General features: G+C 44.2%; 64 protein-coding genes, 1 tRNA gene and 1 pseudogene (2 of these 66 running past the window's edge). 41 read left to right on the plus strand and 25 right to left on the minus strand.

The window, feature by feature from the left end; genetic code table 11:
- The 3 genes from glmM to B158_RS0103185 form a co-directional block, all read left to right on the plus strand.
- Positions 1–649, plus strand: the 3' portion of a protein-coding gene (gene glmM, locus B158_RS0103175) for a phosphoglucosamine mutase (protein WP_018623899.1). 692 nt of this gene lie to the left of the window's left edge; 649 of the gene's 1341 nt are visible here — the last part of the coding sequence; the start codon falls outside the window, past its left edge; its stop codon occupies positions 647–649.
- A gap of 101 nt (positions 650–750) precedes the next feature.
- Positions 751–1884 carry an OmpA family protein gene (locus tag B158_RS0103180; RefSeq protein ID WP_018623900.1) on the plus strand — a complete coding sequence of 378 codons (1134 nt, stop codon included), beginning with the start codon at positions 751–753 and terminating at the stop codon, positions 1882–1884.
- 137 nt (positions 1885–2021) lie between these two features.
- Positions 2022–2426, plus strand: coding sequence for a CBS domain-containing protein (locus B158_RS0103185; RefSeq protein WP_018623901.1), 405 nt, complete (start codon positions 2022–2024; stop codon positions 2424–2426).
- 12 nt (positions 2427–2438) lie between these two features.
- On the opposite strand, the gene nqrM is transcribed toward B158_RS0103185, so the two are convergent.
- Complete coding sequence (nqrM, locus tag B158_RS0103190; RefSeq protein ID WP_071989659.1) at positions 2439–2612, minus strand: (Na+)-NQR maturation NqrM; 174 nt, start codon at positions 2610–2612, stop codon at positions 2439–2441.
- Between the two features lie 274 nt (positions 2613–2886).
- Here nqrM and B158_RS0103195 point away from each other — a divergent pair, with 274 nt between their 5' ends.
- Positions 2887–3264, plus strand: coding sequence for a hypothetical protein (locus B158_RS0103195; protein ID WP_018623903.1), 378 nt, complete (start codon positions 2887–2889; stop codon positions 3262–3264).
- A gap of 37 nt (positions 3265–3301) precedes the next feature.
- Here B158_RS0103195 and B158_RS0103200 read toward each other — a convergent pair whose 3' ends face one another.
- Genes B158_RS0103200 through B158_RS0103230 form a run of 7 tightly spaced genes read right to left on the minus strand, consistent with a single transcriptional unit; the run spans position 3302 to position 10189 of the window.
- Positions 3302–4333, minus strand: coding sequence for an FAD:protein FMN transferase (locus tag B158_RS0103200; RefSeq protein WP_228127054.1), 1032 nt, complete (start codon positions 4331–4333; stop codon positions 3302–3304).
- A 46-nt stretch (positions 4334–4379) separates the two neighbouring features.
- Positions 4380–5606: an NADH:ubiquinone reductase (Na(+)-transporting) subunit F gene (gene nqrF, locus B158_RS0103205; protein ID WP_018623905.1), complete on the minus strand. Its 1227-nt coding sequence runs from the start codon at positions 5604–5606 to the stop codon at positions 4380–4382.
- Positions 5607–5626: 20 nt separating this feature from the next.
- Complete coding sequence (gene nqrE / locus B158_RS0103210; RefSeq protein WP_018623906.1) at positions 5627–6235, minus strand: NADH:ubiquinone reductase (Na(+)-transporting) subunit E; 609 nt, start codon at positions 6233–6235, stop codon at positions 5627–5629.
- Positions 6235–6870 carry an NADH:ubiquinone reductase (Na(+)-transporting) subunit D gene (locus B158_RS0103215; RefSeq protein WP_018623907.1) on the minus strand — a complete coding sequence of 212 codons (636 nt, stop codon included), beginning with the start codon at positions 6868–6870 and terminating at the stop codon, positions 6235–6237. Before B158_RS0103215 ends, nqrE begins: the two co-directional genes overlap by 1 nt.
- Position 6871: 1 nt before the next feature.
- Complete coding sequence (locus tag B158_RS0103220) at positions 6872–7633, minus strand: Na(+)-translocating NADH-quinone reductase subunit C (protein ID WP_018623908.1); 762 nt, start codon at positions 7631–7633, stop codon at positions 6872–6874.
- Entirely contained in the window at positions 7626–8831 is a 1206-nt protein-coding gene (locus B158_RS0103225) for an NADH:ubiquinone reductase (Na(+)-transporting) subunit B (protein ID WP_018623909.1), read from the minus strand. Before B158_RS0103225 ends, B158_RS0103220 begins: the two co-directional genes overlap by 8 nt.
- A gap of 11 nt (positions 8832–8842) precedes the next feature.
- Positions 8843–10189, minus strand: a complete 1347-nt coding sequence (locus tag B158_RS0103230) for a Na(+)-translocating NADH-quinone reductase subunit A (protein WP_018623910.1) — start codon at positions 10187–10189, stop codon at positions 8843–8845.
- 417 nt (positions 10190–10606) lie between these two features.
- Between B158_RS0103230 and tpiA the strand changes: the two genes are divergently transcribed.
- The 6 genes and pseudogenes from tpiA (at position 10607) to B158_RS0103255 (ending at position 12909) form a co-directional block, all read left to right on the plus strand.
- Positions 10607–11359, plus strand: coding sequence for a triose-phosphate isomerase (gene tpiA / locus B158_RS0103235; RefSeq protein WP_018623911.1), 753 nt, complete (start codon positions 10607–10609; stop codon positions 11357–11359).
- 4 nt (positions 11360–11363) lie between these two features.
- Positions 11364–11825: a preprotein translocase subunit SecG gene (gene secG, locus B158_RS0103240; protein WP_018623912.1), complete on the plus strand. Its 462-nt coding sequence runs from the start codon at positions 11364–11366 to the stop codon at positions 11823–11825.
- Between the two features lie 17 nt (positions 11826–11842).
- Positions 11843–11928, plus strand: a tRNA-Leu gene (locus B158_RS0103245).
- Positions 11929–11999: 71 nt separating this feature from the next.
- Positions 12000–12152: pseudogene (locus B158_RS13625) on the plus strand (RHS repeat-associated core domain-containing protein); the annotation flags it as partial.
- Positions 12132–12530 carry a hypothetical protein gene (locus tag B158_RS13665; protein ID WP_407635756.1) on the plus strand — a complete coding sequence of 133 codons (399 nt, stop codon included), beginning with the start codon at positions 12132–12134 and terminating at the stop codon, positions 12528–12530. The pseudogene B158_RS13625 and the gene B158_RS13665, both read left to right, overlap by 21 nt.
- A gap of 16 nt (positions 12531–12546) precedes the next feature.
- On the plus strand, positions 12547–12909 hold the full coding sequence (locus tag B158_RS0103255) for a hypothetical protein (protein WP_018623914.1): 363 nt from the start codon (positions 12547–12549) through the stop codon (positions 12907–12909).
- A gap of 142 nt (positions 12910–13051) precedes the next feature.
- Here B158_RS0103255 and B158_RS0103260 read toward each other — a convergent pair whose 3' ends face one another.
- The 6 genes from B158_RS0103260 to B158_RS0103285 all read right to left on the minus strand — a co-directional run bounded on the left by B158_RS0103260 (position 13052) and on the right by B158_RS0103285 (position 18545).
- Entirely contained in the window at positions 13052–13315 is a 264-nt protein-coding gene (locus B158_RS0103260; RefSeq protein ID WP_018623915.1) for a hypothetical protein, read from the minus strand.
- A 262-nt stretch (positions 13316–13577) separates the two neighbouring features.
- Positions 13578–14096 carry a TlpA family protein disulfide reductase gene (locus B158_RS0103265; protein WP_018623916.1) on the minus strand — a complete coding sequence of 173 codons (519 nt, stop codon included), beginning with the start codon at positions 14094–14096 and terminating at the stop codon, positions 13578–13580.
- Between the two features lie 128 nt (positions 14097–14224).
- Entirely contained in the window at positions 14225–16126 is a 1902-nt protein-coding gene (locus tag B158_RS0103270) for an aminotransferase class I/II-fold pyridoxal phosphate-dependent enzyme (RefSeq protein ID WP_018623917.1), read from the minus strand.
- A gap of 70 nt (positions 16127–16196) precedes the next feature.
- On the minus strand, positions 16197–16892 hold the full coding sequence (locus tag B158_RS0103275) for a hypothetical protein (RefSeq protein ID WP_018623918.1): 696 nt from the start codon (positions 16890–16892) through the stop codon (positions 16197–16199).
- A gap of 5 nt (positions 16893–16897) precedes the next feature.
- Positions 16898–17752 carry a hypothetical protein gene (locus tag B158_RS0103280; protein WP_018623919.1) on the minus strand — a complete coding sequence of 285 codons (855 nt, stop codon included), beginning with the start codon at positions 17750–17752 and terminating at the stop codon, positions 16898–16900.
- A 13-nt stretch (positions 17753–17765) separates the two neighbouring features.
- Positions 17766–18545, minus strand: a complete 780-nt coding sequence (locus B158_RS0103285) for a hypothetical protein (RefSeq protein ID WP_018623920.1) — start codon at positions 18543–18545, stop codon at positions 17766–17768.
- Between the two features lie 289 nt (positions 18546–18834).
- Here B158_RS0103285 and B158_RS0103290 point away from each other — a divergent pair, with 289 nt between their 5' ends.
- From B158_RS0103290 to B158_RS13635, 3 genes are all read left to right on the plus strand, one after another.
- On the plus strand, positions 18835–20427 hold the full coding sequence (locus B158_RS0103290) for a BamA/TamA family outer membrane protein (protein ID WP_228127055.1): 1593 nt from the start codon (positions 18835–18837) through the stop codon (positions 20425–20427).
- Positions 20428–20863: 436 nt separating this feature from the next.
- Entirely contained in the window at positions 20864–21514 is a 651-nt protein-coding gene (locus tag B158_RS0103300; RefSeq protein WP_018623923.1) for a winged helix-turn-helix domain-containing protein, read from the plus strand.
- Between the two features lie 186 nt (positions 21515–21700).
- Positions 21701–21829 carry a hypothetical protein gene (locus tag B158_RS13635; RefSeq protein ID WP_265596416.1) on the plus strand — a complete coding sequence of 43 codons (129 nt, stop codon included), beginning with the start codon at positions 21701–21703 and terminating at the stop codon, positions 21827–21829.
- Here the strand turns inward: B158_RS13635 and B158_RS0103310 are convergent.
- Positions 21791–22873, minus strand: a complete 1083-nt coding sequence (locus B158_RS0103310; RefSeq protein WP_018623924.1) for a glycosyltransferase family 9 protein — start codon at positions 22871–22873, stop codon at positions 21791–21793. The two genes, B158_RS13635 and B158_RS0103310, sit on opposite strands and share 39 nt — an antisense overlap.
- Positions 22874–22957: 84 nt before the next feature.
- Here B158_RS0103310 and B158_RS0103315 point away from each other — a divergent pair, with 84 nt between their 5' ends.
- Complete coding sequence (locus B158_RS0103315; protein WP_018623925.1) at positions 22958–23668, plus strand: 3-deoxy-D-manno-octulosonic acid kinase; 711 nt, start codon at positions 22958–22960, stop codon at positions 23666–23668.
- Between the two features lie 14 nt (positions 23669–23682).
- On the opposite strand, the gene B158_RS0103320 is transcribed toward B158_RS0103315, so the two are convergent.
- Entirely contained in the window at positions 23683–24735 is a 1053-nt protein-coding gene (locus B158_RS0103320) for a DUF3667 domain-containing protein (protein WP_228127056.1), read from the minus strand.
- A complete protein-coding gene (locus tag B158_RS0103325; RefSeq protein WP_018623927.1) occupies positions 24692–24976 on the minus strand; it encodes a twin transmembrane helix small protein in 285 nt (94 codons plus the stop codon). Before B158_RS0103325 ends, B158_RS0103320 begins: the two co-directional genes overlap by 44 nt.
- A gap of 131 nt (positions 24977–25107) precedes the next feature.
- On the opposite strand from B158_RS0103325, the gene B158_RS0103330 reads away from it, so the two are divergent.
- The 7 genes from B158_RS0103330 (at position 25108) to B158_RS0103365 (ending at position 31931) form a co-directional block, all read left to right on the plus strand.
- Entirely contained in the window at positions 25108–25893 is a 786-nt protein-coding gene (locus tag B158_RS0103330) for an SURF1 family protein (protein ID WP_156823039.1), read from the plus strand.
- Entirely contained in the window at positions 25874–26485 is a 612-nt protein-coding gene (locus tag B158_RS0103335) for a hypothetical protein (protein ID WP_018623929.1), read from the plus strand. The genes B158_RS0103330 and B158_RS0103335 overlap by 20 nt, the downstream gene beginning before the upstream one ends.
- Before the next feature lie 13 nt (positions 26486–26498).
- Positions 26499–27608, plus strand: a complete 1110-nt coding sequence (locus tag B158_RS0103340; protein WP_018623930.1) for a COX15/CtaA family protein — start codon at positions 26499–26501, stop codon at positions 27606–27608.
- Positions 27601–28548 carry a heme o synthase gene (cyoE, locus tag B158_RS0103345; protein ID WP_018623931.1) on the plus strand — a complete coding sequence of 316 codons (948 nt, stop codon included), beginning with the start codon at positions 27601–27603 and terminating at the stop codon, positions 28546–28548. The genes B158_RS0103340 and cyoE overlap by 8 nt, the downstream gene beginning before the upstream one ends.
- Positions 28549–28566: 18 nt before the next feature.
- On the plus strand, positions 28567–29217 hold the full coding sequence (locus B158_RS0103350) for an SCO family protein (protein ID WP_018623932.1): 651 nt from the start codon (positions 28567–28569) through the stop codon (positions 29215–29217).
- Positions 29218–29502: 285 nt separating this feature from the next.
- The gene (locus B158_RS0103360; RefSeq protein ID WP_018623934.1) at positions 29503–30879 is read left to right on the plus strand and encodes an MATE family efflux transporter; all 1377 of its coding nucleotides are present in this window, start codon (positions 29503–29505) and stop codon (positions 30877–30879) included.
- A 23-nt stretch (positions 30880–30902) separates the two neighbouring features.
- On the plus strand, positions 30903–31931 hold the full coding sequence (locus tag B158_RS0103365; protein WP_018623935.1) for a glycosyltransferase family 9 protein: 1029 nt from the start codon (positions 30903–30905) through the stop codon (positions 31929–31931).
- On the opposite strand, the gene B158_RS0103370 is transcribed toward B158_RS0103365, so the two are convergent.
- Entirely contained in the window at positions 31932–33422 is a 1491-nt protein-coding gene (locus B158_RS0103370) for a lysophospholipid acyltransferase family protein (protein ID WP_018623936.1), read from the minus strand.
- A gap of 124 nt (positions 33423–33546) precedes the next feature.
- Between B158_RS0103370 and B158_RS0103375 the strand changes: the two genes are divergently transcribed.
- From B158_RS0103375 to B158_RS0103390, 4 genes are all read left to right on the plus strand, one after another.
- Positions 33547–33927, plus strand: a complete 381-nt coding sequence (locus tag B158_RS0103375) for a DUF423 domain-containing protein (protein WP_018623937.1) — start codon at positions 33547–33549, stop codon at positions 33925–33927.
- A gap of 29 nt (positions 33928–33956) precedes the next feature.
- Positions 33957–34463 carry a TIGR02444 family protein gene (locus B158_RS0103380; protein WP_018623939.1) on the plus strand — a complete coding sequence of 169 codons (507 nt, stop codon included), beginning with the start codon at positions 33957–33959 and terminating at the stop codon, positions 34461–34463.
- 67 nt (positions 34464–34530) lie between these two features.
- The gene (gene fkpA, locus B158_RS0103385) at positions 34531–35478 is read left to right on the plus strand and encodes an FKBP-type peptidyl-prolyl cis-trans isomerase (RefSeq protein ID WP_018623942.1); all 948 of its coding nucleotides are present in this window, start codon (positions 34531–34533) and stop codon (positions 35476–35478) included.
- 16 nt (positions 35479–35494) lie between these two features.
- Positions 35495–35821: a DUF962 domain-containing protein gene (locus B158_RS0103390; protein WP_018623944.1), complete on the plus strand. Its 327-nt coding sequence runs from the start codon at positions 35495–35497 to the stop codon at positions 35819–35821.
- Positions 35822–35889: 68 nt separating this feature from the next.
- Here the strand turns inward: B158_RS0103390 and B158_RS0103395 are convergent, their stop codons facing one another.
- The 3 genes from B158_RS0103395 to B158_RS0103405 form a co-directional block, all read right to left on the minus strand.
- On the minus strand, positions 35890–36186 hold the full coding sequence (locus B158_RS0103395) for an antibiotic biosynthesis monooxygenase family protein (protein ID WP_018623946.1): 297 nt from the start codon (positions 36184–36186) through the stop codon (positions 35890–35892).
- Between the two features lie 24 nt (positions 36187–36210).
- Positions 36211–36723 carry a disulfide bond formation protein B gene (locus tag B158_RS0103400; RefSeq protein WP_018623947.1) on the minus strand — a complete coding sequence of 171 codons (513 nt, stop codon included), beginning with the start codon at positions 36721–36723 and terminating at the stop codon, positions 36211–36213.
- 149 nt (positions 36724–36872) lie between these two features.
- Positions 36873–39194 (minus strand): Tex family protein, encoded by a 2322-nt coding sequence (locus B158_RS0103405; protein WP_018623948.1) that lies wholly within the window; start codon positions 39192–39194, stop codon positions 36873–36875.
- Positions 39195–39410: 216 nt separating this feature from the next.
- On the opposite strand from B158_RS0103405, the gene ompR reads away from it, so the two are divergent.
- Together ompR and envZ are read left to right on the plus strand one after the other, a co-directional pair.
- Positions 39411–40133: an osmolarity response regulator transcription factor OmpR gene (ompR, locus tag B158_RS0103410; RefSeq protein ID WP_015781335.1), complete on the plus strand. Its 723-nt coding sequence runs from the start codon at positions 39411–39413 to the stop codon at positions 40131–40133.
- Between the two features lie 50 nt (positions 40134–40183).
- Positions 40184–41488, plus strand: coding sequence for a two-component system sensor histidine kinase EnvZ (gene envZ, locus B158_RS0103415; protein WP_018623949.1), 1305 nt, complete (start codon positions 40184–40186; stop codon positions 41486–41488).
- Here envZ and hslO read toward each other — a convergent pair.
- Both hslO and B158_RS0103425 read right to left on the minus strand, forming a co-directional pair.
- Positions 41485–42357, minus strand: a complete 873-nt coding sequence (gene hslO / locus B158_RS0103420; protein WP_018623950.1) for an Hsp33 family molecular chaperone HslO — start codon at positions 42355–42357, stop codon at positions 41485–41487. The genes envZ and hslO overlap by 4 nt on opposite strands.
- 37 nt (positions 42358–42394) lie before the next feature.
- Positions 42395–42781 carry an RNA-binding S4 domain-containing protein gene (locus tag B158_RS0103425; protein WP_018623951.1) on the minus strand — a complete coding sequence of 129 codons (387 nt, stop codon included), beginning with the start codon at positions 42779–42781 and terminating at the stop codon, positions 42395–42397.
- A 140-nt stretch (positions 42782–42921) separates the two neighbouring features.
- Between B158_RS0103425 and gspC the strand changes: the two genes are divergently transcribed.
- The 14 genes from gspC to nudE are packed head-to-tail and all read left to right on the plus strand — an operon-like array spanning position 42922 to position 55716.
- Complete coding sequence (gene gspC / locus B158_RS0103430) at positions 42922–43875, plus strand: type II secretion system protein GspC (RefSeq protein WP_018623952.1); 954 nt, start codon at positions 42922–42924, stop codon at positions 43873–43875.
- Positions 43872–46004: a type II secretion system secretin GspD gene (gspD, locus tag B158_RS0103435; RefSeq protein WP_033413817.1), complete on the plus strand. Its 2133-nt coding sequence runs from the start codon at positions 43872–43874 to the stop codon at positions 46002–46004. The genes gspC and gspD overlap by 4 nt, the downstream gene beginning before the upstream one ends.
- On the plus strand, positions 46004–47533 hold the full coding sequence (gene gspE, locus B158_RS0103440) for a type II secretion system ATPase GspE (RefSeq protein WP_018623954.1): 1530 nt from the start codon (positions 46004–46006) through the stop codon (positions 47531–47533). The genes gspD and gspE overlap by 1 nt, the downstream gene beginning before the upstream one ends.
- On the plus strand, positions 47533–48756 hold the full coding sequence (gspF, locus tag B158_RS0103445; RefSeq protein WP_018623955.1) for a type II secretion system inner membrane protein GspF: 1224 nt from the start codon (positions 47533–47535) through the stop codon (positions 48754–48756). The genes gspE and gspF overlap by 1 nt, the downstream gene beginning before the upstream one ends.
- A 20-nt stretch (positions 48757–48776) precedes the next feature.
- The gene (gene gspG, locus B158_RS0103450) at positions 48777–49247 is read left to right on the plus strand and encodes a type II secretion system major pseudopilin GspG (protein WP_018623956.1); all 471 of its coding nucleotides are present in this window, start codon (positions 48777–48779) and stop codon (positions 49245–49247) included.
- Complete coding sequence (gspH, locus tag B158_RS0103455) at positions 49216–49860, plus strand: type II secretion system minor pseudopilin GspH (protein ID WP_018623957.1); 645 nt, start codon at positions 49216–49218, stop codon at positions 49858–49860. The genes gspG and gspH overlap by 32 nt, the downstream gene beginning before the upstream one ends.
- 17 nt (positions 49861–49877) lie before the next feature.
- Positions 49878–50258 (plus strand): type II secretion system minor pseudopilin GspI, encoded by a 381-nt coding sequence (gspI, locus tag B158_RS0103460; RefSeq protein ID WP_018623958.1) that lies wholly within the window; start codon positions 49878–49880, stop codon positions 50256–50258.
- The gene (gspJ, locus tag B158_RS0103465; RefSeq protein ID WP_018623959.1) at positions 50258–50962 is read left to right on the plus strand and encodes a type II secretion system minor pseudopilin GspJ; all 705 of its coding nucleotides are present in this window, start codon (positions 50258–50260) and stop codon (positions 50960–50962) included. Before gspI ends, gspJ begins: the two co-directional genes overlap by 1 nt.
- Positions 50962–52047: a type II secretion system minor pseudopilin GspK gene (gene gspK / locus B158_RS0103470; RefSeq protein ID WP_018623960.1), complete on the plus strand. Its 1086-nt coding sequence runs from the start codon at positions 50962–50964 to the stop codon at positions 52045–52047. Before gspJ ends, gspK begins: the two co-directional genes overlap by 1 nt.
- 2 nt (positions 52048–52049) lie before the next feature.
- A complete protein-coding gene (gene gspL / locus B158_RS0103475) occupies positions 52050–53285 on the plus strand; it encodes a type II secretion system protein GspL (RefSeq protein WP_018623961.1) in 1236 nt (411 codons plus the stop codon).
- Entirely contained in the window at positions 53282–53764 is a 483-nt protein-coding gene (gene gspM, locus B158_RS0103480) for a type II secretion system protein GspM (RefSeq protein WP_018623962.1), read from the plus strand. Before gspL ends, gspM begins: the two co-directional genes overlap by 4 nt.
- Entirely contained in the window at positions 53761–54507 is a 747-nt protein-coding gene (locus B158_RS0103485; protein WP_018623963.1) for a type II secretion system protein N, read from the plus strand. Before gspM ends, B158_RS0103485 begins: the two co-directional genes overlap by 4 nt.
- Positions 54486–55160 (plus strand): GMP/IMP nucleotidase, encoded by a 675-nt coding sequence (gene yrfG / locus B158_RS0103490; RefSeq protein ID WP_018623964.1) that lies wholly within the window; start codon positions 54486–54488, stop codon positions 55158–55160. The genes B158_RS0103485 and yrfG overlap by 22 nt, the downstream gene beginning before the upstream one ends.
- A 7-nt stretch (positions 55161–55167) precedes the next feature.
- The gene (gene nudE / locus B158_RS0103495; protein ID WP_026309216.1) at positions 55168–55716 is read left to right on the plus strand and encodes an ADP compounds hydrolase NudE; all 549 of its coding nucleotides are present in this window, start codon (positions 55168–55170) and stop codon (positions 55714–55716) included.
- Positions 55717–55758: 42 nt separating this feature from the next.
- On the opposite strand, the gene B158_RS0103500 is transcribed toward nudE, so the two are convergent.
- Both B158_RS0103500 and B158_RS0103505 read right to left on the minus strand, forming a co-directional pair.
- On the minus strand, positions 55759–56289 hold the full coding sequence (locus tag B158_RS0103500; RefSeq protein ID WP_018623966.1) for a hypothetical protein: 531 nt from the start codon (positions 56287–56289) through the stop codon (positions 55759–55761).
- Positions 56290–56309: 20 nt separating this feature from the next.
- Positions 56310–56406: the 3' end of a hypothetical protein gene (locus B158_RS0103505; protein WP_018623967.1), read on the minus strand. 1505 nt of this gene lie beyond the right edge of the window; only the last 97 of its 1602 coding nucleotides appear in the window; its start codon lies beyond the right edge, outside the window; its stop codon occupies positions 56310–56312.

Genomic DNA, 56406 nt, shown 5'->3' on the forward strand with positions numbered 1-56406 from the left:
AGCCGATATTGGTATCGCCTTTGATGGTGATGGTGATCGCTTAATGATGGTTGATAAAGATGGCAATGTTATCAATGGCGACCAGCTGATGTTTATGATGGCAAATCATCTAAAGAAGAAGGGCACTCTGAAAGGTGGTGTAGTTGGAACCTTAATGACCAATATGGCAATTGAAAATGCTCTGAAACAAGTTGGTATTCCTTTCGAACGAAGCAAAGTTGGTGACCGTTATGTCATGGAGAGCCTGAAAAAGAATGACTGGTTAATCGGTGGTGAATCATCGGGCCATCTGATACATCTGGATTACAACTCAACCGGTGATGGGATTATTGCGGCGTTGCAAGTGCTTCGTGTAATCAAGGAAAGTAATAAAGGTGTCGGCGAATTAGCTGCTGAAGTGCCACTATTTCCACAGACGATGATTAATGTCCGTGTAACCGATGCTAAGTCGATTATGACGAATCAAGAGTTGCAAAATATGTCGCAGGAAGTTGATACACAATTAGCTGAGCATGGACGTGTATTGCTTAGAGCATCAGGAACTGAACCGCTTATTCGAGTTATGGTTGAAGCGGATGATGAAAAAGTAGCAACAAAAATGGCCGAGAAGTTGGCACAAAAAGTGCGAGATTTAGCCCAGAAAATGTAAAATTGTGGCAAAAGAAGCTTATGTTTTGTATCTAACTTATTGTTTCCGATATAATGCGATGCACCATGGAACTTAAATGGATAACTTAAGAGGATAATACAATGAAGAAGAAATTATTAACCGCAGCTTGCTTGTTGGCATTAGGCTCAACTGCATTTGCTTCAGAAGAAGTGCAAGACCGTCATGGTTTTTATGGTCATGTAGGTTTGTATGGCTTGGAGTTAGATTCTTACTGGGATTCCGACCGTACGCTATCAGGTGGCTTAGGTTTAGGTTGGTTCTTTAATAAGAATGTTGCTTTAGAAGTTGAATATAACTATTTTGATGAAATTTCTAACAATGCAATAAACGCAGATACAGACATTGAAAACACAGCTCTTAATTTACTTTTAAATGATACAAGTTGGATAGGAAGTACAACGACATATCCATTTTTAAAGGTGGGCTATGGTGAGCTTAGTGACAAATATGGTGTTTATGGTTCTGACTTAGAAGACGGTTACTATAAAGTAGGTGTAGGTGTGCAACATTTTGCAACAGACAATGTGTACTTGCGTGCGGGCCTAGATTTGTTGGATTCTGGCGACCTAGGCGATCATAAAGTTTGGTACTTGAGCTACGGTTACTTCTTTGGTGATACTGTAAAATCTGGCACTGCTCCAGCTCCAAAGCCAGTTGAAAAAGCAAAAGATTCTGATGGTGATGGCGTATTAGATGCAAATGATCAGTGCCCAGGTACTCCAGCAGGTGCTGCAGTAGATGCTAATGGTTGTCCTTTAGATAGCGATAACGATGGTGTTTATGATTACCAGGATGCATGTCCAGGTACAGCTCCAGGCGTACAGGTCGATGAGAAAGGTTGTGAAGTTAAAGTTGCAGAAGAAGTTGTAGTTGATATGCGCTTAAACTTCGACACTAATAAGTATGAAATCAAACCAGAAATGGTTGCAGAGATTGCTAAAGTAGCTGAGTTCTTACGTCAGTATCCTGATGTAAACGCTGAGATACAAGGACACACAGATAGCGTTGGTTCTAGTGCTTATAACCAAGGCCTATCAGAGCGTCGTGCTAACTCTGTAAAAGATTACTTAGTAAGCAACTTTGGTATTGATGCTTCTCGCTTAACTGCAAAAGGTTATGGCGAAGAGCAACCGATTGCTGACAACTCAACAGAAGAAGGTCGTGCTCTAAACCGTCGTGCTGAAGCACACGCAGAGACTATGACTACTAAATAAAATATTTAGATAGTTTGACCTCTATCAAAGCCCGGCTACTGCCGGGCTTTGTTTTTTTTGGTAAATAAGCTACTATCAAATTGAAGGACAAGCAAAATAGCTGTTCAGTTCTTACAATAAAATCAAGGAGTAGCTTTATGATAAAGTCCGTTCATGTTCGAGATTATATGACCTCGGCAATGATCACACTAAAACCACAAACAGATATAGTAGAAGCTGCTCAGACAATGCTGGAATACCGTTTAACTGGCGCACCAGTATTGGATGACCATAATCGATTAGTGGGTTTCATTTCAGAAAAAGACTGTCTACATACCGTTTTAAGCGCTATCTATCATGGGGACTTGGGACATAGGGTTATGGACTTAATGACCAAAGAAGTTAAAACGGTTCACCCAGATGATAATATTGCCGATGTTGCAGAGCGATTCTTAAAAGATAATTGCCGCATGTATCCAGTGATGGAGAAAAGCCAGTTAGTAGGGATGATTTCTCGTCAGAGTATTCTTAAGGCGATTCAGTTTGTGGGTCGTAAAGACTAATCAGATAACTAATTAGTCTTCTAGTATTTCAACATTAAGGCGTCGCTCGTTTCGCAGGCGAGCACGCTTTTTTGCACAAGGCTTGTCGCAATCACAGGCCTTCTCAATTCCAAGCGCATCAAGACCGCCACAACTGCCACCGATTCTCTTCCTTTGGAACAAATATCCAACGGCCATGATCATCATTACGATGACAAATAGTATGAATGCAAGGAAAAAAGTACTGGTCACAGTTTGAAAGTCCACCAAACAATAGAAGCCGCTATTTTATCATATTAATACTCAAATATAAGCCTTTGTATAAAAAATGAACTAGGTATTTTGTTGGGTAAAAAAGGGTAAAGTTGTAAAAGGGCTGTTTTTAACCCTGCAATTTTAAGGTGATATCTCCAAGTTATTGATAAGTTTGCTACTGACCAATTTCGGTTATAAAGCAAATGAACAACCTTGGAGTTATTTTATGAAATACCTAGTATTATTAATGAGTTTAATGATCAGCGGTGCTGTAGTGGCGGAAGAGTATAACCATGGGAATCATAATGATCCTTACATTGAATTCTACAATGGTACGGAAACTTTTAACTGTGGAAGTCTGAGCTTCTATGCTTGTATGACCCAGGCTAATATCCAATCCATGGTAGAGTCACGCTGCGAGAGCAAAGTTGTTACAACGGATAATGGGGGTTATCCACCCTATGGACAGGCCTATTATCACAATGTCCAAGGTTTTAACATTATCGTCCAAAGTGTGACTGGTCCAGCACCTTATAGTATGCAGATTAGCTTCAAATGTGGTGGATTGAGACATCCGGGACAAAAATACGAGCTTTCTCTATAAGACCACTCTAAGCCGAGAGGTAATCTCGGCTTACGTATTATTCAATAAGAGATTCTTCAAATAACTGATTGGATAGAGTAATTAATTCCTGACCTTCCCTTTGTATAACCAGCACGGGTAACTGGTACTGTTCCGCAAATTCAAGAGAAGCTTCACTACCCATGACGCTCATTGCGGTTGCATAAGCATCGGCATACATATTGCTTGGATGAATGACAGAAACAGAGGTTAGATTATGGGTAATAGGGTAGCCCGTGGTTGGGTCAATGGTATGCGAAAAACGCTTACCGTTAACTTCGAAATAATTTCGATAATCGCCTGAAGTCGCTATAGAGGTGTTATTCAGTGCGACAATTAGAAGCTGTTGTTGGTTAAGACTCGAAGCGGGTTTTTCGACTGCAATACGCCATGGATAGCCATGTACATTAATACCCTGGCCCTTTGTCTCTCCGCCAATCTCAACCAGATAATTCTCAATGTCAAACTCTTCCATGATGTTAGCAAGTTGATCAACGGCATAGCCTTTGGCGATTGCTGAGAGGTTGATTGTCAGTTCAGGTGATGTTTTTGAAATACATTGACCTTCAAAATCAAATTGAAGCTTATCAGTTCCAACAGACTCTTTAAGACTGGCGATTTCTTCATCAGATGGCACCTTATCGTCATATTCGACTGCATCGAAGCCCCAGCGCTGGATAAGTGGCCCAACTGTAATATCAAAGGCACCATTGGTTTGATGATAAATGTCTTTTGCTGCAACCAGCACCAACCAGGTGGCATCAGAAAACTGGAAACACTCATCAGAGCGTAAAGCGTTAAACTGATTGATCTCACTATCAGGAATATAGGTGGACATCAATTGATTGATAGTCTCTAGCTCCTGAGTAACTGCATTCTTCAATTGTTCGCCCGAATCCTGGTTAGACTCAAAGGTAAGGTTGTATGTTGTGCCCATGGTATTGCCGGACAGTTTTGTATATTGGCTTTCCTGCTGACAGGCAGTAAGAATTAACACAAGTAGTGTAGTGATGAACAAACGATTCATACAGGCATAAAAAAAGGCAGTCAATTGAGACTGCCTATTTTATAGAACCTTCAGTTATAACCCAAGAGGATTAGCCACCGAAGTCATCTAATAAGATGTTTTCGCGCTCAACACCCAAATCTTCTAGCATTTGGATACAGGCCGCGTTCATCATTGGAGGTCCACACATGTAGAACTCACAATCTTCTGGAGCTGGGTGGTCTTTCAAATAGTTCTCATAAAGAACATTATGAATAAAACCGGTATAGCCTTCCCAGTTGTCTTCAGGTTGTGGATCCGACAAAGCAACATGCCATTCAAAGTTCGGATTTTCTTTGGCCAGCATGTCGAAATCTTCTACGTAGAACATTTCGCGAGAACTACGTGCACCGTACCAGAAGCTGATCTTACGGTCAGTTTTAATGCGACGTAACTGATCGAAAATGTGCGAACGCATTGGAGCCATACCAGCACCACCACCGATAAATACCATTTCTGCATCGGTATCTTTGGCGAAGAATTCACCGTAAGGACCAGAAATTGTAACTTTATCGCCTGCTTTCAAGCCCCAGATGTAAGAAGACATTTTGCCCGGTGGCAATGACATATCGCGTGGCGGAGGCGTAGCGATACGGACGTTCAACATGATAATGCCTTCTTCTTCTGGATAGTTAGCCATCGAATATGCACGAATTGTTTCTTCTTTCACTTCCGACTCAAGGTCAAACAGTTTGAAACGCTCCCAATCTTCACGGAATTTTTCCGGAACATCAAATTCGCTGAATTTGACTTTATGTGGTGGAGCTTCGATCTGAATATAACCACCAGCACGGAAAGGTACACTTTCTCCGTTAGGAATTTTAAGTACTAATTCTTTAATGAAAGTTGCTTTGTTATCGTTAGAGATAACTTCACAATCCCACTTCTTAGTACCAAAAACTTCTTCAGGAACTTCGATCTTCATGTCCTGCTTAACAGCAACCTGACATGACAAACGATAGCCTTCTCTAGCTTCACGACGTGTAATGTGGCTTTCTTCAGTCGGTAGAATAGAACCACCGCCTTCAAGAACTTTACACACACACTGGCCGCAAGTACCACCGCCACCACAAGCTGATGACAGAAATATGCCGCTGTCAGACAAAGCATTTAACAGCTTGCTACCAGCCGGTACGGTTACCGCTTTATCAGCTTCGCCGTTGATATCGATATGGACATCACCAGTGCTTACGAGTTGTTTACGGGCGAATAAAATCACCATTACCAGTCCGAAAATCACTACCGTAAACAGGGCAACGCCTAATACTATTTCACTCATTAGTTAACCTCTCTACTCGTTTACAGTTTGATGCCTGAGAAAGACATAAAGCCAAGGGCCATCAAGCCAACGGTGATAAAGGTAATACCTAATCCACGTAAACCATCTGGTACATCTGAATACTTCATCTTCTCGCGGATACCGGCCAGGGCAACAATTGCTAATGCCCAACCGAAACCAGAACCAAAGCCATAAACCACTGACTCAGGGAAGTTGTAGTCACGCTCAACCATGAACAATGAACCACCCAGAATCGCACAGTTCACAGTAATCAATGGTAAGAAAATACCAAGTGACTGATACAGTGCTGGGAAGAATTTGTCCAAAGTCATTTCAAGAATCTGAACAAGTGCAGCAATAACGCCGATATAAACGATAAGGCCTAGGAAGCTAAGGTCAGCTTCTGGGAAACCAGCCCACGCTAGAGCGCCTTCTTTCAATAAGCCGTTCAGTAGCAGGTTGTTCACTGGAACGGTAATCGTTTGCACGATAACAACCGCAATACCAAGACCAATTGCAGTTTGAACTTTCTTCGAAACTGCCAGGAAGGTACACATACCCAGCAAGAATGCCAGGGCGATGTTTTCAACGAAAACCGCTTTTGCAAATAGGGAAATATAATGATCCATTATTCAGCATCCTCCACTTGATCGGTTTTCCAGGTACGCAGTGCCCAGATTAACAAACCAATAATAAAGAAAGAGCTCGCTGGCAACATTAATAGACCATTAGTGTGATACCAGCCGCCATCTGCGATAGTTGGGAAAATGGTGAAATCTAACAGTTTACCGGAACCAAATAGCTCACGAATAATACCAACGATAATTAGTAATACAGAGTAGCCGAGGCCGTTACCCAAACCATCAAGGAAACTCATGGCAGGACCATTTTTCATGGCGTAGGCTTCAGCACGACCCATCACGATACAGTTGGTGATAATCAAGCCGACGAATACCGAAAGCTGCTTAGAGACTTCATAAGCGTAAGCTTTCAATACCTGATCAACCAGAATTACCAATGACGCGATAATGGTCATCTGTACGATAATACGGATGCTTGATGGAATCTGTTTACGAATCAAACTGATCAGCAGGTTAGAGAAAGCAACAACTGTAGTCAGTGCCAAACTCATAACCAATGCAGTTTCAAGTTTACTGGTTACTGCCAGCGCAGAACAGATACCCAATACCTGAAGGGCAATTGGGTTGTTGTTAAAAATCGGCGAGAATAAGACCGATTTGGCTTCTTGTTTATCAAATGCCATTTTACAATTCCCCCGCTCTTACTTTAGCCAGGTAAGGTCCGAATGCATCATCGCTTAACCAGTAGCGTAAAGAGTTCTCTACACCGTTACTGGTCAAGGTAGCACCAGACAGGCCATCTACCTGATGTTCGTTTTTGGCTTCGCCTTTAACGATTTGAATCACAGGCTCGCCCTGCTCATTGAGCACTTCTTTACCAGGCCAGATTGCACGCCACTTTGGGTTTTCAATTTCGCCACCAAGACCGGCAGTTTCCGCCTGATCGTAATACTTCAAACCAACTACGGTTGTAGTATCGGTATCAAGGGCCAGGAAGCCGTACATGGTTGACCAAAGACCGTAGCCATGGAAAGGAAGGATGATGGTATCCAATTGACCGTCTTTTTTGACCAGATAAACATTAGCCAATTTAGAACGGGTTCTGATACCAGCAATATCATCTTCAATACGAACATTCATGCTTGGATCTTTAGCAGCTTTACGTTGCTCGAAACCTTGAGGAGCTTCTACATACTCACCAGTTGATAAGTCAACAACGCGAGTTTCAACTTGCTTAAAGGTTTCTTCGATTTGTTTTTTGGTCGCTTGCGCCTGACCATCGATCAAACCGGCAGCAATAAGGATGTTGAGCTTACGGTCAAGTTCCTTATTGGTTTCCTGTAAAGGCTTTAATTTAATCGCAGCAACAGAAACTACAACTGAACACACCAAGCTCAGAATGACTGCCACTACAATGGTTTTCATTGGACTTTCTTTCTTAGACATGACGACGAGCCCTCCGCTTGATGTTGCTTTGCACGACGAAGTGGTCAATCAATGGCGCGAACAGGTTAGCGAATAGAATCGCAAGCATCATACCCTCTGGGAATGCAGGGTTGACCACACGAATCAATACCACCATGACACCGATTAATGCACCGAAGTACCACTTACCTTTATTGGTCAATGAGGCTGATACAGGGTCGGTAGCCATAAAGAACATACCGAAGGCAAAACCACCTGTAACCAAATGCCAGTACCAAGGCATTGCAAACATAGGATTGCTTTCACTGCCCATTGAATTAAGGATAAGTGTCATGCCGATCATGCCGAACAGTACACCCAGCACGATGCGCCATGAAGCGATACGGGCATAGATGATGAACAGACCACCAATGATGATCATTAGCGTTGATACTTCACCGATTGAACCGGGGATACGGCCAAGGAAAGCGTCCCACCAGCTCTGAGTAATACCATAGTCGGTAATAGCACCTTGAGCAGCGGCTGCTAGAGGTGTAGCGCTGGTGAAACCGTCAACAGCAGCCCAGACTTCAGCACCTGAAATTTCGCTTGGATAAGCGAAGAACAGGAAAGCACGACCCGCTAATGCAGGGTTCATGAAGTTCTTACCAGTACCACCGAAAATCTCTTTAGCAACTACAACACCGAAGGAGATACCAAGAGCTACTTGCCATAGCGGAATTTCAGCAGGCAGGATCAATGCGAAAAGAATCGAAGTGACGAAGAATCCTTCGTTGATCTCATGGCCGCGAACGCTGGCAAATAGAACTTCCCAGAAGCCACCGACAATAAAGGTAACTGCATAGATTGGGATAAAGAAACAGGCACCATAGAACATTAGACCAAGCGCACCAGTTTCAGGCGTAATAGCGCCGCCGAAGAACTGGAAGAAGTCTACTTGCCAGGCGTCAGGAAGTGTTAAACCTGAAGCCAAACCAAGCTGAGCCTGATAACCAACGTTCCACATACCCCAGAACATGGCCGGGAAAGTAGCAAACCAGACCATGATCATGATGCGTTTCAGGTCAATGTTGTCGCGAACGTGTGTGCCACCTTTGGCAACGTGACCTGGTGTATAGAAAATGGTTGCCGCTGCTTCATACAAGGCATACCACTTTTCCCACTTGCCGCCTTTCTCAAAATGCGGCTCGATTTTTTCAATAAAGTTTTTTAAACCCATGGTAGCCTCTCTTATCCTTCTTTCTCAATCTTGGTCAGATTTTCGCGAAGAATGGAGCCATACTCGTATTTGCCTGGGCAAACATAAGTACACAAGGCCAAATCTTCCTCGTCCAGCTCCAGACAACCCAGTTCCTGTGCCAGCACCGTGTCATTCGTCACGATAGCGCGTAACAGCTGAGTTGGCAGAATATCCAAAGGCATGACACGCTCGTAGTTGCCGATTGGCATAATCGAACGCTCAGAACCACCTGTAGTAGTCGTCATGTTGAAGCGCTTATTACGGAACACATGACCAAAGAATGCGCGAGTGACCGAGAACTTATCAGAACCAGGCATAGCCCAGCCGAAGAATTCTTTATCACGACCTTCGCGGATGACAGTGACCTGATTGTGGTAACGGCCAAGATAGGCGCGAGCATCAATGGCATTAAAGCCACTTAACACTGAACCTGAAATATGACGGTTATCAGCATCGTTTTCTTCATTAGCCAATAATTCATCCAGGCTGGCACCAACACGCGTACGAATCAGGCGAGGATTCTTAATCATGGTACCGCCAAGAGCGATAACACGATCAGTATGAAGCTCACCATCAATAAATAGCTTAGCCAGAGCAATCACATCCTGATAGCCAATGTACCAGACTGGACGGCTCATAGATGCTGGGTATAAGAAATGAATGTGAGTACCCACTAAGCCTGCAGGGTGCGGGCCAGAGAACTCTTCATACTTAACCTTGGCATTGCTGCTCTTGGTAAGAGATGAATTAGGGCGAGTCGCCACAAAAACCTTGTCACCGGATAGTTGAGCAAGAATATCCAAGCCAAAGTTAAAGGCTTCATTCTGCTCGCTGATAATGACTTCAGGATCAGCCGCTAGTGGATTGGTATCCATGGCTGAAACAAAAATGGCCTGAGTCTCACCATCGATTGCAGGAACTTTTGAATAGGGACGTTTACGAAGAGCAGTCCACATACCTGATTCAACCATTTGCTCGACAATCGCTTCGCGACTCAAGCCAGATAGCTGTTCAGGGCTGAACTTATTAAAGCTGACCGCTTCTTCTTGCTGGGCAACTTCAACCACTACCGACAACAGCTTACGCTTATTACCACGGTTAATGGCTTTAATCGTACCAGCTGCTGGAGCAGTGTATTTAACTCCGGGGGTTTTCTTATCTTCGAAGATCAATTGGCCTTTTTTAACTACATCACCTTCCTGCACATGCATGGTCGGTTTCATGCCAACATAATCTTCGCCTAATATGGCGACGGTTTTTACCGTAGCACCAGCTGAGATCGTTTGCTCTGGTTGCCCTTCAATTGGCAGGTCCAGGCCTTTCTTAATCTTAATCATAGGTCGCTACTTTTATTACCTGATGGTTGTCACTTCACTATGGACGCTGCAAAACCGACCCATAACAAAAAAACCTGGTGTGTAGCTAGCTACAACCAGTCATATCTTGTTGTTATTACGGGTTTTCAGGTGCCATAGTTCCAAATTAAGGTCAAAATTTAGCCAATCGACCTTAAACGGCGCGTATTATACTTGGATCAATAGCTCAAAATCCATGCTTTTTCTGGGGAAATCGGCCCAGAAAAGCCAAAAACTGCTGATCAGAGTCAACAGAGCTTGTTTTAATCTCAGCCCTCGGTTAATATTTGCGCCCTTTTGTTAAAAGGGGCGATTGCCGCTGGGCGTTTGATGTCAAAATGGCTGGCAAAACAGGTAATCAGCACAGGTTTTAAGCGGTAATAAAGAGGAGTCATCCAAGTGCGCACTAAGCTGATCGCAGGCAACTGGAAAATGCACGGCAATAAGTCATTCATCGAATCATTAATGAACGGCATGACTGGGCAGTTGAATGCGGCAATGAAAAGCGATGTTTTGGTTTGCCCTCCCACTATTTATATCCCTTTAGTTAAGAACCTGATTGGCGACAAAGCCATTGCTGTTGGCGGACAAGATTTAAGCGAACAGGAACAGGGCGCCTATACCGGTGAAATCAGCGGTGACATGCTGAAAGACAACGGTTGCCAATACGTTATTGTTGGCCACTCGGAGCGTCGCAGCTTATATGGCGAAACCGATATTTTGGTGGCTCACAAGACAGGCAAGGCTATAGAGTGTGGCTTAACACCGATTCTTTGTGTTGGGGAAACCCTTGAACAAAGAGAAAAAGGCACCACTATGCAAGTAGTAGAACAGCAGTTAGATGCTGTAATCGATACCTTGGGTATTGATGCGTTTGCTAACATAGTAGTAGCCTACGAGCCAGTATGGGCAATTGGAACCGGCGTAACAGCATCGCCAGACCAGGCTCAGGAAGTTCATTCAGCGATTCGCGCGCATTTGCGTAACAAGAATGCTCAAGTCGCCGAATCAATTAAGATATTATATGGCGGCAGCATGAAAGCTGCGAACGCCGAAGAATTGTTGGCCCAGCCCGATATCGATGGTGGATTGATTGGCGGGGCTTCTTTAAAAGCAGACGAGTTTATCGCGATTTGCAACATAGCAGGATAATACGATGCAATTATTTTTAATGATCAGTTTGTTAATTGTTGCCTTACTTTTGGTTGGCATTATTTTAATCCAACAAGGTAAGGGAGCTGAAATTGGCGCTTCATTTGGCGCTGGCGCTTCTAATACATTATTTGGCGCACCTGGCGCTGGTAACTTTTTAACCAAAAGTACCACAATCCTGGCCATCATCTTCTTCGCACTGGCATTGACCATTCATGCCATTGGCCAGAACGAAGCAACAGAGTCAGGACTACTGGATGACCCGGAAGCGACTCAGGTAGAAGAAGTTACTGCGCAACCTGCTGAAATTCCAGCAGAAGCACAAGACGAAATTCCTTCTGAGATCCCAGCTGAAACTCAAGAAGAAATCAGCACAGAAATTCCAACTTCAGATGCCGAAACAATTTCTGAAGCAATTCCGGAAGCAACTGAAGAAGAAACTAAAGAAGACGATCAAGATCAGTAATTGATCGTCTCTCTATTGCTCAGGTGGTGGAATTGGTAGACACGCTATCTTGAGGGGGTAGTGGCCGTAGGCCGTGCGGGTTCAAGTCCCGCTCTGAGCACCAAATTAAAAAGACGTCTTTGGACGTCTTTTTTTATGGCCAAAATAAATGTACTCTGACCCCATTAATTTAAAGAAACGGGGTTACACTACAACTACTTCCGAGACTACGACCCAGAGATAGGACGCTACATTCAATCAGACCCAATAGGATTGAATGGTGGTATCAATACCTATGGGTATGTTGGCGGGAACCCGGTAAACTTTATTGATCCTTTTGGATTAGCAAAATTACCTAATGATCCTAGCGAACTTGGTGATGGATGGTCACGAGATCACGGACATAGACATCCTCATGGTGAAAAATGGGATCATGAATCTGGAACATCTGTTGAGTGGCATCCAGCTCAAGAAGGAAAGCCAGGTTGGAGAGGTAAAAATCATTGGCATGTTAACGGTGGTAAGAAGCACTTACCTCCAGGTGAGGAGGTTCCAGAATTTCCTGATGATGAAGGAATGTGTGATTCTGGTAGTGACTGTGAAACAGCTGTTAAAGTTGTGGCTGTAGGCGGTGCTACTTATATTATTTATAGATGTGTCAGAATGATTCCATCGCTGTTTCCACCACTGTGGGGAACAATTCCTGCAAATGCAGCAATTCCGTAATTAGAAAGGATAAAAAATGACTTTAAATATAGGCGGAAATCCCAAAGAGTTTATCGAGGAACGGGGCGGCATGCATGATGCTGTTGTTGAATCGTTCACTTGGGAGAGTATTCAAAGAGTGCTAACATTAGACATCGATGATTTAAACAGTTGTTTTGAAGGGCTTCCTGAATATGAAGGGCTATGTCCTATTACTTTAGTATTCAGCAAAGTGTCTTCTTTAGATTTAAACCTGCAAATATCTAGTAACCAGGTTAGCATTTATGATTTTAGCATTTTATCCTTAAAGGGAATATTTCAGATTGAAATAAAATGCTCTCCAGGAGGGATAATAAAACTTTCCTGTGAGGATATTGAAATAAAATATAAGGGTAAATAAGCTAGCGTAGGGTGCGTTTCGACGCACCTTTACTTTAACAAAGCTCTGGCATCTTCGATTTTGGTATATTTCATGTTGCAAGTAATATGCTGAGTACTAGAATAATCTGAAGCTACAGATTATTTGGCTTTTTTAATGAGATTTAATCTGAGTCGCCAACTAATTCATAGATGGTGCACTCACAACCTGCTTCAACTACGTAAATATCTTCGGTTGGCCTAATGAGCTTATGCTTAAAGTAATGCTTAACTGAGCTTAAAACTTCTTTATTTCTAATCTCTAGGAATGCATATCTTCCCATACCATCATAACCATACCACCCCCAGCAATTATCGGTCTGGTTATAGGCCAACCGTAATTTAGGGTCATCTCTATTTATAATTTCAAGAAACAACTTGTGCTGCATGAGATTTACCGACTTGGTTTTCTGATAATGTACTGGAATAGTGACTAGAACACGTCGAAATTCTGCGAATACTAAATGATTGCTTTACCAACCAATTATGTCACTGTGCAATTAGAAATTAATGGGGTCAGAGTACAATTTCTGATATTGATTACAAGTAAATTAATGGCCCAGAGCAGAGTCTGAGGAATCCCCAAAAAAATAAGAGTAAGGCTTCCAGTGGCGAAGCCCTACTTAGCGTTACAAGTTAATTCAATGATGATTACCACTGAATCAACTCTATCTGGTTTTCGCCTTCCGCTAACACCTCGTTAACGATAAGGTTGTTTTTATCCACCATAACAAAGCGCGGAATGCCTGCACTCGCGAATTGCTTATATATACTTCGATCGACGTCGGCAACCAAGTCAATGGTGATATTTCTTTCTTGTCTGAACTTCTCAATCTCTTCAACCGTATTTTCGCGAGCAATAGCTACGATTTGTAAGTCTTCTTGATTGAGGATGTCTGATTCGTGGAGTGCTTTCATGGCGCGTTGAGAATCGGAGCACCAAGTAGCAAAAAGAATAACCAGTTTGCGCTTGTCTGGGTTGGTCAAATCAATGTTTTGTCCATCGATGGTAGTGACAGTTTGAAGTGGCATCACCTGACCGACTTGAATGTAGGTTTCGTATTTAGGTTTTGCTGCTACGGGGTTGGTGTCAGTTGGAGAAGATGTCTGAGTGGAAACGCATCCAGAGAGGATTAAGATGCAGATGGCGGATAAAAGTAGTTGTTTCAAAAGTCACTCCTTGAATACGGCAAGTGTTAATAAAATAAAAGAATAAAGGATAATCACTGAATTATCTTGCTGTGAGTCCTTTGGGAATATACAAGGTTTGATCTTCCAGGTACATATTAACCATGACTCTAATCTTCTTTCAGCACATAAATCTCGCCATCAAAACTGCCCTGAATGGTTAGGTTCTGATTGGTCAATGCTGCCAGATAATCCAGTTGTTGGCGTCTTATAATCTGGCCCGGTACCAATAGTGGTATGCCTGGTGGATAAGGTGTCACTAGGCCGGCACAAATACGATTTTCGGTTTCAGAAATGGGGATACATTCGCGTTCCCCAAAAAATGCTTCATTCGGTAGACAGGCCAGTTCGATGGGTGGGAGGTTATCCGGTATTTTGGAACGTCTACTTGAGGTGGTGAGTTTTACCCGGCCACTGTCGAGCTTTTTTAGTGCGTTATAGAGACGAATGATTTTGGAACGGGTACCGCCAAGCGTTAACAGAACTAATATAGTACTGTGGGTGTACTTTTCGATTTCGAGTCCCACTTCGTCCAACAAGTATTTGTGAATGTCTTTATGTGAGTATGGTAGTTCACTGATATCGATCAGGATCTTCAGTGGGTCATGTCCCATATTATCCGATTCAAAATGTGGGAATATATGTTTGAAGTCTTCGCCATCGAGCACTTTGATTTTATTTAACGAGGCCATTTGTTGTTTGAATTCTGCAACATGATTTAGCAGCGAATTTAAAATCTTATAACCTTCCATCTCCAGCTGTTTATGGCACACATCCAGCGAGGCAATTAGCTGATATTTTGGGGAGGTGCTGGCATAGATACTGAAAATCTCGCGGAAGAAATCTTCATCAAACTCAGGGTCATTGATGTGAATGTAAGAGGCCTGCGAAAAAGCAGACACCACTTTGTGCGCTGAATGCGTGACATAATCAGCGCCAGCGTTAATTGCCGAATAATAACGAAACTGTGGGTGGAACAGAGAATAAGCAAACCAGGCTTCATCAATAAACACCTTGATGTTGTGACTATGGGCTAAATTCACCACTTGTTTTAAATCGCTTAACAGGCCATCATAAGTGCAGCCGGTCAACACCAGTAACTTTGCATCAGGGTTTTGCTCAATCGCCCTCTTCATATCTGCCAGCGACGGCGGTGCAAATATGCCGTACTTGGGATTGAGGATGCTGGATAGATAAATGGGCATGCTACCTGACTGCAAAATGCCGTAATGAACGGACTTGTGGCAGTTGCGATCGATAATGACCTTATCGCCTTTGCGTAGCAGCGTTTGCAGAATAATTTTGTTCGAGGTAGACGAACCATTGGTCACGAAATAGGTGCGCTTCACTTCAAAAGTCGTGGCTGCGGCCTGTTGGGCTCTTCCGATGTAATTGGTACTGTCAGAAAGTGAACCCAGCGAGTCGACCGAAACCGATAAGTCGCCGACAAAAACATTGCGGCCATAAAACTGATAAAAGTCTCTAATGTAGGGTGAGTTTCGGAAGCTGGCGCCGCCGCTGTGCCCCGGGGTGTGCCAGGAGTCATTAGACTCAGCCACATAGCGTTTGTAAGCCGTCCAGAAAGGAGTCTCGCATCGGTCATCAAAATCGTTGATGATATAACCGAGAATGGACTCGGGATCGGATAGCACATCATCCTTGAAAAAGAAGGATTCGATATCTTCTGATTCATTAACGATATCCAACCCTTTGCTATCATCTCCTAATACATAAACAGGTAATTCAAGTCGGATTGACTTTAACTCGCTGATAAATTGAGCATAACGATTGGCAATGGCGTTTTCTCTAATTTGCCAGCTGAGAATAACTGCCTGTATGTCACCGTCATCATGAATATACTCCAGACCTTTGGCCAATGTTTCGCACTCAATCACCTCTAGCGTCACATCAGTACGCTCAAAATTATCGATGGTTTTAGACAGATTATGAGTTAATTCAGAAAGAATAGACTTGTCGTCTTCAATCAGAAGAATTTTCAGTAAAGGAAGCACTATAAGTTCCAGCTATGTTATGACTTGCGATAAGCATACATAAAAGCAGGACCAGAAAGCAAAGCAGGAATTATTCTTCTAGCAGTTTTTCAAAGGTAAGCATTTTAATAAAGGTGGAATCGAGACAGAGTTCAAGTTGCTGGATCCATTCAAAAATAACTTCAAGATTGTTCCAGCTGTAGTAGTTGTAGTCGGCGTCGTTGAGCTTTGGGAAGCTATCAAGAAACTGACTTAAGGATTGCTGAAGAATTGGTTCGGGTATAAACACATTGGGATCAGAAAGGGATAACCGTGCTGCCGCCTGCAAGATACGCAAATTAGAGAAAGGGACGGCTGTAACTTGTGACAAATCCGCAGGTTTGGCTTCCGTCAATTCACCAAGAGTTTTGAAGCCTGACCTGGTCAGAGCCAGCTGGATTTTGTTGGTGGCTAATTTAAGGTAACGAACAGGAAGCTTGGACAGGTAGTTATAAGCATTGATGCTGGGTATCCCTGTTTGCTTGAATTGCTTAAGCGAATTACGGTTCTTCTTAGATTTAGCGTCATAGGTTACTTCTAGCTGCCAGCCATCCTTTGCTAAGGGATAGCGTTTGGTATCAAGATTAAGGTTGTGACTGTTGGCTGATTCAGGGTGTTGCCCCATGCGCACCTTGATGGACGATATCTCCACCATCGGTGCGTCATAAAATGTACTGGTGCTGGCTAGGGCAGAGGTTAACTCGCCATGCACCAGATGAACCATGTCTTCTAAATCAACCCTTGGCATAATGCTTACCTGATTGACTTAAAGTTAAGCTCGATTTCACTGTAGATATTGGCAGTGGTGGTCGATGCCTGAGGATCGCGATTATTGGCAGGCTTGATAGCAACCTTCACATCCTTTGCTAAGGTAGGTTTTAAAATACTGGCCTTTAAATTAGGATTGGAAACTAAGCGACTGCGTACATCAAATGTTTGCTTATCAATGACTGATTTACGAAGTGAATCTTTCAGCTTAATGCGTTTATCAAGCACTGCTTTTTTAGCTTTAGGTTTTGGCTTAGGTTTAGCCGCATTGCCGTTAGAAGGAGCAGGCTCTTGTTCGGTTTCTTCGCTTTCCACTGAGGTATTGAACGTAAACTTGGCATTAATTTTTCCGCTGTCGACAATGATATTGGAAAACCCATGCTCTATTGCATTAATCATTGCTTGGCGTTTTTGTTGAGCAAAAGGTCTTGCTGCAGCACGGTAAATTTCCAACACGTCATTGTTGGTAAATTTATTCTTTTTGGCAGATTCACTTTCACTTAAATCCAGTCCTAGATGCTCAAGGATAGCCGGTGATTCAGGGCTGTTGCCTTTTTTTACTTTGTAGGGCGCACCTTCGTAAATGGCATGAACATTTTTGTCACTGTTTGCTGGAAAATAACTTTTTAGCAATCGATCAATCTGATCCAGAAATACGTCATCCTGTAGCAAATTATCAACGAACAATTCTTCTGGTTGGCTAACCAGTTCTTTAATTTCTAGCAGCTTTTCTTCTTGCTCCGCTTGTGAAGTGACCACTGCATCAAACACTTCGGAAATGAGCTTCGCCACAAACTCGGCGAAGCCCATATCAGCGGGCGTCAAAATTTCTTCTGACATGGTGGTCTCCCGCTTAGTCTTGATCTAATGGTAGGTAATCAGTTTTAAAGTTCAGATGCACACGACCATAAATTTGTACGCTACTACTTGAGCGGTCAATATCGGTCTTAGTAGCGGTTGAAACTTTAACACTGTTATAGGAGGTTGAAGCTGAAGCTTTAACCCAGCCTGATAAAAGACCACCGGTTTTTGCTTTAGCTCGGAAGTTAAAGTCCTTACGGTTGTAATCGGTAGAACGATTTTGCAGATAAGATGAACCGTAAGTGTTAAAGGTCAGGCGTGTTTCAATTTCACCTTGTTCAATGACTAAGCGAAGTAGACCTTGCTTAACCATTTCTTTAAGAAGTGTATATTTATCAGCAGCAAGGCGATTGGCAACTGCATCCAGAATTTTCTGGAATTTGGTATCATCAAGTGAACCGTGAGTGACAACTTTATTGTCAGAGTCGATACCGGCGTCTTTGACTTCAACGGCTTTGTTAAGATCCGCTGCCTGTGCCTGTGTCAGAGAACCTCCGGGCTTAACGACAGGATTACCATCATTATCAGCGCCTACAACTTTAGATAAGAACTGTAGTAGCATATTGCCATCAATGTCATCCTTGGTGTCATTGATAAATGCCTGCAGTGATTTACCGGTTTCTTTTAACAGCTCAACGTAAGCTTCGGTTTGACGTAAGTTAGATGCAATTAATGAGTCAAATACATCACTTACAAGTTTGGTAGTGAATTCGGGAAAACCGATTTCGGGTAGGTGGGTAGCCAGTTCAACGGCTTCATTGCTTCCAGACATAACTTTCTCCTTGTCTTTGGTTTTGGTTAGTAAAACTGATTACAGAAAACCACTTGCTCATCATGAGACCTGTGTCCTTCCTGTATTTGAGTAACCATTTAAAATTCCATTTGTCAGTGATGCTAGTTAATGGCTTATACTTTGTCAATAACCATAGATAGTCAAATTTGCATTGCTAACTCTATGAAAAGATTTGAAAAAATCAATACATGACAACTGAGTATAGTCGTTCTATTATGAAAATAGAGACGGGTTGGTTTGTCATGCTAAATTAAGAAAAGGACCTATATTGAAGGCTTGTAGAGCAATTGTAGCGGTAGCAAATCTGATGGTGGTGGCAGCCATGCTGACGATTACTGCCACCATTGGGCAAGCCGAAGAGCAAGTCAAAATTGAAAAAATTCAGATTACAGTCAATCCCATTTTTAGTGAGGAAGAAAGAACTGGATGGCTGTATGAAACTGCAGACAAACTGCACATCGATACCTACCCCTATGTTATCCGTCGTCTATTGCCTTTCAAGGAAGGCGACTTGATTAATCTGCGCACCGTTGATGAAGCGGAAAGGATCTTGCGTTCCAAATCATTCTTACGTGATGCCCGAGTGACCTGGCAAAAGTCAGAAAACGGCGGCATTATTATTGATGTTAATACGTGGGAAAACTGGACCCTGGTACCTAAGGTGGATGTCAGCCGAAAGGGAGGCGTCACTGAATATTCATACGGAATCGAAGATGATAATTTACTTGGACACGGCCTTAGAGCCACTATGCTCTATTTCAAGGAGCAGCAAAGAAGCGGCTATTCGCTCGTCCTGTCTTCTCAGGTCTCAACTGAAAATCATCTACAGGCATCTCTGGTTCTATCTGACACATCAGATGGTGAGCAATATTCTTTGGGTCTAAGCAAGCCTTTCTACACTTTGGATGATGAATGGGGTGCTGAGCTTTATATCAATACCGAGCGTCGAGAAGACACCATCTACAGTAATGATGAAGAGATTAATGTCTTTGGTCATGAGATCGACCATTTTGAAGGGTCTTATGGCATATCTGAAGGTCTAGTCAATGATCGAACCATTCGCTATGAGTTTGGTTATACCCAACGAAAAGATACTTTCATGGAGTCGCCATTAACCATCGGGCTCCCGCAAGAACGTGACTTCAGCTATCCATGGTTAGGATTGGAGTACATTGAAGATAACTTTATCAAAACCCGAAACTTGTACCTGATTGGTCGAGTAGAGGATGTTCAGCTGGGCTGGCGGCATAATGTCAGGTTGGGTGTTAATACCAGTAACTCCGAATACCAGAAAGCACTCCATTGGTATTGGTATTCACGTTATACCAATCAAATAAATGAGGAACATATTTATACCACCTGGCTGTCTGGTGAGGGGGTTGAGCCTGAAAATGGATTGTCTCCTACTTACTATTACTCATTGGGTTATGAATATTTCCATCACGCTTCGGATACTCGAATCTGGTATGGCAAACTGCAATTTTGGGGGGCGGAGAATCCTTTCATCGATAGACCAATATCCATTGGCGGAGAGTCTGGCTTAAGAGGTTACCCGTTACAGTATCAGCATGGTGATCAAGCTTATCTGCTAAACCTGGAGAAGCGATATTATCCCGGAATTAATCTATTCAAACTGGTTGATGTCGGATTTGCAGCCTTTACAGATATTGGCAGGGCAAGAGGTGATACCTTGTATCCTAATCAGGAGGAGGGGACTCTGGTGTCAGTAGGGCTCGGTATCCGCTTATTCTTCTCACGCTCCAGTGGCCGCAATCTGGTCAACATTAATTTTGCTAAACCAGTTAACTCCGATTTTCTCAGTGAGTGGGATTTTAGTATCACCGCAACCACCAGTTTTTAATTTTACTCCCTTCAGTCACTGCAAAAGTTTCTGCAAAATCTATTGTGATGTGTGTCTCCAAACATAATTTGTCATACATTCTTCATGCTTTCCCAAAAATGGTACAGTTATTTGAGCAGCGAAATGTTCGGTTACATTTACTAACAACGGTACCGCTCTTTTTCGTGTCTGATAAGTAGAAACAAGACATTTGTTTAGACACTGAAAAGGAGTAAGGATATGAACACTAAAACCCATAAAACACACGAATTTGATGTGCAGGATTATGTACTGGATGCATGCTGGGCAGTCATTGCGGTTTTACTGGTAGGTATGATTATTTTCAGTATAATTTAACGAAGACAGGTAACTTTTGATGACTTTTGTGGTCAAAGGATTCGAAGTCCGCTATTAGAGTCCTTAATATTTTAGCCCGTCGAGAGACAAGGAACTGGCTATGCCTCACACCGAGCGATGCTTTAATCTTGTTGACTGGCAGGTTGATCCTGCCCTCAACAGGCTTACCATCGACAACCAATCTTATGATCTTGAACCAAGAGTCATGCAGGTTCTGGTTTGCCTGTATGAACACGCGGAAGAGCTGGTTTCAAAAGACGATCTACTGGGCGAGGTGTGGCATGGTGTTTCCATTACTGATGATGCTATTTATTGCAGCATATCGAAATTGCGTAAAACATTTAGACAGGTCGAAGAGCACCGAAGTCCCCAACTGAAAACTATTACACGCCAGGGCTATATGCTATGCCTTGAACCTGCCTATAGTATTTTGCAGGGTGATAATGAATTAAGAAACAAATCCAACGGTCATTTTCAATATGGCCGACGCCATGATGACAGGGCACCGATTTCACATAACGGCACAAATGGTCATTCATTTTCTATCTCGGACGAGATTAAATCAGAGAAAAAAGCTAAACGGCTGGCCAGCCCTGCTGAGCTGAAAACCATTAACTTGCGTATATTTGTTGATAAGCAGAAAGCTGGTGACTATCAAGACACAGTAAATAAGCATAAGAAGCTTAAACTTGTATTGTTAATACTACTGTCTCTTCTGTTGGTGCAGTCCATTATTATCGTTTTTTCGTAACACTTGAGTTATTTTTGCACCATTTGTCTTAAGAAAGTCTGACGAATAGCTAAACAATACTGCACGACTTGATCTAAGTCATTGCTTTTGAAGGGTGTAAAAGATTCAGGCCCCGAACAGGACATTCAAGCTAACTTGTCAAATACTATAAGCTCATTGGATAACAGCGAGAGCAAGGAGAAATCCATGAAGCCTAAAGCAATTAAGCCGAAACATGAGCACGAGTATGATGCAGAAGATGTCTTTTTAAATGTTTGTCAGGGTGCTGTTGCAGCCTTATTGGTAACTATTCTGATCTACAACATTTTTGTTTAGAACATTCTCTATTACTTGATCAACTAATCGGGTCACCTGTTCAACAGATATCTGTTGCATCAGGTTGTCCCCTTTTAAGCGATACCCCCAAGGAAGGTCTTCCACATTACAATTAAGCTGCTGGGTCGCATTCTTAGTATAGGCATCAGCAACATAATCCAAATATAGATAGGGGCCTGTTCGTCTGGGATTGCTATGAGCGTATAAACCAATGACGGGTGTACCTTGAGTAACTGCCATATGAGCAGGCCCTGAGTCCGGTGCGATAACACATTGAGCAGCTTTAAGCGTTGCCAGCAGTTGTTTTAAATTGGTTTGGCCAATCATATCGATAATCGGACTTTTGCTGTGACTTAAAATACTATCACCCAGCTCACGCTCCATAGTGCTCGGCCCGCCAGTCATCACCACCTTAAAACCTTTACTGTGGCAATAATCTGCTACTTTGGCGTAGCGTGCTGCCAGCCAGTTTCTCTCAGCCTTACTTGCCCCCGGCGAAATAACAATAAATGGTTCCTGAGGAAGTTGATTCTCTGCCCATAGTTCTATTTCCCTGGGCAGTGGAATATTCCATAAAGGATCACTGTCCGGTACTCCAATGGCACGAGCAAAATCACGAAAACCTTCCAATACGTGCATCCCTTTGCTGTCGGTAATATGGTGATTCACAAATAAGGAGTGTAATTCCTTACTACGCTTTTTTTCAAAGCCAAGTTTGATTTTGGCAGGAATAAAATAGGCCGCAAGATTGGCGCGGAAGGCTAATTGCATGTGCAGGAGAATGTCGTATTGACGCTCTTTCATTACCTTACGCAATTCAGCGTATGCTTTAATACCTTTGATTTTATCAAAGACTATAAACTCAACACCGGGTAAGTTTTTTAACAGCTGGGCTTCTACCTTTCCAATCACCCAGGTAATGAGTGCTTCAGGATATTGACGTTGAATAGCCTGCACGGTGGATACTGCATGACAGACATCGCCAATGGCAGAAAGACGCAAAATGCAGATAGCCTGCGGCGATTGAGGAAAGTCTTTTAACACAGTATGGCCTTGAAAATTAGGGACTTGCGACGATTTTAATGTATAGTAGGCGATAAACCAACCATCAGTCCCGCATACGTTTCTGTGAAAATTGAACAAGTTGACAGAAATCGGTTCCTGGTGACAACGAAGCGCTATCGCGGCAAAGTTACCAGCGACTGGTTTGATGCAAAACTATTAGCAGAGCAGGGAGCTATCATCGGACATTCAACCGGACGAAATACTACCTGGTTTTTTCAGAAGCGGGACGAACAGTTCGTGCTTAGAAAATACTACAGGGGCGGTATTTTATCGAAGTGGGTTGAAGACTCTTATCTGTTTACTGGTCTAAAACGCACACGAGCCTATCGTGAGCTTTCTCTATTAAGAAAAATGCAGAAGAAAGGTTTGCCAGTACCAGAGCCTGTGGCTTTGATGGTAGAAAAAAATGGGTTTACCTACCGCGCTTCAATCATCATTGGACTGATCAAAAACACTCAGGACCTTTTTCATGTTTTGAGACAGCGTTCACTATCTGCTAACGAGTGGCGAGCGGTTGGTTCACTTATCAAGCAGTTTCATGAACAGGGTGTCTATCATTCTGACTTAAACATCCATAATATTCTGCTGGATGATCAGAGCCGCTTCTGGCTGATAGATTTTGATAAGGGCCGTCTGCTTGCCAATACTAGCGCCAGGCTGGAAACCAATCTGGCAAGGCTGCAACGCTCACTTCGTAAGGAGAAAGCCAAATTACCTGAGTTCAACTGGCAGGAGAGCGATTGGCAGCATTTGGTAGAAGGGTATGAAGCTTAATGCCGACTTATACATCAAGCCGACATTAAACCAATTAATAGCGCTATCAGCATCATAAAACTAAATATCACGATATACAGCAGCCCATAAAGAATGAAACGCCAAGTGGTGGCCCAGTATCCCGTCTGATAAAAGTTTTTTTGGGTATAGAACAGGTAAACGATTAAGCCTATAAACACAAACCAGCCCAGATGCAGTATCTGCAACTGGGGAACTATTGTGACCAGCTGATACCAGCCCAGATAAAGCAGGATTATGGCAAACATGAAGCTGTGGCTGTGAATCAATAATACCAAGTGTTCTACATACAGATGCTTTTTAAAGACATAAAAAAGGCTCAGCAATAAGGCGAATAACGGCAGCGCAAATAAAACCGTCTGTGGAATCACCTCAATCATATTCTGGACGATGGAAAGCCCCAGTGCGCTGCGAGCGGCTTTCTGCTTTTCTTCAGGCAGATAGGAGATGTCGTGGTAGGTATCGCACAATTTGTCTATACGCTCTTCCAGTGCCTGATCTAACCACTGTGGCCACAGATGAAAAATATTTTTTGCATCGGATTTGCAGTTAAGAGCCAAAACAACCGGATCGGTTTCTTCTTGAGCGGCTTCGGCCTGTGCATTGTCGATTGCTTTCAAGACTTCAGGGCTGAGAGCCGGGTTATCCCCCAGTTGCTGCTGTGCATCCGTTAAGGCTTCCTGTACTTTGGCTCTTTCCTGCTCGCTCAGGTTATTGGTACCAATCTGGACATTATTGACATTAAAGCCACCAGCATTGGTCATTAACAAGAAAATGATCGACAGGATCAGGTAAAGCTTGATCGGAGTGACGTAATGATTCTTATGGTGTGAGTTGGTGAAGTAATCCCGCGACAGTGCTCCGGGCTTGGAGAGCATGCGTGCAGTCTTAAAAACTTTTGAGTCAAAGTTTAGCCAGTCTTCGACAAACTCGACCAGAAGCTCTTTGATGGTTCGCTGTGGACGGAAGGTCTTTTGCCCACATTGATTGCAAAATTTTTCAGGTTTACCAGCTTTTGGGGTATCTGGCATTGTGTTGGGCTGATTCACTGCTACTTCCTTGAATTGAGGTTTCTACGGGTAGAACACTATCTCTAAATTCTATAACTCCAAAGTAATGTAGCAAAATTACGATGATAAACAACAAGATAGATAAGCCAATCCGCCAGCTTAGTGCTTTAACCAGCTTTTTGCTGGACTCTTCGTCGCCCTTGCCGAGGAAAAACAGCCCCCTAAAAAGGCTGAATAATATGGCCAGCATCAATATAATAAGTACAATTTTAATCCACATAATGTCATTCTTTTGCTTTTAACCAATCACGAAGACTGGCTTTCTTGAGTGAAAGTTTGAGTAAGAACTCGTGTCACATTATACGCTGATTGGCGCTAAAAACAGAAGCAGTAGAATGTTAAGGGCTTGTTTTGTCTAAACCTTTATTCAAAATCTCGATGGGCTCCCGTAGCTTTGCACCGGCCTTGATTCCCGCCATTGCCTTTTTATTGCTGTTGCCGGTTTTGATTCGATTGGGCATCTGGCAACTGGATCGTGCCGAAGAAAAACGTCAACTGATAGCTAATCTGGAAGCCAAATCCAATCAGCCAAGTATAGCCCTCGAGCAGGCATTGCAGTTGGAACAGCCTGATCAGACCAAGGTTACAGTGGCTGGACGAGCGGTGCCTAAACTGCATCTTGTGGTGGATAATCAGAAGCGCGATGGGCGTCTGGGCTATGAAGTGTTCGCCCTATGGCAGACCGATTCTGCTGCATCGTCAAAACTGCCAAAATACATTCTGGTTAGCAGAGGCTGGTTGCCTCGACAAGATTTTTACGAGAAGGTCCCTACAATTCCCACTTTCGAGGATCAGAGCCTTGAAGGTCAGCTCTATTTCTCAAAGGGTTCCAATCAGGTTGTGGCACAAAATGCGCAATGGCAAAAGTTCGATGATGCCTGGCTTATCGGCCAATTTGATCTGGAAACTATTGCAGAAAAAGCAGGTGAAATAGGGTATCATACCGCTCCTTTTGTGGTCAGGCAGCAGGCAGACCCTAACTCGCCCTTTGTCAGGCAGTGGGAGTTGGTGGCAAGTCCTCCGGAGAAGCATATTGCTTATGCCATTCAATGGTTTGGTATGGCTTTGGTTCTGATCATTTTATTCATAGTGTTAAATCTTAAGCGAGAGAGACAAGATGAGTCAGCAAACGGTTGACCCGAAAGTACGCAGCCAGAACCGTAAAGTGGTTTCGGCGTTAGTTCTGGTTTTTGCCGCGCCAGTTATTCTGGCTTATGTGGCGATGCACATGGGCTGGTTCCAGGTAGCGACTAAAAACAACGGTACCCTATTGGAAAGCCCTTATCCTCACTTTGAGCAGTTCCAATGGTATGGCATTGATGATGAGCCATTACATTTCAAAGACTTCGAAACTCAGTGGTGGTGGGTGTATTTTCCCCAGAAAAATACCTGCGATGAAGCTTGCGAGCTGAATATTCACTGGTTAACCCAGACCCATGCTACTTTGGGCAAAGAGTCTGAAAAACTGACTCGCCTGATTGTTTTTCCGGATGACATTATTTACGAAGATAAGGTGCAGGACAGTGAGCAACTGCAACTGGCGCGTGGTAATGGCCAGCCAACTGTGGGCGAAGGCGCTCAGCTGGAAAGCGGCAAGATTTATTTGATGGATGTACACGGCAATATTTTTATGCGTTACGAGCCGGTAACTGATGAGCAGGAAGCGATAATGCGCAGCAAAGGTCTGCGTGATGATGTGCGACGTGCCATTAAGGCCACAGGTTTGTAAGTAGGTACTTTCAATGCAAAAGAAAACATTACGTAAGTTCGCTATTTTCGCCAGCATTCTGGCGCTGTGTGTGATTTTACTGGGTGCCTGGACTCGTCTAAGTGACGCAGGTCTTGGTTGTCCTGATTGGCCTGGCTGCTATGGCCACTTCACCGTTCCTCAGGATGCTGACTACATCAAGCAGGCTGAGGTGGAATACAATCAGGTTTTCGAGGCCGATAAAGCCTGGCCTGAAATGATCCACCGCCACTTCGCCAAGGCGATTGGTCTGGTCATCATTATTCTATTTGTTGGCGCCTGGAAAGGTCGCCGTAAAGATCCAAGCATTCCGGTGTTGCTGCCTTCTATTCTGCTGCCCTTGGTTATATTCCAGGGGCTGCTCGGAATGTGGACGGTAACGCTGAAGGTACATCCGTTTGTAGTAATGCTTCATCTGCTGGGTGGCTTCTCAATTTTATCGCTACTGTTTTTATATATCTTACAGCTTAGACCCAAAATTGTTTCTTTATCGCAGGTGGTCGCCAAGAAGTTCAAGAAGCTGGCAATGGTCAGCTTGGTGCTGGTCATTCTACAGATCGCCTTAGGTGGCTGGACCGCAGCAAACTATGCCGCCACAGCCTGTACTGAATTGCCATTCTGTAATGATGGCTGGACCCAGAATGTCGATTTTAAAGGTGGTTATGATTTGTGGCAGAAAGGCTTTGAGTTCGATGAGTTCAAAGCGCTGGAGCAGGAAAAATTTGAAGCCGATCTGGCCAAAGCACAGGGCGAACCCTTTATCAATTATGAAGGTGGCGTTTTGAGCCACGATCAGAAAGTGGCGATTCATGTCAGTCATAGAATTGGTGCTTATATCGTCTTCTTGATTGTTGGGTTATTGGCGCTCTTGATGATTCGTGAGAAAGACAGTGTCCTGATCCGTCACTTTGGTCGAGCGTTGGCGCTGGTCTTAATAGGACAAATGCTATTAGGCTTCAGCAATATCATTTTTGCTCTACCACTGTATGTTGCAGTAGCACACAATGGTGGTGGTGCTATTTTGTTATTAACGGTGCTCGCCGTGAACTTTTTGGTCAATTGGCAATTTAGACAAGCCAAACAAGTGGGAGGAAAACATGGCTGATTCGAATTCGCAAACCCAGACAACAGAGGGTGAGCCGAAAAGCCAAGGTCGTCCTATCACCTGGCGTGATTATTATGAGCTAACCAAGCCAAAGGTTGTCTATTTGCTGGTATTTACCGCAGTGGTCGGTATGTTTTTGGCTAACGATGTTACCCAAAACTGGTTCCCGCCATTGAACGCATTAATCTTCGGTACTTTGGGTATCGCTTTTGCGTCTGGTGCTGCGGCGGTGGTTAATCATGTAGTGGATGCGCGCATTGATACCATGATGGCGCGTACCATGCAGCGTCCAGTTGCTCAGGGGCGCGTTAAGCCACGTAATGCAGTTATTTTCTCGACTGTGTTAGCAGCGGTTGCCATGGCCATGTTGTGGTTCCTGGTTAATCCTTTAACAGCCGTGTTAACCCTTGGTGGGTTGGTTGGCTATGCTTTCGTCTACACTATGTTTTTAAAGCGTGCCACACCGCAGAATATTGTGATTGGTGGTTTGTCAGGGGCGATTCCACCGTTACTCGGCTGGACTTCGGTAACCGGCTCCGCTGACCCTTATGCCTGGCTACTGGTGCTAATTATTTTCACCTGGACGCCACCGCATTTCTGGGCGCTTTCGATTCATCGAATCGAAGATTATGCCAAAGCAGAAATCCCAATGCTGCCAGTGACTCATGGTGAAGATTTCACCAAGACTTCAATCGTGCTTTACACAATTTTATTGATCTTATCGACCTTGCTTCCTTACCTGACTGGTATGAGTGGCATTATCTATTTAATCGGTGCGGTAGGGCTGGGACTTTGGTTCCTGTACTACACGGTAATTTTGAAATACCGTGAGCGTGAAGGGATTGCTATGAAAACCTTTGGGGTGTCGATTGGTTATCTGACTTTCTTGTTTGCATTCCTGTTAATCGATCATTACGTCGATCCTTTTATCAAATTTTAATGAATACTAGAGGCTGATATGCAGAAGAACACAGCGTTTACCAGACTGATTTTTATTTTGGTTGCGATTTTGTCATTGGTTGCTGGCGTTATGTCTTACCAATTTTTATTTGCCCCAAAAGAAATGCAACTGATTCGAACTTTTGGCGAACCTCGAGCGATTGCCCCTTTCGAAGGTAAAACGCACACTGGCGAAACCTTTAATCAGGAAAACTTTATCGGTAACTGGAGCATCGTCTTTTTTGGTTTTACTACCTGCCCCGATGTGTGCCCAACGGCTATGAGCAACATCAATCAAGTCATGCAACAATTGCCAGAGAATATAGCCAAGTCTACGCAAGTGGTGATGGTTTCCGTTGACCCTGAGCGTGATACGCTCGAGCGATTGAATAAGTATGTTCCGGCGTTTAACAAAGATTTTATCGGCATCAATGCAGGGCTCGAAGAGACTCGTAAATTAACTGAATCGATAGGCGTGACTTTCTATAAAATCCCCGGCCATGATGATCCTGATAACTATCTGGTTGAGCATACTGCACGCTGGTTTATTATCGATCCGCTAGGCCGCCGTTACGCACTTCTGACTCCCGATGAAGTTTTACCTGGTGAGGACTTAGTGGGTACAGTGGCGAGGGATTATGAGATTTTGAGGGAACAGTCAGAGTTCTAGTCTTAATTATTTTTCATAAGTGGTAATTTATTTTAAGTTAGTAGTATTTTATCCGCCCTTTTCTTTGCTCGTCCAAAGAAAAGGGCGAAAAGAAAAGACGCCCCAATCGTTAGGTCCTTCGGACTTCCCTCTTTCATCAAAAATATTAACGCGCCGCCAAACGAAACATCCATGTTTCGAATTGGCTAAATTGGGCTATCCCTTCCCAATTTACGCTATATTTTTTCTTCTGTCGGCTAACTCCAGGGGGAAAATGAGAGCACTACCTTCAGCGAATGATAAGTTATGAAACTCTGGACTACTGCTACACTAAAAACTGATTTAAAGCGTACTGATCAGCATTCGGCGATTTGGCGTATTGCGTTGCCGATGTTGCTGTCGAATATGACGGTGCCTTTGGTGGGGTTGGTAGATTCGGCGGTGATGGGTCATTTGCCGGAGCCGTTTTATCTGGCGGCTGTGGGGCTGGGTGCTGCGTTGTTTACCTTTATTGTCTGGACCATGGGTTTTCTGCGGATGATTACCACGGGGCTGGTGGCGCAGGCTTATGGTGCGGAAGATCATGTTGCTATCCGGCAGTGGTTGTGGCTGTCGTCTTTACTGGGATTATCTGTTGCCTTTCTGACTTTATTATTGAATCCGTGGCTGATTGATCTGATTCTGTGGTGGATAGAGGGATCGGATGAAGTGGAGTCCAGTGTTCTAGCTTATTGGAATACTCGAATCTGGGGATTGCCTTTTAGTTTACTGAACGCAGTGATGATTGGTTGGTTCCTGGGTATGCAGACGGCGCGTATTCCATTCTGGATGCTGTTGATTATTAATCTTTTGAATGTGGTGCTGGATCTGTATTTTGTGCTGGGTCTTGGCATGACGGTCGAAGGGGTTGCGCTGGCCAGTGTGATTGCTGAAGTGATTGGTTGCGCATTTGGTGGTTATCATGTGATACGGCTTTTGGCCAAGTATCCGATTGCCGAAAAGTTTAAACTGGCCTGGCATAAGTTAAAGCGCTTGCTGGGACTTAATGGTGACTTGCTGATTCGTACACTGGCTTTGGAACTGGTGTTTTTTACCATTCATGCCCGAGGTGCAGAGTTGGGCGATGAAGTGATGGCTATTAACGTCATTCTGCTTAATTTCCTACTGCTGATTGCCAATGGTCTTGATGGATTTGCCAATGCCGTTGAAGCGCTGGTCGGAAAAGCCATTGGTCGCAACAGTTGGCGGGATTTCCGTTCAAGCATCAATGTGGGTGGTTTATGGTCGTTACTGGTCAGTATCATTTTTGCCCTGATTTTCTGGCTCTTTATTGAAGAGTTCATTGGATTAATAACCAGTATTGATAGTGTTATTGCAGCCTCTGAGCCTTACCATTTGTATATCATCTTTATGGCGCTGGTTTCGGTTTGGAGTTTCTGGCTGGATGGGGTTTTTATTGGCGCATCGCAAATTGGCGCCATGCGCAACTCGATGTTGATTGCAGTACTGTTAGGCTTTGTGCCTTTATATTTTGTGACTAAAAGCCTCGGTAATCATGGCTTGTGGTTGGCTTTTTATGCCTTTATGCTACTGCGAGCACTCAGTTCGGTGCTGTTTTTAAAGCTGGGTATTAAGGCAGGTGCCTATATCGCTTTGGATAAAGTTCCATTGACGAAAGGATAACAATTGAAATAGGTGGAGCATCCATGAAAGTTGCTTTGGTCAGACTTTCCGCAATTGGTGATTGCACACTGGTTTTACCGGTGGTACGTGCGCTTTTACGACAGAAGCCAGAACTGGAACTGTATTGGATTATCGGCAAAGCTGCCTATAGCCTGTTAAAGGATTCTACTCATCCCCGTTTACACTATATTCCTATCGATAAACCCAAAAGTATGTCTGATTATCGAAGCCTGAAAAAACAACTGGCAGAGCATAATTTTGATGCAGTACTGGCAATGCAGGCCAGCGCACGAGCAAACCTGATATATCCATTAATCCGCTGTGCCCGTAAAATTGGTTTCGATAAAACACGTGCCCGTGATTGGCAATGGCTATTCACTAGTGAACGAATTGATTTTAGTGATGAACATCTGCATGACAGCTTTAGACGTTTTGCAGAACAGTTGATCCAAAGCAAACTCGAGGTCAGTGCCGATGACTGGTCAATTACTCTGCCGAGTGACGCTGTCAGCTCCATTGCTGACCTGCAGTTGCCAGAGAGCTATGTGGTGATTAATCCGGCGGCCAGTAAGTTGGAGCGCTGCTGGTCTACCGCTAATACGGTACAACTGATTCAGCAGATTCAGGAGCGTTACCAGTTACCTGTTGTACTAACAGGTGGGCCAGATAAATTGGATCACGAATTGGCGCAAGAGATTGAAAGTCAGGTAGACGTTATCAATTGTGTCGGCAAGACAAACTTACAGCAACTGGCTGCCATCTTGCAGAAGGGCAAAGTATGTATTGCGCCGGATACAGGACCTGCGCATGTTGCCAATGGTGTGGGTACTCCGGTGATTGGTTTGTATGCGGTTGCACCGAGCAAACTATCTGGCCCTTACCTTAATCAGGAATACACCATCGATAAGTTTGAGCCGGCAGTGCAGCAGTTTCTTGGCAAAAATATTGACCAGGTTCGCTGGCGGACGCGAGTACACAGCCGCCAGGCAATAGATTTGATCAGTGTTGATGAGGTGATGGCTAAATTGGGTCTATTAATGCCAGAATTATAGTTAAGGCTTCATCTGGTACTGCTCAATGAAAAGCTCTCTGCATCTTTGACTGTCTTTTAGTAAGGCGATGCTTTCCATCATTTGCTGGCGATCTTTTTCGCGAAGAGATACTTTTAATTCACAGTCAAAAAATTCACAGTTGGTCGGGTTCAGCAAAATAAAAGAACCATTCGGAAGTATCTGAATGTTGGTCTGGCGGATATCCTTCAGATACACACCTTCGCTGTGCAGATGGTTAAGCCAGCTGCCCAGTAGAATAGCCGTTGGTTCGTGTCGATCAGCAGGAATGTGGCTTAAACTGACCCCGGGTACTTCAAGGTAGCGCAACATATAAGCATTGCGCTCTTCGCATAAAGTAAACTCCTGTGGAGTAATGGTATAAAACCCGCGGAAGGTAAACAGTGAGCATTTCTCCAACATCCGCTTCAATTCCTGACGAGTAATATCAATGGCCAGGCTAGTGCGACGCGGAAAGATATTCAGTAACTGTCCGTCAAAGGTACGAACCAGCTTTGGTAAGCCGTCCTGTCTGGTTAATGTCTTGCCTGAGCTAATAGCGCCATCATGTTGTTCACTGCTGATTGTCTTCAGTCTGGGTGGTTTCTGTTTGTAGATGGTGCGCTGGCCTTCCGGTAAGGTCTTAAAGCGGCGATGAACCCAGTAATACTGTTCAGGCGCTTGCATGATACAGGCCTCGAGAATTTTATTGGCCATGGCGCAATCAATATCATCCTGCCCGGTAAATTCCACCTCGGGCAGAACTTCGACAATCATTTTGCCTTTCTTATCCTTGTGATAACTGACGGGAAGGACAATGGCATTACCCAGTTTAGTAATTCGCATTGGGGAATTCAGAGTCGCCATTGGATTGCCGAAGAAGGGCGCAAAAACGGTCGCTTTGCGACCCATATCCTGATCCGGCATGAACCATAAGTTTTTACCCGATTTGAGCCACTTGCCGATCGAGCGAATATCGTTTCGGCCCATGGTCTGGGTACGATTATTACGGCCTTTCTGGATATGGTAGTCCAGGGCCGGATTTTTATTCGGGCGATAAAAGGCGGCAAACTCCAGATAGCGAGACATAATGGCGCCAGATAGTTCGAGACTGGTGTTGTGATAACCCAGGAACAATATTCCGCGGCCAGTTGCCTGAGCTTTTTCGTAGTGCTCAAGTCCGCGAATTTCATGGTATTTTTCCAGCTTTTTAAAAGGCTTGTACCAGGCCAGAGCTAACTCAGCGAAACCTTCTCCTAATGCCAGAAAATGTTGTTTGCACATGGCCTGCCGCTCTGAGTAGCTGACATCAGAAAAGCAGTAACGGAGGTTGGCTTCAACAATAATGCGGCGGCTTTTAACCCGGTAAAGCAGACGCCCCAGCTGACGTCCGCAGGCTATAACAAACGGGTAGGGTAGCTTTGCAAACAGTTTGAGTAGACCAAAGGCAAGGCCAATAAAGAAGGCGGATATTTTGCTGGTTTTTTTAGCCAAGGGATTCAAATCATTAAAAAATTTGAGTCATTTTACCCGTAAAGAGGTGGATTATAAAACCGCAGATTTTGTAAACCGCTTTTCTCGTGTAATACTAAGGCCCATTTAACATTGGCGAGCAATAATGAAAAAGCACTTTATCTTACATGGCGCCATGTTCATGGCACTTGGTGTGGCTCTGGGAGCCGTTGGATCGCATGCCTTGGAGCTAAGCAGCGATATGCAAAGACTGTTTGAACTGGGTGTTCAATATCAGATCTATCATGCACTTGGCTTGATTGCCGTAGGCTTGATATCAGGGTGTCTAGCTAACACTAAGGGAGAACTTGCAGGCTGGTTGATGTTTGCCGGTATTGTGGGATTCAGTGGTGGGCTGTATTTTTACGCATTGACGGGCAATGAGTTGATCCGTAAAGTGATCCCGCTAGGCGGAAGCCTACTAATAATAAGCTGGCTGGTCTTTTTCTGGGCCGTTCTAACCAGCAAGGTTAAGCAATTCGATTAAATACCTGGATCAACTAATGGGGTAAGTTGATGGTCAAGGAACAGTTATTACAACATCATCAGGATAATTTCTGGGATTGGTCCTGCGTCTTTTATGAGGCCTCTCAGGTTAAACCCCTATTGCTTAAACTTCAGGATAGCTATCAACTGAATGTCAATTACGTCCTACTTGCGCTGTGGACCGAACAGCAAGGCATAGCGATGGATGCTGTTATCTGGAAAAAAGTCATTCGTGAAGGTCTGCAGGCATCTCAGGCTGTTTCTGGTTTACGCCACAGGCGTCGAAAGGCTAAGCATTTGGGACAGAAGGATGAGTATAAAAAGCTCTTATCTCTTGAATTAAAGGGCGAAAAACTGTTGCAGCAACAGGCAGTTAAGAGCTTGCTGCCCTTCTGGCCGATTGTGCCGAATTCTGTTGAACCTATGAGCAATTTACGTTTCTATATCCAAACTCAGGCGCAGTCGCGAATCGAAGCGGATGAAGCCCTGCAGCAAGCCTCAGAACTAGGAGGCATAGTTCAAAAGTTACAGGTTTAGACCTCGCATTTTGCAGATAACTCCTGCACAATGCCTGTTTTTCAACCACTATTTGGGGAAAATATCAGTGAAACAACTAACTATTAAGAAAACTGCATTAGTTTTAGCGCTCAGCGCTGCATTGGTTGCCTGTGAGCAATCAGGTGATAAAAAAGAGAGCACAGACGGTGCTCAGCAGGCCGTTGAATTTAAAGGCGAATACGATAAAGCTGCTTATGCAATTGGAGTTAATTTCTCCAAGCAAATGGGGCAGAATTTCGAGTCTTTAAAAGAGTACGGTATAGAAATTAATCCACAGATTGTCGCTGAAGGCATTAAAGACGGTTTCGCCGGCAATGCTCAACTAACTGATGAAGAAGTTGATGAGCAAATGGAAGCCTTCCAGAACAATCTAAACACCAAGATGGAAGAGCATCAGGCTAAATTGGAAGCTGAAGCTCAGCAAGAAGCAGAAGCTAACTTGGCCGAGGGTGCAGCTTTCCGTGAAGAGTATGCCAAGAAAGAAGGCGTTCAAACTACTGAATCTGGTTTGATGTATCGTGTGATCGAGGCAAGCGGTAGCGAAGAAAGCCCAGCAGCTGAAGATACCGTTCGCGTTCATTACCGTGGTACTTTTATCGATGGTAAAGAATTCGATAGCTCCTATGAGCGAAAGCAACCCATCGACTTCCCATTGCGTGGCGTGATTCCTGGCTGGACAGAAGGTGTTCAGTTGATGAATGTTGGTGATAAGTATGAGTTCGTGATTAAGCCTGAGCTTGCTTATGGTGAAATGGACCGTGGCACAATCCCAGGTAATTCAACCCTGGTTTTTGAAGTAGAATTACTTGAGATTAACCCAACTGAACCGGTTCAACCTGATCCAGAGCCAACAATTGATGAGCAGATGGAAGAACATGTAGAAGAAGCGGCTCAAGAGCTAGAGCAGGCTGCTGAAGAAACTCAGGAAACAGTTGAAGAGGCTGCTCAGGAAGTTGAAGAAGAAGTCAAAGAAGCGACTGGTGACGATCAGTAATCATTGGTAAAGCAATATGACGGAAAAAAGCATCAAAAGCTTTAAAGAGTTTTGGCCTTTTTATCTCGGTGAGCATCGCTTGCCGAGTAACCGTCTGTTGCATTACGTTGGCACAACCGCGTCATTGCTCTTGCTGACTTACCTTATTATTACGGCACAATGGCTATGGTTACCACTCGTGTTAGTGGTTGGCTATGGCCCAGCCTGGATTGGTCACTTCACCATTGAGAAGAACCGTCCAGCGACTTTCACCTATCCGTTATGGTCATTATTGGCAGATTATAAGATGCTATATATGGCAATGACGGGACAGTTAAAAAAAGAGTGGCCAAAGTACTTCTGAAGATATTTCGGCAGTTCTAATATAAAAAAACCAGCTTAACTAAGCTGGTTTTTTATATTTCTCAATAATTAACTTTTAATATTGCTACTTTCCAGAACTGTTACTTTTTCATCTGATTCCAGCAAGGGACGCATAGCGTCTAATAAGTCCAAACGTTGCTCTGACTCCGCCCAGACCTCCCAGGTGTCAAATGAATCCCAGCACGACATGACGATCACATGATTTGGATTGTCTTTAACGTGGAAAATTTCGCCGGTTAAGAAGCCTGCTGAGTTGCTGGCTTTATTTTTAGCTTGGCGGATCAGTGCGTGATAGTCGTCTAACTTACCTTCGCTGATAACTCGCTCGATAATAACTCGGATCATAAGAGCCTCGGTTGTGCCATTAGATTAAAGTGGTTTCGGTTGCTGGAATGCTTTGAAGAGTCTGAAGCCAAAGACCAGAGCCGCTATGATGAATATGATCAGCATCCAGCCAGGCATTGAGATTCCCCAGAATCTCCAACTGATTTTGGCGCATTCCCCAGCGCCGGTTAATACGGTTTGCAGTACTTCCATGAATGGTAGTACATCCATCATATAATCCAGAGGCGCACCACAGGCCGGAGCTTCGCCTTCTGGCAAACTTTGCAGGTAAACGTGGCGCCCCGAAATGCCTATTCCGGCTATTGCAGTTAATAAGCCAAGGATTTGATAGATTCGATTGCTGATAGAAGAAATGGCAGGGTTATGAATGGCGTTTAGCAATAGGATGATGCCCATCACAGCCACTACAACGCGTTGGAAAATACATAAAGGACAAGGCTCAAGCCCATCCACGTACTGGAAATAAAGGGCTGTCACCAGTAATTGATAACAGATGAATGCACCTAAGAAATTCCAGCCACGGCTATTTAAATTCATGTTTGTTGCTCTTGTGTCATTTGTTCACAGGACGCGAATAGCGCACACTACCTGCACTTCGCTAAAAGTGCAAGCAGTTACGCCTGGCAATACTACCCGTGACATTGACGGTTTAAAAGTGACAATTTGTAACTAAGTTCCAATAACGACTACTTCTTCAGGGCAGCAGCCAATGCGTCAGCAAAAGCACCCTGTGGTTTAGTTTGACCACGCTTATTGGACTGGTTTCCTTTAAAGTTGCCTTTTTTATGGCTTTGAGCATCACGTTTCTGAGCTGGTTTTGAGGCTGCCTGAGAATCCGGCCCAATCATGGACAGGCTGATTCGCTTACGCTGCATATCAACGTCCAGTACCCAGACTTTCACAATATCACCAGCTTTTACAACTTCAGCAGGGTCTTTAATAAATTCATTAGCCATCATCGACAAATGAACCAATCCATCCTGATGAACGCCAACATCGATAAAGGCACCAAAGGCCGTTACGTTGGTGACAACACCCTCAAGCTCCATACCAATTTTCAGGTCATTCAGAGTTTCGACGCCTTCTTTGAAACGAACCATTTTGAACTCTGGGCGTGGATCACGACCTGGCTTGTCCAGTTCTTTCAAAATATCGTTAACGGTATGCAAACCGAAAGTCTCATCGGTAAATTCCTGTGCCTTGATTTGGCGAAGCTTGTCGGTATTACCCATTAACTGGTGAACATCCTGCAGCTCAAGGGATTGCATCATTTTCTCAACCACTGGATAAGCTTCCGGGTGAACCGCTGAGCTGTCCAGCGCATTGTCTCCGTCTCTAATACGTAGGAAACCTGCCGCCTGCTCGTAAGTTTTCGGACCCATGCGCTCAACTTCGAGCAGCTGCTTACGGTTATTGAAGCGACCATTGGTGTCACGCCAGTTTACGATATTCTGAGCAATGGTTTTACTGAGGCCAGAAACACGCGTCAGTAGCGGTACCGAAGCCATATTTAAATCGACACCAACCGCATTCACACAGTCTTCAACTACGCCATCAAGGCTTTTGGCCAGCTGGCTTTGGCTAACGTCATGCTGATATTGACCTACACCAATGGATTTTGGTTCGATTTTGACCAGCTCTGCCAAAGGATCCTGCAGGCGACGGGCGATGGAGACTGCACCACGGTAGCTGACGTCCAGATCCGGGAACTCCTGTGCTGCCAGAGCTGATGCCGAATAAACCGAAGCACCTGCTTCGCTGACCATGATTTTCTGCAATTTAAGCTGCGGTGCCATCTTCATTAGCTCGGCAACCAGCTTGTCGGTTTCTCTGGATGCCGTACCATTGCCGATACTGACTAGCTCAACCTTGTGCATTTCGCATAATGTCTGCAACTTGCGTAAGGACTGGTCCCACTGGTTTTGCGGGGCGTGTGGGAAGATAGTGGTCTGGGTCAGAAGTTTGCCTGTTTCATCCACAATCACCGCTTTGGTACCGGTTCTCAAACCCGGATCCAATCCCATGTTGGTTTTGGCACCTGCAGGAGCTGCCATCAGCAGATCATTCAGGTTGCGGGCAAAAATGCGAATAGCTTCGGTCTCGCCCAGTTCACGAACCTTGGCTAACAATTCCGTTTCAAGATAAAGGTGGAGTTTAATTTTCCAGGTCCACAGGACGACCTGCTGCAACCAGTAATCGGCAGCACGTTTTTGATCTTTGATATTGAAATGATCAGCTACCATGGATAAACACGGATCACTGGCTTCAGGATCCTTGATGAGGTCCTGATTGGAAACCATCTGCAACGTCAGGATATTTTCATTACGGCCACGAAGCAGGGCCAGAATTCGGTGCGAAGGAATGGTTTTGAAGGCTTCGCTGTGATCAAAGTAATCGGAGAACTTGATGCCTTCCTTTTCCTTACCCTCAATCACTTTTGAATGGATGTAGGCATTGTCCCATAAGTATTCACGCAGTGTTTTCAACAAATCTGCATTTTCGGCAAAGACTTCCATCAGAATTTGACGGGCTCCATCCAGTGCATCTTTGGTGGTTTCAATCTTATGCTCAGGATTGAGGTATTTTTCTGCTTCTGCTTCCGGATCAAGCGTTGGGTTTTGCCATAAATCCATGGCTAATGGTTCAAGCCCTGCTTCACGCGCTATCTGTGCTTTGGTGCGACGCTTAGGCTTATAAGGCAGGTATAAATCTTCCAGCTCACTCTTGGTGGTGGCAGCTTCTATTGAAGACTTGAGTTCAGGGGTAAGCTTTTCCTGCTCTTCAATACTTTTCAGGATAGCTGCGCGGCGATCTTCCAGTTCGCGCAAATAACCCAATCTCTGCTCAAGGTCACGGAGCTGGGTATCGTCCAGCGCTCCGGTGACTTCTTTACGGTAACGTGCGATAAAGGGAACCGTTGAGCCTTCATCAAGCAGGCGAACCGCAGCTTCTACCTGTTGCGGGCGAACATTTAACTCTTGAGCTATCTGTTGGTTTATTTGTAACATCTTGTTAAGTGCTTATTGGGGAAAATATGGCGGCATAGTATAGTGCTTCAAAACCTATGAAAAAAGAACAAAATGCCCAAGTCGGTTCTGACCCAGCACTCAACTTTGAGTAAAATAAGAGTCAATATGCCGATAAGCATGAATAATTGTTTGTTTTTATGACTAATTTTCGTTGGTGTATTACAAGAAACAAAAATGTAGAAGGAATGTTGGGTTATGACTGAAGAAACTCCGAAAATATTAGTAGTTGATGATGACGTTCGTTTGCGAAGCCTGCTGGAGCGTTATCTTAAAGAACAGGACTTTATGGTTCGTACGGTCGAAAATGCCGAACAGATGGACCGTTTTCTGGAGCGTGAGAACTATCACCTGATGGTGCTGGACTTGATGCTTCCGGGAGAAGATGGTCTATCCATTTGCCGTCGTCTGCGTTCTCAAAATAACCCCATCCCTATTATTATGCTGACAGCCAAAGGCGATGAAGTGGATCGTATCGTTGGCCTTGAGGTCGGTGCCGATGATTATCTGGCCAAACCTTTCAATCCACGCGAGTTGTTGGCTCGAATCCGTGCCGTGTTACGTCGTCAGGCCAAGCATATTCCCGGCGCACCGAGTAATTCTGAAACTGTTGTCAGCTTTGGTCGCTTCACACTGAATCTCGCTACGCGTGAGATGACTGATGATGGCAATCCAATCTCGTTAACCAGCGGTGAGTTTGCAGTCCTTAAGTCTTTGGTAGAGCATGCTCGCCAGCCGCTTTCTCGCGATAAGCTGATGAATCTTGCTCGTGGTCGTGACTATTCAGCCCTGGAGCGCAGCATTGATGTACAGGTGTCGCGACTGCGTCGTCTGATTGAGGCTGATCCGGCACATCCGCGTTATATCCAGACGGTCTGGGGTGTGGGTTATGTTTTTGTTCCGGATGGTGGTGAGGCCTGATCTGCAGGCCTTGCTATGATTCGTTTCTGAGCCTTTCAATTTAATCTTTCATGCGTATTCTGCCTAAAACTGCTTTTGGCCGCATTGCTGTCCTGGTTGGCTGTTTGCTGCTGATTAATCAGTGGGTGTCCTATTTATCGATCTCATGGTACGTAGCGCAACCTTCGATGAAGCAGTTGGTTCAGTTGCTTTCTGCGGATGTGAAAACATCACTGGAGTTACAGGCTCTGGAGTTTGAGGGCAAAATTGATGGCAGCGTGCGTCAGCAAATCATGGATAACCAGCGCATTCAGTTTATTTCAACGCGCATGGGTGAGCCCAAGCAGCTACGTGAAGCGCGACCTTATAGTGTCTTGACGGAGCAGCTGGCAGAAAGCCTTGGTGTCAGTGAAAGTCAGACTGAAATGCGGGTAGAAGAATCCGACAACATCTATTATTGGATTAAGTCACCGCAACATACCAATGTCTGGCTCAGAATCGCGATGGACCCCTTCGAAGGCTTTTATATCCACCCACCGGTGGTCTACATATCGGTCATATTATTGTTAAGTTTGCTCGGAGGCTGGATTTTTACCAAGCAGATCAGCCGCCCACTTCGTCGCCTGGAGTTTGCTGCACGCGAAATTGGTCGTGGTGACAATCCCGGCCAGTTAAAGGAAGAGGGGCTTGAGGAAATGGTTACGGTGACTCGAGCCTTTAACCAGATGGCTCGTAATGTGCAGCAACTGGAGCAGGATCGTAACCTGCTGTTGGCAGGTGTTTCCCATGATCTTCGAACCCCATTAACCCGTATTCGTCTGGCGACAGAATTCATGGGCGATGCGGATGAAGAGTTACGCGAAGGCATTGTGCGTGATACCGAAGATATGGATCAGATTATTGACCAGTTCATTTCGTTCGTACGTGATGGCCGCGATGAACGCGAGCAGCTGGGCGATCTCAATGCGCTGGTTGAAGAGTGCATCAAGTCGGTTCGATTGCAGACTCAGGACATCAGTTTTGAGTTGGGGAAATTACCGAAAATCTATTTTAAGCCTCTAGCGATGAAGCGATTAATCACTAACTTGATTATGAATGGCCTGAAATATGCTGGACCGCCCTTAAAAGTAACCACTACATTAAATAACAACATGATCCAGCTTTCGGTATTGGATGAAGGGCCGGGCATAAAAGATGCTGAAATGGAGCACTTATTCCAGCCATTTTCTCGAGGTGATTCGGCGCGTAGTGGTGGTGGATCCGGATTAGGGTTGGCAATTGTTCGCCGGATTGCTGAAATGCATGGTGGCACGGTCACTTTGCATAACCGTGCCGAAAAGGGATTGGAAGCTCGTTTACAGATCCCTGTTCACTAATTGACTGACTGGCTACCCTGATTGGTGGTAACCAGTTCGGCAATTTCTTGCTGAGTAAACACTTCTTTCTTGCTACAAAAATCACATACCAGCTCTACCTTACCATCATGTTCCTCTGCCAATTGCATCAGCTCCTGTGGCTCAATGGTTAACAAGGCCCGCTCATTACGTTCGCGCGAGCATCCGCATTGGAACTGGATAGGTTTGGCGTCGTATAAAGTGACCTTATCCTGATGGAATAGACGATACAGCAGGTCATGGTGAGACAGGCTCAAGGCTTCTTCATCAGTGATAGTTTCGGCAAGTGTCGTGACATGTTCAAAGGCAGCGGCTTTATCTTTTTGCTGACTAGAGTCATCAGGCATCGCTTGAAGAAATACACCATTGATACGGTTTTCCCCGACAAAGAGCTTCAGATAAGTAGGTAACTGCTCTGAGCTGGTGAAGTAATCTTCAAGACATTCAGACAAGCTTTCTTTTTCTAGCGATACGATACCTTGATAGCGGTGGCCCTGCTCAGGTTCGATGGTAATGGCTAAAGTGCCGCCCTGAGTCCATTGCTTAAAATTGTAGTCGCTAACTTCAGGATCCAATGGGTGCATAACACCACGTATATGCCCGTGATTATTACATTCAGTGACCAGTAATTTGACTTGAGAAGGGCTTTGTAGCTGGAGTGAAACCCTGCCTTCAATCTTTATTATTTCGGCCATCAGTGCAGTAGCGGCCAATGCTTCACCCAGCAGATGGCGCAGAGTTTTTGAGTATTGGTGCTGATCGCAGATGGTTTGAAAGCTTTTCTCAAGGCTGATGATTTCTCCGCGAATGGGTAAATCAGCAAAGGTAAATCTCTGGATAAGATCTGACATGGTTACTCTCTAAAATTGGTTAGTATTGCTAAGGGTCTTAATCTTTTTCCTGCTGGCGCAGAAAACGGTGGATCTGGCGACGTTGCTTTTTATCGGGCTTATGTTCCGAGTAGGGCATCGATTGTCGTTGCACTACAAGCTGTTCTCGCTTCTGGATACTTTCTTCGGTCTCTCTGTAAAGTGTTTCAGCTACTTTGGCAGGGCCTCTTTGTTCGGATAAGCCCTCCACAATGACGGTTTTCTCAGCAAAGCCTTGACGAATCTTGATGCTCATTCCAAGCTGAACCTGTCGACTGGGTTTACCACGAACCCCATCGCAATGTACTTTCCCACCCTCGATGGCAGCTTTCGCCAGGGCGCGTGTTTTGAAAAAACGTGCAGCCCAGAGCCATTTGTCTAACCTTACTTGATTGTCAGTCACCATCTTGAACCTTACTATTCTTTACAGTATGTTGCTTGCTTTCTCAGCGCCTGCGTGGGAATATTCCAATTATAGGCGATCTGCAGGAAGGATGCCGTACAATTACGAGGGAACACAACGACTTTTCGTGACAACAGTAACTCATGAATCCTATAACTCAAAAAATAAGCCAGTTTGTGCAACAACGGGGTAGGTTGATTGCGCAGGTACTAGCCGCTTTATTGACTGTAATCACTTTGTATATAGTCGCAAAGCTAATATGGTTGTGGATTGGATTTTTTCAACCACCACAACAAGCAGCACCTGTCGTTCAAACACGTCCCCAGCAAACCAATCGCCCAGCTGTTGATATCAACAAGCTGGTGTCCTTGCATGTCTTCGGTGAGGCTGGTCGAGTCGAAGAAGAAACCGTACAAGCTGAAGAAACGCGCCTCAACCTAAAGTTATTGGGTACTTATGTATCCGATGAGGAAGAGCTATCCAGCGCTATCATTCAGGCCAATGGGCGTGATGAGAAAGCTTACTTTATCAATGACAAGTTGCAGGTAAGCGGTAATGTGGTGTTGGAAAAGGTCGAAACATTAAAAGTTATCTTGAGAAATAATGGCAAGCTGGAAACTCTAACTTTAGAAGAGCAGCTTAATCAGAGTGCACTTGAAAAGCCGAAACAGTCACTGGTTCCTTCGGAGCCTGGAGCTGGGGAAAGAACCATTGATAAAAGGCGTGATTCTCGCTTAACCAGTGAGCTGGCCGAGATGAAGGATAAGGTATTTACCGATCCTCAGTCACTTGCAGATTTAGCCAAATTTGAGCAGGTCGTCGATGAAAGTGGTGTGGTAACAGGTTATAAAGTTGCCCCTGGCAGCGACCCAAGAATGTTCGCTCGACTTGGCTTAAGACGCAATGATGTCATCAAGTCAGTTAATGGAACACAACTCAATGAACAGGGTTTATTGGGTATCGCCAACGAGTTGACCAGTGCAGATTCGCTGGAAATTACAATTGAGAGAGATGGACAGCCCGTAACACTATTGCTGGGTTTGTCAGAGCTGTCACAGCAGCAAAAGTCAGATCCAAATGAGAGAAGAATCCAATGATACAGAGACTCAAGAAAATTCGTATGAAACAGCTGGGTAGCAGCCTAACCATGTCGCTTTGTGCTGCAGGCCTGTTACTGTCTTCGTTTAGCGCGAATGCGGAAAGGCTTAATGTCAGAGACGCTGATATTCGTGAGGTGGTTGAAACGGTTGCCAAAATCACCGGCAAAACCATGATCGTTGATCCTCGTGTGAAAGGGTTAAAAGTAACCATCATTACTGCGGGTAATGTGGACTACACCAAGGACCAAATTTATAACATCTTTGTTTCAGCACTTCAGGTTCATAAGTTCCAGGCGATTGAAGCAAATGGTGTGGTTAAAATTGTTCCGGATCAGCAGGCGCGTTCAGAGTACTCCCCGGTTAACGTTTCCAATCTGGATGATTATGGTGACCGTTATATCACTCAGGTGATTCCTGTTCAGAATGTTGATGCGCAACAAATCATGAACGTACTACGTCCTCTGGTATCCCCAACGTCAGGTCATTTGTTTGCTGTGCAGGGAACCAATACTTTAATCCTTCATGACTCAGCTTCTAATGTGCGTCGAATTAGTGAAATTATTGACCGTACAGATAAAGCTAACGACGAAGAGATAGAAGTCATTCCACTGGAGCATGCATCAGCAAGTGAAATCGTTCGTATTCTGGAAAGTTTAAATCGTAGTGGACGCCAGCAACAGGGTAATGAAGTACAGGAACCTCGCTACGTTGCGGATGAACGAACCAACAGTATTTTGCTCAGTGCAAATGATCGTCAAAGAGTTCGTCTACGTGCGCTGATTAGTAGCCTGGATCGTCCATTGAACTCCATGGGCAATACCAAAACAGTATTTTTGAAATATGCCAAGGCTGAGCAGGTTGCAGAAGTTCTTTCCGGCATTGGCGAAATTAAGCAAAAAGAAGAAGCTGCGGCATCTGGTCGCGGCGGAGCTGGAACGGCTGGAACGGGTGGTATCGCAGCACAGAGATCGTTATATAGCATTCAACCGCATGAAGAAACTAATGCTCTAGTATTGACTGCACCACCAGATATTATGCGTGAGTTTGATTCTGTAATTCGTGCGCTGGATATTCGCCGTAAACAGGTTCATGTAGAAGCCATTATTGTTGAGATCTCGGATAATAAAGCGAAAGAATTAGGTATTCAGTGGCTGTTCTCGCCTGAAGGCAGCAGCACAACACCAGGCGGTGTGGTTAATTTTACTAACACAGGCCCAGGTATTGGTCAGGTTGCCGCTGGCGCAATTTCAGCTCGTGGAACTGAAGAAGAAGTGTTTGTCAGAGATCCTGATACCGGTGTAATCACAGGTACAGAAACAATTCGTACCGGTGGTGATAATGGTGCAGCACTGGCTGAAGTGTTAGGTGGCATGCAAGGGCTTGGTTTAGGCGTTGCCAGGATTAGACCGGACGGCTTTAGCTGGGGCGCTTTCATTCGTGCTTTAGAGGGCGTGACTGATTCTAATACGCTTTCCCGCCCAAGTGTGACGACTCTTGATAATGTTGAGGCAATCTTCAAGTCTGGTCAGGAAATTCCAATTATTACCGGTTCAACACTAGGCGATAATAACTCAAATCCGTTCCAGAATGTTGAGCGTAAAGATGTGGGTGTGATGCTTAAGCTGACACCACAAATTAACGAAGGCAATTATGTCCGTCTTGATATTGAGCAGGAAGTGTCTTCAATCGCTGGTTCAACCAACGTAGACGTAGTAACCAACAAACGTGAAGTGAAAACTTCTGTGTTGGTTCCCGATGGCGGCATGGTTGTACTGGGCGGTTTGATTGATGATGACATTCAACAAAGCTCTCAGAAAGTACCTATTCTTGGAGATATTCCAGTATTAGGTCATGCGTTTAAATCACAGCGCACCCAAAAAATTAAACGTAATCTGATGATCTTCATTCACCCAACTGTGTTGAAAGATGATGAAGAACTACGTGAAATAAGTAGTGCTAAATACAGTTATATCAGAGCGCAGCAGATTGAGCAGGCCAATCGTGGTATTAGCCTAATGCCTGAAGAGGACTCTGAAGTTCTGCCTACTTACGATGAAGCATTGGTGTTACCACCAACTTATGAAGAGTATATGCTAGACGAAGACGGTGAGGCTAAGGAAGACTAATGGCTGAACAAATGGCAACTAAACAATCTGAGCATGAAACGGAAGCCGTTACCAAAGAAGTAGGCTTTCGCCCCTTGCCATTTAGCTTTGCCAAGCGTCATGGTGTCTTTTTGATACGAACTGATGATGGTATGCAGTGCTACATGCGAGAGGGTACAGCTCCGCAGGCCTTGCTCGAAGTGCGCCGTCATTACCCTCATCGTTTCCAGATTGAAAAACTGAATGAGACAGAATTCGAAAGTCGTCTTAGTGCTTTTTATCAGTCCGGAACTGCAGATGCGCGCCAGACTATGGAAGACCTTGGCGATGAGATGGATCTGTTCCGCCTGGCTGAAGAAATGCCAGAAACAGAAGACTTGCTCGAAGCCGAAGACGATGCACCGATCATTAAACTGATCAACGCACTACTGACCGAAGCCATTAAAGAAAATGCTTCGGATATCCACATTGAAACATTCGAGAAAACATTATCGGTTCGATTCCGCGTTGATGGCGTGTTGCGTGAAGTTTTACAGCCCAATCGTAAGTTAGCTCCATTGCTGGTTTCACGTATTAAAGTAATGGGCAAGCTCGATATTGCGGAAAAACGTATCCCGCAGGATGGTCGAATTGCTCTAAGAATTGCTAATCGCGCGGTGGATGTTCGTGTATCTACTATGCCATCAAGCTTTGGCGAGCGGGTAGTACTTCGTTTATTAGATAAAGAAGCCGGGCGTCTTGAGTTTTCGCATCTGGGTATGGAACCGAAAACGATGCAGCTGATGAGCGATTTGCTGCATAAACCGCATGGCATTATATTGGTAACGGGTCCGACAGGTTCCGGTAAGACGACAACCTTGTATGCGGGCTTGTCACTTCTTAATAACTCCACTCGAAATATTCTCACAGTTGAAGATCCCATTGAGTATCTGATCGATGGTATTGGTCAGACTCAGGTTAACCCAAAAGTGGATATGACATTTGCCCGTGGGCTCCGCGCTATTCTGCGTCAGGATCCTGATGTGGTGATGGTCGGTGAGATTCGAGATTTGGAAACTGCGCAAATTGCAGTTCAGGCAAGTTTGACCGGTCACCTGGTTTTATCAACTTTGCACACCAATACCGCAATTGGTGCGGTAACCCGTATGCAGGATATGGGGGTTGAGCCTTTCCTGTTATCGACAAGTTTATTAGGTGTATTAGCTCAACGCTTAGTCAGAAGACTCTGTCCTGAGTGTAAAAAGCCGGCAGTTGCCAATCAGAAAGAATGTGAATTAATGGGCTTTGATGCTTCAAATCCACCAACCATCTATCATCCTGATGGCTGCGAAGCCTGTAACTATCATGGCTATCGTGGACGTCAGGGTATTTATGAGTTAGTTATGATTGATGATCAGATGCGTACCATGATTCATAACAATAACAGTGAGCAGGAAATGGAACGCCATGCGCGTAAGTTTACGCCGAGTATACGCGCAGATGGTCGTCAACGTGTACTTGAGGGGATGACCTCAGTAGAAGAAGTCTTGCGTGTAACGCGGGAGGATTAATGGCCGCGTTTGAATATGTTGCTCTAGATGCTCGCGGAAAGCAGAAAAAAGGTGTTCTGGAAGCCGACACTCCTCGCCAAATTCGCCAGCAATTAAGAGAAAAAGATATGACGCCACTGGAAGTGGTTCATATTGGTGATGCGCAGAAAGCGCGTGAAAAAAGCTCAGGCGGATTCTTCAAACCTTCCATCAAAGTAGCCGATCTGGCACTAGTTACCCGCCAGTTGGCCACTCTGGTTAAAGCTGCTCTGCCGATTGAAGAAGCATTAAAAGCGGTTGCCGATCAAACCGATAAAGGCAAAGTTAAGAGTATCATTCTTGGCGTACGTGCCAAAGTTCTTGAAGGGCATACTTTAGCCGATGGCATGGCAGAATTCCCCAACGTCTTTAATGAACTCTATCGCTCCATGGTTGCTGCCGGTGAGCGTGCGGGTCATCTGGATAAGGTTCTTAATCGATTAGCTGATTACACCGAGCGCCGTCAGAAGATTAACAGCAAAGTATCAGCTGCAATGGTCTATCCGGTGGTATTGATACTGGTGGCAGTGGGTGTGGTATCCGGCTTGATGGTCTTTGCCGTTCCTAAGGTTGTAGAACAATTCACTCACATGAGTCAGGAGCTTCCAGTACTGACAAAAATCTTAATTGGTATCAGTGACTTTGTAATTAACTATGGCCTCTATGTTTTGATATTACTGATTCTGATGTTTATTGGAATGAGATATTGGTTACGCAATGAAGACAATAAACGCAGATGGCATGCCAAAATATTGAAGATGCCAGTCTTTGGTCGTCTATCAAGTAATCTCAACACGGCTCAATTTTCAAGTACCTTAAGCATTTTGCATTCCAGCGGAGTTCCATTGCTCGAAGCCATGAATATTGGCGGCAAAGTGTTGTCTAATTTAAAGATGCGACAGGCAGTTAAAGAAGCAGCCATCAAAGTTCGCGAAGGTAGTAGTCTGAAAGTGGCGCTACAACAGTCCAGTTTATTCCCGCCAATGATGATTCACATGATCGGCAGTGGTGAAGCCAGTGGCGAATTGGAGCAAATGTTGCAACAGGTCTCGGACAATCAGGAGAGCCTGTTTGAAAATAGTGTTGATGTGGCACTGAATATAATGGGGCCGCTTATTATCTTGGCTCTCGGCGGTATGGTGATGTTCATTGTACTGGCCATGATGCTACCTATTTTTGAATTGACTAATTCTATTACAAGTTAACTATTTTTTTCGGAGTAGAAATGAAACGTATATTGCGCAAACAGAAAGGTTTTACCTTAACTGAAATTTTGATTGCATTGGCAATCGTTGCCATTATGGGAACCGTAGTAACATTAAGTTTGCTAGGCAACACTGACAAAGCCAACCTGCAAAAACTAAAGTCGGATTTGGGTACCATTGAAATGGCATTACAGAATTACAAACTGGACAATGGCTACTATCCGTCTACCGAACAGGGCTTACACGCTTTAATTGAAAAGCCGACTACCAACCCTGTACCACAGAATTACCCACGAAATGGCTATCTTGGCACTCGAGCCATTCCAACCGATCCGTGGAAGCGTGAATATATTTATATGCAGCCTGGCCGTAATCACGATTACGATCTGTATACATTAGGCGCAGACGGCCGTCCTGGTGGTGAAGGCGAAAATATGGACATCAGTCCCTGGAATGTACATGAAGCCAATTTCAACCGCGACAATCAGTAAGACAAAACTTCACCGCTCAATTATTCAAGCAGGTTTTACCCTGCTTGAAATTCTTATAGCGCTGGCGATTGCCAGTATTATGCTTTCTGTCGCGGTCATCGCATTTTCTGATAACGATGCTGCAAAACTTAAGAATAAAGCGCACCAGTTATATGGATTGATGCAAATTGCACAGGAAGAGTCGATCCTGCGCGGTGTAGAAATTGGCATTAGGGTGAAGCAGGATGGATACAGTTTTCTGATCTACGATGGAACTCGCTGGAATCCATTACAGGAGCATACATTATTAAGGGATGTAGAGCTCGAAGAGCCGATTGAAATGTATGTCAATGTAGAAGGTCAGGAGGCCCTACTGGCTAATTCAGAAGCTGATGACGAATCGGTCGAAGAGCAGGATGGTGATCAGGATGCGAATAAAGAGATTAAGCCACCACAGATTTTCATGCTTTCAAGTGGTGAGATGAATGAGTTTACAGTCACCATAGGCTTGGATCGTGATGAACCCAAATTTTATCGGATAACCGGCAATTATTTGGGCGAAATAAATTTTGAACCTGCAATGGAAGGGCACTATCGGCACGATTGGGATTTAGAGCTCAATGAGCCATTTTAGTTAGTTGAAAGAAATTGATGATAGCAAATCACACAAAACAGAAAGGCTTGAGTTTGCTAGAGCTATTAATTGCTCTGGCAGTGTTTGCTATTTTCATTACCCCTATGTTAACCGGATTATATGCTGCAAGTGTGACCGCTATTGGCAATTCTAAAGAGCGAACATTGGCCAGTTACATTGCGCAAAACCATTTAGCAGAATTACAACTGGAAGATGAATGGCCTTCAACCGGTAAAAAGCAGGGCGAGGTAGAGTTCGCAGGTCAGGAATGGCGCTGGGAACAAGAAGTAGTCAATACCGCTAACGAAGATATGCGTAGAGTGACGGTAACTATTTTGTTAGGAGAGCAAGGTAGCTTCTCCATGATTGGTTTCGTTGGCAAGACAGAGAAACGCTAATGAAACGAATTCACGCTAAACAGGCTGCATTTACGCTTACTGAGATTCTGGTAGCGTTGTTTGTATTCAGTGTGGTTGTGGCAGGAGCGTTGCAAGTTTTCACTTTTTTGCAGAACGCAACCGACTCGAATGATAAGCAGATTCAGCGAATACGTGAAGTACAGATGGCTGTAAGGCAGCTGGAAGAGGATATTCGCTATTTAGTACCACGTACCAGACGAGATGAATATGGCGATACCTCACCACTGATAGTAGGTGAAAGCAGTAGCGTGAATAGTTACCTGGAGTTTACGCGGGCCGGATGGCGAAACCCGGCAAAGTTATCTCGCAGCGAACTGCAGCATCTAAAGTATGAGTTTGTGGATGACGAGCTATTGAGACATCATTGGATATATGTCGACCCAGCGCAGAATGGACAGGAGCTAACACGTGTTATGTTGACAGGTGTTACTGAGTTTAAAGTTGAATTTCTTGAAGACGATAACTGGAAAGAAGATTGGATTATAGATCGTGGTACTAAAGGAACCATGCCCGAGGCGGTAAAAGTCACAATCGAGCTAAAGGACTTTGGTGAAATATATCGACTGTTCCCAATGGCCGACTTTGCTTCTAATGAACGAAGCGAAGGTGCAGATGAAAATGGTCGAGGGGGTGAGTCAGGGCCGGGCAATGACGGCGGTACTGATATAAGAGGGAGACGTTGATGAATCCTCTACATACCTTAACTTCTTCCAGAAAAGTGAGCATAAAATGCTCCAAACAAAGCGGTATTGCTTTGATTACGGTGCTGGTGATTTTCTCGGTATTGAGCATTATGGCCATTCATATACTGTCTAATCAGCATATGAATAACCAAAGAACCGCCAATATAATCAATAGTTCAAGGGCTTATCAATATATGTATGGGGCGGAAGAGTTCGCCAAAAGTTTGTTGCAGAATTACTTTGAAGAAAGCGACCAGGAGCGTGTCCATCGCAACCAGCCATGGGCGCAAAATCCAATGATGTTTCCTATTGAACAGAATATGGGACAACTTGAAGGCTCGGTTAGAGACATGCATAGCTGCTTCAATCTAAATAGCATTATCATGGAGCCGGTTGTTCAGGCAGGAAGTGAAGATAGCGAGCGTGGTAATGGCGGTGGTGGTCTGCAGGTTGTTGGAGAAACTGGCGGCCAGACAGACGAACAATTACCAGGACAAAAGTTATTTGCGAAACTGATTGAGCCTTTAATAGAACAAAGCGAAAGTTCGCCCCAGGCTCTGGCAGCTGCTGTACGTGACTGGATTGATGATGACCTGGAGCCTGCGGGAATTGATGGTGCAGAAGACTATACTTATACCGGCCTGACCAAACCCTACCGAACGGCTAATACTTTTATGGCTCACACCAGTGAGCTGATGGTGGTTAAAGGGTTTAATGCAGCAATCTATGACAGTATCAAAGACTACATTTGCGTATTACCGACCGAGCAGGGCACCATCAATGTTAATACAGTGAAACCCGAGCAGGCGGAGTTAGTTTGGATTTTATTAGAGGACGTTGATCTGGCAACGGTAAGACAGGCGTTGGAACAGCTGCCAGAGGATGGTTATGACGAAGCCTCCTTTTTCGAGAGCTTGGGCAGTGGTAAAGTGTCGAAAGATGGGCGTGGGAGATTAGTGTTTGATAGCCAGTATATGCAACTAACTGCCACAGCAATGGTTCAATCAGGTAGAGCCAAAGTGCAATCCTTGTTGATGAAGTCAGAGAATAAATTTCAGGTGGTTGCACGCCACATTGGAGATTAGCAATGAAAGATCGATTGTTTATTCGATTAAAGAGTGATGAGGAGTCATTAGAGTGGGGACTCATGACTCATGAGGAGTCTGTTCCGAAATTCAGTGAGCAGGGTGAATTATTGCTGGATGACATGATTGCTCTGGCTGAGCAAGCAGCCCAGAATGAAGTTGTTCTTCTGCTGCCTGCCAGTCGTGTAAGGTGTTTTAATGTTAAAGCACCCACCCGTAATCGAAAGCAGCTAGAGAAAGCGGTTCCTTATATTCTTGAGGAGCAGGTTCTGGAGAATGTTGAGCAGCAACTGTTTGCACTAGGTAGCATCAATGCCAGTGGCATGGTAGCAGTGAATGTAGTTGATAAAAGTTATCTCGAAGACGTGTTGGAAAGACTGAAGAATGCATCAATTGAGCCAGACTATGTGGTATCTGATGCTTCCTGTTTGCCATTGTTTGATGATGCCTGGTCTGTATTGGAGCATGATGATTCAATTTTGGTTCGACAGTCAGCCAATGAATACTGGTCTACCGAAGCTGATATGCTGTCCGATCTGATGAGCTGGAACTTGCAGACTCAGTTTGAAGAAAACCAAACCGTATCCCAGGCAGTCAGGATTTATAGCCCGGATGAAAATACCAACCTGCTTGCTGGCATTGCTGGCTTAGCAATACAAAAAATGCCAGTGGAAAACAGTTTTGAGTGGTTATGTAGTCAGTTTAATTACTCGTTACTGAACCTTCTACAACAGGAATTTTCTTCACAGAAAAAACATCAGGTAAATTTAGGTCAATGGAAAATGCCGGCCATTGCAGCAATTGCTTTAATAGCGGTTGGATTTATATATTTAATCAGTCAGATGATTGTTTTGAACCAGCAAAAAAATCAATACGAGCAGCAGATTTTAACCAGTATCCAGCAAGTTTTTCCAAATGTTAGTGACGTGAACACCGGCTTAATACAGGTATCCAATCGCTTCTCCACATTAGGTGGTGACGCAGCGTCAGCGAACAGCTTCATGTTATTACTCGATAAATCTTTAGCGGCAATCGATCCGCAAACTATAAAAGTGTCGCAACTGGAATACTTATCAAGCATGGCACAGTTAAGCTTTGATGTTGAAACAAGTGATTACTCAACATTAACAGCAGCGCAGAATAAGTTGGAAGCAACGGGAATGCAGGTTGAGATGCGTAATGCTTCGGAGAGTGGTGGCACCTGGTCTGCACGGATTTCAGTGGGAGTAAAACAATGAGCGCATTAAAAACTTGGTACTCCGGTTTGCAGGAGCGTGAGAGAAATATGGTGATTGCACTGGGCGTTGCTTTGGCCATCTTGCTGATTTTTTTATTAGTGGTGTTACCGTTAAAGAATTACTTTAACAGTCTAAACGATGATCTCAGTTATTATGAGAATCAGGCCATAACAATTGAGAAGCAGGTTGCAGCAATAAAAAGTGCAGGCCCTGGGAAAGTGACCAATGACAATATATCTCTAAACCAGCTGGTAAATCAGACGGCAAAAAGTTTCGGACTGAGCTTTTCCAGAATTGAAGAACGTGAAAGAAATAAAGAAATTCAGTTAAGGCTTGATAATGTTGAGTTTGATCAGCTTCTACGTTGGATTTCTTTGTTGGAGCAAGGTCGTGGGTTGGTAGTTGATACCTTAAGAGTTTCAAAAAAGGATGCAGTGGGCAGAGTGGATGCTTCGATCAAATTGATAAAAGCTTCATGAAAAAATTGATTTTAAGTTTCATTATTGGTTTTTTATTGCTATTAATTTTTGTATTAGCAATGGCTCCGGCAAGAATAGTATTACCTTGGTTTACCCAGGGGCTACCCCAGTTATCATTAAATCAGCCATCGGGCTCAATCTGGAATGCCACTTTGGATTCTATTAGTTTTCAGGGAAGAAGCATTCACAATATCTCAGCGCAGACTGGCTTCTGGTCATTATTACTTGGCAATATCCATTCAGAAATTCAGATAGACGATCAACAACTATTTATTGACGGTAGTGTTCAACTGAATAGTAAGCAAGTATCAATTAACAAAACTGATTACGAACTGGATGCAGGAGCAATACTGGACTGGGTCAGATTGCCCATTACTGAACTTTCAGGTCGCTTTGCTGGTGAAATAAATGAACTTGAGCTTGCGCCCAATGAAATCATAAAGCTTGACGCTAGAGGTGTTTGGCAGAATGCAGTAGTAGGCTATCCCAATTCTGTACTGGAATTAGGTGATATTCACTTCACGATAGAGCGTACCGATGAAGGACGAGCATTACTGACTATAACGGAAAATCCGGGAATGCTGGATTTGGAAGGAACATTAGAAGTGGGGTTTGATAAACAATACCAGTTGAACCTCAGCACGCAGACTGATACACCTGCGCACATCAAACAATGGTTGACTCAGCTGGGTCGCATTGAAAACAACAGAGTTATTATCAAATGGAATGGTCGCCTGCCTTAACAAAGCAACAATGGGATGATCTGGAAGCTATCCTGCTGGATATGGATGGCACTTTACTGGATTTGGCTTTTGATAATGATTTCTGGTTAAGACAGGTTCCCAGGCTATATGCAGAAAAACTTGGTATAGATCCTGAAACAGCTCAGCAACAGCTATTTGATTTATATCATGAATATAAAGGCACGCTGCAGTGGTATTGTACTGATTTTTGGAGCGAGCAATTGGGAATAGATATCATCAAGCATAAGTATGATTTCGCCCATAATATTGCTCTTCGCCCAGGCACAGTAGAATTTCTAAATAAAGCTAAACATCACAACAAACGATTAATTCTGGTGACTAACGCTCACCCCGATACCTTAGCAGTTAAAATGGATCGTGTTTTAATAGCAAAATATTTTGATGACATTTATTCTTCACATCAATTTTCAAGACCTAAGGAATCACCTGAGTTCTGGGAAAGATTGCAGCAGGAAATTAACGTTTCGCTAAACAAATGCCTGTTTGTTGATGACTCAGAAGAGATTTTAACGGTAGCGCAACAATCAGGAGTTAAACTGGTTCTGTCAGTGAGTCAACCGGACTTATCATTGCCAGTCAAAGATGGTATGAAGTTTCCAAATATCAATCAACTCAATGAAATTATTGGATAAATACGACATGCGTAAACCACCCAAAATTAAAAACACCAAATTAATTGCACAGACAAGAATCTTTGGCGTGGAAGAAATGGAGCTGGAGTTTTCAAATGGTGTTTATCGAATTTATGAACGGCTCAAAGCCGGTAAGCATGGTGCGGTAATGATTGTACCTCTGCTGGATAGTGAGACCATGTTACTCATTAAAGAGTATGCTGCCGGAGTTGAGCGTTACGAATTGGCTTTCCCCAAAGGATTGATTGATGCGGGTGAAACCAGTGAGCAGGCGGCAAACCGCGAGCTCCAGGAAGAAGTTGGTTATGCAGCAGAGCAGCTTCATGTGCTACGAAAAGTAAGTCTTGCTCCAGGCTATTTGGGTCATCAGATGGATATTGTTGTTGCTGAGGAGCTTTTCCCGAGCAAGCTGGAAGGCGATGAGCCTGAGCCAATTGAAGTTGTCGAGTGGAAAATTAGTGATATGGATAGTTTGCTGGATATAGAAGAGTTTAGTGAAGCTCGCAGCATTGCTGCTTTATATTTGCTAAAAGATTATTTGGCGAAAAAGCAATAAAAAAACAGCGAGTATATCTCGCTGTTTTTTTCTGAACGTAAGCTATTTTTCTTCTGCAGGCATAGAGATCACTGTTTCACCATCATCCTGCTGTTCCAGCGTGCCGTTAATTTCCAGGTAATCCTGGATGGGTTTGTCACCAGCTACAATCTGAATAGCGATGGGTTTTTCATAGGCTACTGACAAGTCTTTAGCATAGATAGTTAGCAAATGAATACCTTCAGTTTGTGGGATAACTGTTATAACTTTTTCTTCCGATTGTTGAGTCTGGGTGCCAGACTTAAAGGTCATTAAAGAGTCGCTCGATAATATCAAATTATCGGTAGTTTGTAGGCGTGCCGTAATATCGTGTTTGATATTACTGGTAGTCAGATAAACCTGTACAGGCTCTCCAACTGCAACACGCTCCTTGCTAACTTTATAATTAATCGCTGTTTTAGAGCCGGGCTTCCCCGGACTCTGATAGCTTTGCTTCATTTTGTGCGCTTCACTCTGTTGGGCGCAAGCAGTTAAAGGTGCAGTGCCTAGCAACAAGCTAATGGCAGTGCTTAAGAATACGGTAAGTGTTTTCATAATCTGTGCCCTAAAATTGATTAATTACTGATAAGTTCAACATCATAACAAGCCGCTGCAATGTCTGATCCTGTTGAGTCATAAGCCAAAGTATCGGCAACGTATGTGCCAGCTTGT

It is taken from the genome of Kangiella aquimarina DSM 16071 (genome assembly GCF_000374105.1).
GTDB classification, from domain to species: domain Bacteria; phylum Pseudomonadota; class Gammaproteobacteria; order Enterobacterales; family Kangiellaceae; genus Kangiella; species Kangiella aquimarina.

What these genes read in the sequence shown, in the direction of transcription:
- B158_RS0103400 (WP_018623947.1), bottom strand. Translation starts at nt 36,723, where the DNA reads ATGAATTTAAATAGCCGTGGCTGGAATTTCTTAGGTGCATTCATCTGT.
- B158_RS0103185 (WP_018623901.1), top strand. Translation starts at nt 2,022, where the DNA reads ATGATAAAGTCCGTTCATGTTCGAGATTATATGACCTCGGCAATGATC.
- gspF (WP_018623955.1), top strand. Translation starts at nt 47,533, where the DNA reads ATGGCCGCGTTTGAATATGTTGCTCTAGATGCTCGCGGAAAGCAGAAA.
- hslO (WP_018623950.1), bottom strand. Translation starts at nt 42,357, where the DNA reads ATGTCAGATCTTATCCAGAGATTTACCTTTGCTGATTTACCCATTCGC.
- B158_RS0103255 (WP_018623914.1), top strand. Translation starts at nt 12,547, where the DNA reads ATGACTTTAAATATAGGCGGAAATCCCAAAGAGTTTATCGAGGAACGG.
- nqrF (WP_018623905.1), bottom strand. Translation starts at nt 5,606, where the DNA reads ATGAGTGAAATAGTATTAGGCGTTGCCCTGTTTACGGTAGTGATTTTC.
- B158_RS0103390 (WP_018623944.1), top strand. Translation starts at nt 35,495, where the DNA reads ATGACGGAAAAAAGCATCAAAAGCTTTAAAGAGTTTTGGCCTTTTTAT.
- B158_RS0103380 (WP_018623939.1), top strand. Translation starts at nt 33,957, where the DNA reads ATGGTCAAGGAACAGTTATTACAACATCATCAGGATAATTTCTGGGAT.
- B158_RS0103220 (WP_018623908.1), bottom strand. Translation starts at nt 7,633, where the DNA reads ATGTCTAAGAAAGAAAGTCCAATGAAAACCATTGTAGTGGCAGTCATT.
- gspD (WP_033413817.1), top strand. Translation starts at nt 43,872, where the DNA reads ATGATACAGAGACTCAAGAAAATTCGTATGAAACAGCTGGGTAGCAGC.
- cyoE (WP_018623931.1), top strand. Translation starts at nt 27,601, where the DNA reads ATGGCTGATTCGAATTCGCAAACCCAGACAACAGAGGGTGAGCCGAAA.
- B158_RS0103360 (WP_018623934.1), top strand. Translation starts at nt 29,503, where the DNA reads ATGAAACTCTGGACTACTGCTACACTAAAAACTGATTTAAAGCGTACT.
- gspK (WP_018623960.1), top strand. Translation starts at nt 50,962, where the DNA reads ATGAATCCTCTACATACCTTAACTTCTTCCAGAAAAGTGAGCATAAAA.
- B158_RS0103285 (WP_018623920.1), bottom strand. Translation starts at nt 18,545, where the DNA reads ATGTCTGGAAGCAATGAAGCCGTTGAACTGGCTACCCACCTACCCGAA.
- nqrE (WP_018623906.1), bottom strand. Translation starts at nt 6,235, where the DNA reads ATGGATCATTATATTTCCCTATTTGCAAAAGCGGTTTTCGTTGAAAAC.
- gspH (WP_018623957.1), top strand. Translation starts at nt 49,216, where the DNA reads ATGAAGCCAATTTCAACCGCGACAATCAGTAAGACAAAACTTCACCGC.
- secG (WP_018623912.1), top strand. Translation starts at nt 11,364, where the DNA reads ATGCAATTATTTTTAATGATCAGTTTGTTAATTGTTGCCTTACTTTTG.
- envZ (WP_018623949.1), top strand. Translation starts at nt 40,184, where the DNA reads ATGCGTATTCTGCCTAAAACTGCTTTTGGCCGCATTGCTGTCCTGGTT.
- B158_RS0103375 (WP_018623937.1), top strand. Translation starts at nt 33,547, where the DNA reads ATGAAAAAGCACTTTATCTTACATGGCGCCATGTTCATGGCACTTGGT.
- B158_RS0103395 (WP_018623946.1), bottom strand. Translation starts at nt 36,186, where the DNA reads ATGATCCGAGTTATTATCGAGCGAGTTATCAGCGAAGGTAAGTTAGAC.
- yrfG (WP_018623964.1), top strand. Translation starts at nt 54,486, where the DNA reads ATGGAATGGTCGCCTGCCTTAACAAAGCAACAATGGGATGATCTGGAA.
- B158_RS0103405 (WP_018623948.1), bottom strand. Translation starts at nt 39,194, where the DNA reads ATGTTACAAATAAACCAACAGATAGCTCAAGAGTTAAATGTTCGCCCG.
- B158_RS0103260 (WP_018623915.1), bottom strand. Translation starts at nt 13,315, where the DNA reads ATGCAGCACAAGTTGTTTCTTGAAATTATAAATAGAGATGACCCTAAA.
- gspG (WP_018623956.1), top strand. Translation starts at nt 48,777, where the DNA reads ATGAAACGTATATTGCGCAAACAGAAAGGTTTTACCTTAACTGAAATT.
- B158_RS0103230 (WP_018623910.1), bottom strand. Translation starts at nt 10,189, where the DNA reads ATGATTAAGATTAAGAAAGGCCTGGACCTGCCAATTGAAGGGCAACCA.
- B158_RS0103225 (WP_018623909.1), bottom strand. Translation starts at nt 8,831, where the DNA reads ATGGGTTTAAAAAACTTTATTGAAAAAATCGAGCCGCATTTTGAGAAA.
- B158_RS0103500 (WP_018623966.1), bottom strand. Translation starts at nt 56,289, where the DNA reads ATGAAAACACTTACCGTATTCTTAAGCACTGCCATTAGCTTGTTGCTA.
- B158_RS0103195 (WP_018623903.1), top strand. Translation starts at nt 2,887, where the DNA reads ATGAAATACCTAGTATTATTAATGAGTTTAATGATCAGCGGTGCTGTA.
- B158_RS0103365 (WP_018623935.1), top strand. Translation starts at nt 30,903, where the DNA reads ATGAAAGTTGCTTTGGTCAGACTTTCCGCAATTGGTGATTGCACACTG.
- B158_RS0103215 (WP_018623907.1), bottom strand. Translation starts at nt 6,870, where the DNA reads ATGGCATTTGATAAACAAGAAGCCAAATCGGTCTTATTCTCGCCGATT.
- gspM (WP_018623962.1), top strand. Translation starts at nt 53,282, where the DNA reads ATGAGCGCATTAAAAACTTGGTACTCCGGTTTGCAGGAGCGTGAGAGA.
- B158_RS0103325 (WP_018623927.1), bottom strand. Translation starts at nt 24,976, where the DNA reads ATGTGGATTAAAATTGTACTTATTATATTGATGCTGGCCATATTATTC.
- nqrM (WP_071989659.1), bottom strand. Translation starts at nt 2,612, where the DNA reads ATGATGATCATGGCCGTTGGATATTTGTTCCAAAGGAAGAGAATCGGT.
- gspE (WP_018623954.1), top strand. Translation starts at nt 46,004, where the DNA reads ATGGCTGAACAAATGGCAACTAAACAATCTGAGCATGAAACGGAAGCC.
- B158_RS0103280 (WP_018623919.1), bottom strand. Translation starts at nt 17,752, where the DNA reads ATGTCAGAAGAAATTTTGACGCCCGCTGATATGGGCTTCGCCGAGTTT.
- gspI (WP_018623958.1), top strand. Translation starts at nt 49,878, where the DNA reads ATGATAGCAAATCACACAAAACAGAAAGGCTTGAGTTTGCTAGAGCTA.
- B158_RS0103300 (WP_018623923.1), top strand. Translation starts at nt 20,864, where the DNA reads ATGCCTCACACCGAGCGATGCTTTAATCTTGTTGACTGGCAGGTTGAT.
- B158_RS0103350 (WP_018623932.1), top strand. Translation starts at nt 28,567, where the DNA reads ATGCAGAAGAACACAGCGTTTACCAGACTGATTTTTATTTTGGTTGCG.
- B158_RS13635 (WP_265596416.1), top strand. Translation starts at nt 21,701, where the DNA reads ATGAAGCCTAAAGCAATTAAGCCGAAACATGAGCACGAGTATGATGCA.
- B158_RS0103335 (WP_018623929.1), top strand. Translation starts at nt 25,874, where the DNA reads ATGAGTCAGCAAACGGTTGACCCGAAAGTACGCAGCCAGAACCGTAAA.
- B158_RS0103425 (WP_018623951.1), bottom strand. Translation starts at nt 42,781, where the DNA reads ATGGTGACTGACAATCAAGTAAGGTTAGACAAATGGCTCTGGGCTGCA.
- ompR (WP_015781335.1), top strand. Translation starts at nt 39,411, where the DNA reads ATGACTGAAGAAACTCCGAAAATATTAGTAGTTGATGATGACGTTCGT.
- B158_RS0103180 (WP_018623900.1), top strand. Translation starts at nt 751, where the DNA reads ATGAAGAAGAAATTATTAACCGCAGCTTGCTTGTTGGCATTAGGCTCA.
- gspJ (WP_018623959.1), top strand. Translation starts at nt 50,258, where the DNA reads ATGAAACGAATTCACGCTAAACAGGCTGCATTTACGCTTACTGAGATT.
- gspL (WP_018623961.1), top strand. Translation starts at nt 52,050, where the DNA reads ATGAAAGATCGATTGTTTATTCGATTAAAGAGTGATGAGGAGTCATTA.
- B158_RS0103275 (WP_018623918.1), bottom strand. Translation starts at nt 16,892, where the DNA reads ATGCCAAGGGTTGATTTAGAAGACATGGTTCATCTGGTGCATGGCGAG.
- nudE (WP_026309216.1), top strand. Translation starts at nt 55,168, where the DNA reads ATGCGTAAACCACCCAAAATTAAAAACACCAAATTAATTGCACAGACA.
- B158_RS0103485 (WP_018623963.1), top strand. Translation starts at nt 53,761, where the DNA reads ATGAAAAAATTGATTTTAAGTTTCATTATTGGTTTTTTATTGCTATTA.
- gspC (WP_018623952.1), top strand. Translation starts at nt 42,922, where the DNA reads ATGAATCCTATAACTCAAAAAATAAGCCAGTTTGTGCAACAACGGGGT.
- B158_RS0103340 (WP_018623930.1), top strand. Translation starts at nt 26,499, where the DNA reads ATGCAAAAGAAAACATTACGTAAGTTCGCTATTTTCGCCAGCATTCTG.